We start from the raw sequence: 57,671 nt of genomic DNA on the forward strand, positions 1-57,671 counted from the left end.
GCTAGTACAACATCCCGTAAATTGCTTGATTAATTATCCGACTGTAAATAGGGCTGCAGGAGCGTGACGACGACATCGGCCATCTCCTCGAGCGAGCCGGTTCCGGGCAGCGGTTCCCAACGACCACTATGGCTGCGGAAGGCAGCGCCATAACGATTGCGGCCGAGCTCTGTGAGGCGCGCCACAACAGTGGGCTCCTCATCGTCCAGACGTTTGATCAGCAGGTGACGTCCGTAGGCTTGCGTAACAATTTGGTCATGGCCGAGCAAGGTGCGTAGTTGACGCTGAAGTTCGGCCGCGTAATGTTTGGTGGGTATGGCTGGCACGTCGGTCCCCTCGATTACGTTGCGCCGGTTTGTAGTGGGTAGCCCCGGAAACTCCATTTGAAGGGGCGCGCTGCCTGATTATGCTGGCGGATAAACTGCGCGGTTCGCTCGCGCAGGTGCGCGGTGCTGGTATGGCTGGCATGGCGCAATACCCGGCGCGTGTAGCGCGCAAACCATAGTTCAATCTGATTGACCCAACTCGCGTGCAACGGCGTGAAGTGGAAGTGAAACCGCTTGCCATGTCGCGCATTGAACGGCTGCCAGACGGCCTGGGCGCGGTGCGTGTTCAGGTTGTCCCAAACCACGTGCACCTGCTTGCCCGGGTATGCAGCAGCCACGCGCTCCATGAAGGCTACCAGATCGTCCTGGGTACGCCGCTCGCGGCACTCTGCCAACACCTTTCCCGTGTGCACATCCAGCGCAGCAATCAACGCCTGGGTACCGTGGCGGATATATTCAAACTCCCGACGACGCAGCCGTCCCGCCGCCGGTGCACGCCCCGGATGCTTGCGCTCGATGGCCTGGATACCTGTCTTCTCGTCGATGCTGAGCACCACCGCGTTTTTGGGCGCCTTGCGATACAGCTTGCAAATTACATTGACCTTCTCGCGAAAGGCGGGGTCGGGACTGTGTAGCCATTGCTGCACCCGGTGCGGGCGCACGTCGCCGGCCTGCAAGATCCGCTGAACATGGCTACGGCTGATCTGTTCGACGATGCCGCGCTCGATTGCGCGCGTCACGATCTCGTCGAGCGTCGGCGTGAGCCGCCCCTGCGGTTCCTGCGCTTCGCAAGCCAACGCAATCAATTGCAGTCGCGTTTCCTGCGCAATGCGCGGCGGACGGCCACTGCGCTCACCTTCCCGAATGCCCTGTGCGCCTTGCCGCGCAATGCGCTTGCGCCACGTGCTGACCGTCTGCACCGATACGCCGAGCTCTCGCGCAATCACAGTATTCGAGTGTCCCTCATGTGCCCACAACGCAATCCGAGCCCGCATCACATCCCGCTGCGGGGCCGTCTTCTGTGCGATCAGCGACAGGAGTTTCTCTTTTTCTTTCTTCGTCAGCTTCACTGACGTTGCGTGACGGCCTCGGCTCATCCCGACATGATAACCAAGGTTTAATTATTCAACGTATTTACGGGATGTCGTACTAGCTGCGGCGGCTGTAGCAGCAACGCTTGCTCGCCGCGATGGACACGAGCGTAGAGGCGCTCCAGACGTGCGTACTCAATGCCTTGGCCGACGTGAAGGACGAGCGGAGCATTGCTCGTAGTACGCGTGGGGAGCATGTGCTCCACTTCCGTGATGGACATCAAGCGCTCATCTTGGCATTTCGCCTTGATACGATCGCCTACTACGATCTTCGCTATTGGATGCAGTAGGCTCGCAAACGGATTAAGCGCTCGCGTATGCGACGAATGGGTGAACACGTCTTCGCCCACGGGCTGTTCTTCGAGTCCGACCGGCAATTGCATGTGAATGTCCTCACTATTTGTTGAATAGTAGTGCGAAGTAATATAGCCGATAAAAGGCTATGTAATGCGTACAAGGGGCTGCCCATACTCGACGGCTTCTCCTTCTTCGACCAATACTGATTCGATCGTTCCGGCAAAGTCGGAGCGAATTGCATACATGAGTCGCATCACTTCCACGCTACCAACCGCCTGACCGGCTTCGATTTTCTCCCCGACTGTTGAGAGCGGCACGCCGTCGTGCCGGGCGCCTCGGTAGAACCGACCGACCATCGGCGAAGCGACGATGCGCGTCGGTGCCGCGCACGGCAACCCAGATCGCGGTGCCCCGGCGGGCGCAGCTGCCGCTACGTCGGGCTCGACGCCCATCGCTGCGTGTGCGGCAGCGGCCATTCCCGGCTGAGGGTGATTCCGCACGATGAGCGTCATGCCCATCGCGTCCTCGAAGTGGAGTTCGGACAACGACGATTTGACGACGAGGCCGACAGCGCGTCGGATGCGGCGGATGTTCATGATCGAGTCTCTGAGCAGCGTCACGCGGCAACCGAGCGAGATACGGGCTGCGCCGCTTGCGTGATGATCGCCGCGACCTCCGCGGCATGGTCGTGAACGAAAAAGTGTCCTCCTGCGAACGTGTGCTCGGTGCAAGCGACAGTGGTGTACCGGTGCCATTCGACCATTTGTGCGGGAGGAGCGAGTTCGTCATCGGCGCCGCTCATGACGGTCAACGGGATGGGAAGCGGCGTCGCGTCGTCACACCGGTACTCGTCACAGGCGAGGAAGTCGGCACGCAGCGCTTGCATCGCGTGCGAAAGCCATTGCCGGCTATCAAGCGTGCCGCTGCGCACACTACCCAACCGCGTCACCGCTTCGAGAAATTCTTCTTCCTGAGCACACGCCGAGATATGCCGTGTGGAGAACAAATGCGGCGGCCGGCACGACGTAATGATGACGTGATTTACACGCGGCCGACCGCGTTGCATGAGCCGGCGAGCCGCTTCGACGACCACGATCGCGCCGAGGCTGTGCCCCCAGAGGGTCACACCGAGCGGGGCGCTCGCGGCTCGAGCGTCGATCGCGACGACGGCATGTAACGCCATTTCGTCGACCGAACGCGGCGCGCGGGCGATGCTGCCGTGCCTACGGCGCGGATAGTTGACGCCGATGAAATTCGCATGCTCGAGCAATCGCACGCGCACAGGAGCCAACGCGCTCGCACTGCCGCCGGCATGCGGAGCAAAGACAATCGTTGGCTTATCGAATTGCGGTCGCGACCCGGGTGAACTTAAGCACGATAAAAGCGAATTGGAACTCATCAGTAGTCTTATATCGGGAAAGTTGTATTCGATGGCGAAAGATGCCAATCGTCACGTTGATGCGGTTCGGCGGCTTTTATCGCAGCCTGAGGACTGGGAAGTCTCTTTCATCTCGAGATATTTGCGTTGTCGCGCGAGGCCGTTTGATTTTCCTGCAAAATGCCTTACTGGGTTGTACAGAGTCGGATTCTCTTTCGATTGATTTTTAGGTTGAACCTATCGAAAAAGTAGGTTGCAAAAAGGTTTAAATGTGAATAGACGCTGGTTTCTTCGTTCTTTGCGCTCGGTAAACAATATCGTCAGCGACGGCATATGCCAGCGCAAGGTCGAAGCCAATCTAGTCCACCCAGCGCCGAAGTAGCAGTACATCGGCATTCGACGGCTTCGTCGCTTCGAGCCAGCTCTCATGTGAAGAGAATATCGAAAGAAGAGTTTCGGGGTATCCACCCAAGCCATTCTCGTCAAGCGCCCAGCGCAAAGCGAACGCAATTGCAGGTTCGGCGGGGTCTTTTCGCCTGATACCTACAGTCAGGTGCTGGCTTCGACCGTGTAAGTCAACCGAAGAGAGCCAGCACATATTGATTGTAGAACGAAGTTCACTAAAAAAATTCAGACAGTTGATTTAGAATTTGCGTAACGAGTGGAGGTAAAATTCCTAAAGAGATATTAAAAAGCCCGCTCGAAAGCATACGAGCGGGCATGAGCGCAATAATGGCGTTACGGGTATGCAACGACGTCTATTCAACCGGACTCGAACGAACGTGGGTGCGGTTACTGAACCGCCGCCCCCGTTCGAGATTGCCGCGATGCGGGCTCAACGTCCGGTTCTTGCTCCTGAAGGTGGGGCAGCTTCGAATGACTGAGGAAGCCGAACACCATCACGGCCGACAGCACGGTGATGCCCGCCAGGACGTATAGCAGCAAACGGAACGCTGCGCCGTAAAGCTTGACGAGATCGGCCGTCGTAGCATGCGCAAGCATTGTCACCGCTGTCGACAGATCGCCCATTACCAGTCGGCTAGCCGCCTCGGCCAAGATCCTCGCGTCCACACTCGCAAAGGCGGTCCCGCGGAGCTTCGTCTCGACGAAGCTTGCGAGCAGCGCCGACACGATGGCGAGCGCGATACCTTCGCCAGCCACACGCGTCGTATTGAAGATGCCTGTCGCCATGCCGGCGCGCTCTTTGGGGACGACGCTGACAGCCAGGCCGTCCATTAGGCCCCATGGGAAGCTCACGCCTACACCGATCAAAAACATTGCCATTAACATGTGTGCGATCGGCTGTCCTTGCTCGCATTGCGCGAGCCAGAACTGGCCGCATGCGCACAGCAGCAGACCTGCGCCAGAAATTACGCCCGCCGTAAACCAACGTGTTAGGTAGCCGGCGAGCATCGGAATTACGAGCATCGGCGCTGAAAGCGCGAACATCATTTGCCCCGCAGCAACGGAACTGTACCCTTCGATGCCGATGAAGCGAACCGGCAGGAGCACGAGCAGCACGACGTATGAATACGCGGGCGCGGCCGCGAGAAACTGCACCCCGATAAAGCGCGGGTAGCGGAACAATGATAAATCGAGCATGGGGCGGCGCACCCGGGTTTCGACAAGGACGAATATGGCCGTCACGACGGCCGACGCAGCAAGCAGGCCCAGGACGAGCGGGCTGGTCCAGCGGCTGTCGGGCACACGAAGCACTGCGTAGGTAAACAGCGTCAAGCCGCACGTGAAGGTTGCGGCACCTGGCAAATCGAGGCCAGTCGCACCGGGGTCGCGCGTCTCGCGAATGCACTTCGCACCAACACAGAGCGCGGTCAGTGTGATGACGGTGACGCTCCAAAACACCGAGCGCCAGCCGAAGTTCGCGATCAACGCGCCAGCGACGATCGGGCCAAACGCCAGACCGACACCGAAGGTCGTGCCGAGCACGCTGAAGGCACGCGTGCGGGCCTCACCTTCGAATTCTTGTGCGAGCGCCGCGGCGCCCGCCGATAGCGCCGTTGCACTCGCCACGCCTTGCAGCGCACGTAGCAGGTCCAGGGCGAGCATGCTGGAAGCGCGCGTCGCAACGATTGACGAGAGCGCGAAGCCAAGGGTGCCGCAGAGAAAGACGCGTTTGCGCCCGAAGAGATCAGCACACGTCCCGGCAACGAGCAAGCAACTGCCGAAGCCCAGCATGAAAGCGTTGGTCACCCAGTTCAGCGCGAGCGGTGACCCGTCTAGCGCGCGAGCGATCGCCGGGAGCGCGATTGCGGGGCCGGTGAAGCTGACTGGCATCGACAGCCCGGCAAGGCAGACGGCAACCAGGATCAATATCCTCTCGGTTGGACTATTTGTTTCGACAGCTGGGTTGCGCATTCTCGAATCCTTGAACGAAGTTTCCGTTTCGCCGTAATTTGCAGCGAGTGTGCGTGAGGGCCTACCGGCAGCGCGACGGCGCCGAAGGGCATATTAAAAGACGCGCGACTGTGTTTAAATGAGCCCGCATTCCGCTCTCTCAGGACAAGTATTCCTTAATCGGCTGTCGTTATGGATTCGCTCAGTGGACTCGTCGCCTTCATCCGTGCCGCGGAAGCCCGCAGTTTCGTTACCGCTGCCCGCACGCTCGGGGTTTCCGCGTCAGCCGTCGGAAAAAGCGTTGCGAGACTTGAGGAAAATCTCGGTGTTCGACTTTTTTATCGAAGCACGCGCCAGATCAACCTGACCGAAGAAGGTTCGGTTTTTTTCGAGCGATGCCGCTATGCCCTTCAGGAAATTCAAGACGCCGAGGCGCAGTTATCGAAAGCGACTATTGCGCCGCGAGGCCGCTTGCGGGTCAGCATGCCGGCGATCGGCTACCGCGTAGTGATGCCGATCATTCCGCAGTTTCGCTCGCTCTATCCTGAAGTCGAACTCGATCTGGATTTCAATGATCGGCTTGTCGATGTCATCGACGAAGGCTTCGACGTCGTCATTCGCGGTGGAGAGCTGGCCGATTCGCGCCTGAAATCCAGGCACCTCGGGCCGTACCGGTTCGTTGTATGTGCATCACCCGAGTACTTTGCGCGCCATGGCGTGCCGCTGCACGCCGAAGATCTCGCCAATCATGTCTGCCTGCGCTTCAAGTACCAATCGAGTGGCAAGCTGCAGGATTGGCTGATCGACGGTGTCTTGCCCGTTCAGGGCGCGGGCGCTGCGATTCCACTCGTCCTGAACAATGCTGAAGCTGTGCTGTCGGCGGCGATCCAGGGACTAGGTATCGCTTATGTGCCGGACTTCGTGGCGCGCGACGCCTTGATGGAGGGACGGTTGCGCATGGCGTTGGAATCATCGACGACCGTGGAAGGTGTATTTCACGCACTTTGGCCGACAAATCGTCATATGCTGCCCAAGCTGCGGGTATTCGTCGATTACCTCGCCGAACATCTGGATGCTATGTCGGGATCAGTCCACGTGCCCTACATTCCGCGCCGATGATCCCCCTGGTCGTCCGAACGAAGCGACTCATCTGTGCGCATTTTCCTTGCCAACTGTAGCCAGCGGCACCAGCAAGCCGCTTACCAGACATCAAGTTGACAGACGTTTTTGAAAGCTCGTTTTTTCTCTTTCAATGGCGTGTTCTCGCGTCTCAATGGGGCATGATCCTCTTCCGCGATCGACGCGCGTTTCGGTGCACCGTCCTGCCTTTCTGCATCGAGTTTTGAATTCACGCATATATCGCAGATGTACATTGAACCGGGATGACGGACAACTGGCTCAATCAGTGGAAAGCGCGTGGCCCGATGGGTTTCGGCGGGTTTTCCAATTGCGTGGCGACACAATTAGTTTCGCGCCGGTGCCCAAATTAATACGGTCTATCGTCGCGGACAAATGTATTTCCGGCGACATCTTTCATAGACATTCGCAAGCGAAGCTCAAGCGTCCATCGAATCATCAATGATGTGACGCTTGATCGAGATCAGCGGGGGAATTGCAGTACTTTGCTATCTTCATTTCTCTTTGAGAAAGCCATACCCGCTGCTTCGAGTTCCCGCTATGTCGACATCTGCAATGCAATGCGCGCCAGTACTTCCTCCCGATCTGCAGCTGGGAGAACCGATAACCGATGCAACGCATAGCGAGTTTATTCGCCTGCTCGACGTGGCGGATAACGCCATTGACGAATCGCTCATCGCTTCGCTCGACGCCTGGATCGCACACACTAAAGAACACTTCGCACAGGAAGAATCGTGGATGGAAGCATTGGACTTCGGCCCGCGTCATTGCCATGCGGGTCAGCATCGCCATGTGCTGCATGTGGCCGACATGGTGCGCGCGGAAATAGCCGACAACGGCCGCGTTGACCTGGGCCGGCGACTGTTGAGCGAATTGCGCGTGTGGTTCGCGCATCACGTGAAAACGATGGACGCGATGATGGTTGGCTACATGCAGGAACACGGCTTTCCTCAGGCCGCGTGAACGGTACACGAACCACTCTCGTCGATTCACACAACTTCAGACCATCATTCGCTTACATGGCAAACGACATCGTAATCGTGGGTGCCGGCCCTGTGGGGCTATGCGTCGCGCGCTCGCTCAGTGGCCTCGGCCTGCGAGTCACATTGATCGAGCAGCAGCCTTTGAATGAAATCAGCGACCCGAAATTCGATGGCCGTGAAATCGCGCTGACTCAAAAGTCGGTTCGATTCATGCAGCAGTTGGGTCTCTGGAATCTCATCGATGCAGACGCACGTTCTCCGCTGCGTCGCGCGAAGGTATTCAACGGCTCGTCGCTGTCCGCACTGGAGATCGGGCACGAACTGGCCGGCCATTCGGAGCTGGGCTGGCTGGTTTCAAACCAGCTGATTCGCAAGGCCGCGTATGACGCGGTACATCGCAGCATCGCTGAGAACCATGACCTCACGCTGCTCACGTCGGGGAAGGTGAGCAGCGTCAAGAGCGACAATGTCTCTGCCAGCGTGACGTTGGAAAGCGGAAAGACCCTCTCGGCCAGTCTGATCATTGCAGCCGATAGCCGCTTTTCGGCGACGCGCAAGATGATGGGAATTTCAGCCGATATGCGCGATTTCGGCAAATCGATGCTTGTGTGTCGAATGACACACGAGCAGCCCCATCAATACACCGCATGGGAATGGTTCGGATATGAGCAGACGCTCGCGCTGCTTCCGATGAATCCGGATCAATCGACGAATGCGCACCGGTCTTCAGTGGTGCTCACGCTGCCCGCATGCGAGGCGAACGAACTTGCCTCTCTTGATCCAAACGAATTCGGCGCGAATCTCGAACAACGATTCGCGCGGCGGCTGGGCGCGATGAAATTGGTGAGCACCCGCCATCTCTATCCATTGGTCTCCGTTTACCCCGCGCGATTCGTCGGAAAGCGCTTCGCGGCAGTGGGCGACGCTGCCGTCGGCATGCATCCCGTGACCGCGCACGGGTTCAACTTCGGACTGGCGAGTGTCGAGACGTTATGCAAAGAAATCGTCGCTGCGCACAGGAACGGCTTCGATGTGGGCGCCGAATCCGTCTTGAGCCGCTACGAAAATTGCCATCGCCGTGCGACCAGGCCGCTCTATCTCGCCACTCGCCTTGTCACCGACATCTATACGAACAGTAGCGTTCCAGCGAAGCTGGCGCGAAACATCATGCTCCGTGCCGCGTCGTTCGCGACGCCTTTCAGAAGGGCTATCGCAGCTTCGTTGACCGGCTAGGCATGTCATATGCGGCTGCCTTTCCCGCTCGGCGCCGCTTATCAATCTCTCACGGTACGTCCGACCGGACAGCCGCTGTCCATTGCTGGCCGGTAGATAAATTCCGGCATAGCGCCCGCCGATCAGGCAACTGAATTCCCGCCCCTCGCGGCCGCGAGCCTGCGTCGCTCGCCCGTCCGTCCCAATTTCCCGTTCGTCGCGTCTTTCCGCGTAAACCCGCTTGCACCATATTTTTGATGATTCTATATTGGAATACACCATCAACTATTACGATGCGATAAATCATGAGCGAAGACGTGTTGTTGTCGAATCATGGCCGCGTCGCGGTCATCACGCTGAACCGTCCCGAGCGCCTGAACGCATGGACGACGCCGATGCGTGAAACGATCATCGAGGCGCTGGACCGCTTCAACGCCGACGACGAGGTCGCTGCGATCATCATGACGGGCGCGGGCAACCGCGCGTTCTCGGCGGGACAGGACCTGTCGGAGGCGCATGATTTCGACGGCGAACGTGCGGTGGCGTGGGTCAAGGAATGGCAGCGGTACTACACGGCGCTGCGCGGCCTGAAAAAGCCGCTCGTGATCGCGCTGAACGGCACGGCCGCGGGTTCGGCGTTCCAGGTCGCGTTGCTCGGCGATATCCGCGTGGGGCATCCCGGCGTGCGAATGGGCCAGCCGGAAATCAACGCGGGCATCGCGAGCACGACGGGCCCGTGGATCATGAACGCGATGCTCGGCATGTCGCGCACCATCGAGCTCACGCTCACCGGGCGTCTGATGGACGCCGACGAGTGCCATCGCATCGGCCTCATTCATCACCTCGTGCCCGAAGACCAGGTATTCGGGAAGGCGCTGGAAATCGCTACCGAACTCGCCGCCAAGCCACCCGTCGCGATGCGTCTGGACAAGCAGCGCTTTCGCGAGATGACCGAGCCGGGTTTCGTCGACTGCATCGAAGCGGGCGTGCGCATTCAGCGCGAAGCGTATGACTCCGGGGAGCCCGCGCGCATGATGGAGGAGTTCTTCAGCAAGCGCGCGAAGTAGGTCGAGCCTGAATCGAGCACGAGTCGAGCTGTTCCCATCGCAATCACACTGCGGGAGACCTGAACAATGACGCAAGACTTCAACCCGATGCGCCGCCGAATTCTGCAAGGCGCGGGCGCGCTCGCCGTGGCCGGCGCGATGCCGCTCGCCGTACGCGCGCAGACGAAGCAGATCGTAGTGTCCGATCCGGGCGGCCCTTACACCACCGCCTATCGCGAAGCCTTTTACGATCCGTTCGAGAAAGCCACGGGCATCAAGGTCGTGAGTGTCGCGCGCGAATCGCAACCCGTCGCGCAATTCGCCGCGATGGTCCAGACGAAGAACTACGTGTGGGACGTCACGACGCTCACGCTCTCCGCCGACATTCCATATCTCGAAGCGAAAGGCCTGCTCGAACCCATCGGCCTGAAGACGAGCGACTATCCGGATGTGATGTCGGAGGCGATCACGCCGAACTGGCTCGGCGTCGACGTGTATTCGACGGTGCTCGCCTATCGCACCGACAAGTTCGGCCAGAACGGTCCGAAGTCATGGGCGGACTTCTGGGACGTCAAGCGCTTTCCGGGCCGCCGCTGCCTGCGCCGCAGTCCGCTCGACACGCTGGAGCAGGCGTTGCTCGCCGACGGCGTGCCGCTCGACAAGCTCTATCCGCTCGACGTGGACCGCGCGTTCAAGAGCCTCGACAAGATCAAGCCGCACATCAGCATCTGGTGGACTTCCGGTGCGCAGGCGATGCAGGCGATTCAAAGCGGCGACGTCGACATGATCTCGACGTGGAACGGCCGCGCGCAAGCGGCGAAGGACGGCGGCGCGCCCGTTTCGATCGTCTGGAATCAGGGCTTGTATTCGATCGAGGGCTGGGGCATTCCGAAGGGCACGCCACGCGCGGACGCCGCCAAGCAGTTCGTGCGCTTCTGCGCCGACGCGAAGCGCCAGGCGCTGCTCACGCGCACGCTCGCCTATGGCCCGACCAACCGCAAGGCTTTCGACACGATCAGCAAGGAACGCGCGACGCTGCTGCCCACGGCGCCCGACAATATCCGCGACATGCGCCTGCCGAGCCCGCAGTGGTGGGAAGAGAACCGTCAGAAGGTCACCGAGCGGTTCAATTCGTGGGTCATTTCGTGAGGACGGCAACATGAGCTCGAAACTCGAGGCGATCGGCATCGCGAAACGCTACGGCGATTCGGTTGCGCTGGAACCGACGGATCTCGTCGTGCAGGCCGGCGAATTCCTGACGCTGCTCGGTCCCTCGGGTTCGGGCAAGACCACGATGCTGCAGATGATCTCGGGCCTCGTCGCGCCCAGCGAGGGGCGCATCGAGATCGACGGGCGCGACGTCACGCACGTCGAGCCGGGCAAACGCGGCATCGGCATGGTGTTTCAGAGCTACGCGCTGTTTCCGCACATGAGCGTGTGGGACAACGTCGCATACGGTTTGCGCATGCGCCGCAAGTCGCGCGACGAAGTGCGTGCCGCCGTCGATGATGCACTCGCGATGGTGCGCATGACGGAATACGCGAAGCGCTTTCCGAAGGAACTGTCGGGCGGGCAGCAGCAGCGCATCGCGCTCGCGCGCTGCTTCGCGTACCGGCCTTCCGTCATCCTGCTCGACGAACCGCTCGGCGCGCTCGACAAGAAGTTGCGCGAGCACATGCAGTCCGAAATTCGCCGGCTGCACAAGGAGCTCGGCGCGACCTTCGTCTACGTGACGCACGATCAGGACGAAGCGCTCACGCTCTCCGATCGCATCTGCCTGATGAACCAGGCGCGCATCGAACAGGTGGGCACGCCCGCCGATCTCTACGACCGTCCCGCGACGCGCTTCGCGGCAGGCTTCATCGGTCATTCGAATCTGCTGGAAGGCGCGCTCGACGATACGCGCGGCGCAAGCGGCGAGCCGATCCTGCTCGCAGCGGGTGGCCGCATTCCACTGCCGATGAGCGCGCCCATCATGCCCGCCGCGCGCCACACGCTGCTCGTGCGCCCCGAAGCGCCGCGCCTCGTCGAGCCTTCGAGCGGCTTTGTCGACGGCACCATTGCGGATGTCGTTTTCTTCGGCAGCGACACGCGCATACAGCTTTCGATGAACGACGGCAGTCAGCTCACCGTGCGTTGCGAGCGCAGCCTGTCGCCGCGCATCGGCGACAAGGTGGGCCTCGTGTGGGACCCGTATCGCACGACGCTGCTACACGCCTGAGGAAACGTCATGACCATCGCTCTGCACGCGCATCGCGAGAATGAAGCGTCGCGTCGCGGCCGGTCCGCCTGGCTCGCGCGCTCGTTGCGCTTCCTGCCGATCGTGCCGACGCTGCTGTTCCTGCTCGTGTTCTTCATCGTGCCCGTCGGCGAAATTCTGCAAGGCGGGCTCGTCAGCGCGGATGGGCAGGTCGGCTTTGCGCAGTTCGCGCGAATCGCGCGCACGCCCGTCTATGCGAAAGTGCTGTGGATCACGTTCGCCATTTCGTTCATGACGGCGGCGCTGTCGATCCTGCTCGGCTATCCCGTCGCGTACATGCTGAGCCGGCTGTCGGAGCGGGTGCGCGAACGGTGGCTGCTGTGGATCATGCTGCCGTTCTGGACCAGCTATCTGGTGAAGACCTACGCGTGGATGCTGCTGCTGTCGAAAACAGGCGTGCTCTCGACGATCGCGCTTTCGCTCGGCCTCGTGCATGAGACGACGGGCACCATTCCATCGCTGACGGGCGTGCTGATCGGCATGGTGCATTCGATGCTGCCGCTCGCCGTGATGACGATGCTCCCCGTGATGCGCGGCATCGACGATCGTCTCGCGCAAGCGGCCGAAACGCTCGGCGCTGAACGCAGCACCAGCTTCTTCACGGTGTTCCTGCCGTTGTCCTCGCCGGGCGTGGCGGCGGCGGGGCTGCTCGTGTTCATCTCGAGCCTCGGCTTCTTTATCGTGCCCGCGCTGCTTGGCTCGCCGAAGGAAACGATGATCGCGCAACTCGTGATTTCATCGGTGCTCGAACTGTTCGACATGCGCTTTGCAGGTGCGCTCTCGACGGTACTGCTCGTCTGCTCGATCGTGATCTTCTTCGTGTACGACCGCATTGTGGGCCTCACATCGCTGACGGGCGAAGTGACGGAGCGCTCGCGCGGCTCGCGCGCGCAAGGTTTGCGGCTTGCGCTGCTGATGGCGCTGGGGCGTATCTTCGCGCCTCTCATGATGCGCCGTAACGCGCACGTCGAACCGGCCGCGCGCGCAACGAGCCCGCTCGGTCTCTATACGTGCATCGTCATGGTGGTGCTCGTAGCGCCTGTGCTCTCGGTGATTCCGTACGCGTTCACGAAGAGCGATTACATCGCCTTTCCGCCGAAGCTGTTCAGCACCCGTTGGTTCGGCACGTTCATCGATTCGCCCGTCTGGCAGAGCGCGATCGTCCGCTCGTTCGAAGTCGGTCTCGGCACGGCGCTGCTTTCGCTGCTGCTCGGATTCGGCGCGACGCTCGCGATGACCCGCATGCCGCGCCGCGCGAGCAAGCCAATGTTTGCGCTGTTCGTCGCGCCGCTGATCGTGCCGCGCATCGTGGTGGCCGTGGGCCTGCTGTATCTCTTCGGGCGCTTCGGGCTGACGGGCACGAACCTCGGGCTCGTGATCGGCCATACGGTGCTTGCGATTCCGTACGTGGTCGTGACGCTCGCCGCGGGCTTTCAGCGCTTCGACTGGCGTCTCGACGATGCCGCCCGCGTGATGGGCGCGTCGCCGTTGCGGCGCATCACGTCGGTCGTGATGCCGCTGCTGATGGCGAGCGTGACGGCGGCGTTCCTGTTCGCGTTCCTCGTTTCCTTCGACGATCTGACGATCGCGATCTTCGTGAGCGGCGGCATCAACTCGACGCTGCCCAAGCAGATGTGGGACGACATTCAGCTCGCGATCACGCCGACGCTCGCGGCCGTATCGACGACGCTCGTCATCCTGATTGCGCTCGTCGTCGCGGCTTCTTCCTGGCTCAAGCGCCTCGCGCGTTAAATCTCAGGCTCTCATACCCATCCAGACATGCATCGTTACCCAGAATACTTCGCTCACCGGCACCCCAACGACGAGCTCGACTGCGCGCCGCTGCTGGTGGCGGGATTGCGTCGCGAGCCCGCGCGCACCGTGGTTCATTTCGACGATCGTGCGATCACCTGCGAGGATGCCGCGCGGCACATCGTGCAGTTGCAGCGCTGGTTCGCAGATGAAGGGCTCGCGTCGGGTGATCGCGTCGCCGTGATGCTCGGCAATAGCGTCGAACACATCCATCTGATTTACGCGCTGGTGCTGAGCGGGCTCGTCTGGGTGCCGGTGAACACGAAGCTGCGCGCGGCGGGTCTGGAATATATGCTGCAGCACGCGGAGCCGAAGCTCTTCATCATCGAGGACGCATTCGACGATGTGACTTCGCAGATCGAGTGCGGGGCGTCGCGGCGCGTGCATCTGCCCGCGTTCGACGCGAACGATACCGACGCCGCTTTCGTGACGCCGCCAATCGGCGTGCACGATCCGTTGTGCGTTATCTACACGTCGGGCACGACGGGCGCGCCGAAGGGCGTCGTCTTCACGCACCGGATGATGCGCATCGCGAGCGAGGCGGCGCTGCGCATCGCGGACGTGCGCGACGGCGACCGGCTCTTTCTGTGGGAGCCGCTGTGCCATATCGGCGGCGCGCAGATGCTGCTGCTGCCGTTTCTCGAACGCGTGACACTGCACGCGGTGCCGCGCTTTTCGGCCTCGCAGTTCTGGTCGCAAGTCGAGCGCGCGGGCGCGACGCAGCTGCATTACCTGGGCGGCGTGCTCGATATCCTGATGCAGTTGCCGCAGAGCGCGCAGCCTCACGCGCATACGCTGCGCGTCGCGTGGGGCGCGGGCGTGAGCGCCGCTGCGTGGGAGCCGATCCAGGCGCGGCTCGGCGTGCGCCTGCGCGAATGCTACGGCATGACGGAATGCTCGAGCTTCGCGACCGCGAACGTCACGGGCAAGCCGGGATCGATCGGCCGCGCGCTGCCGTGGATCGGCGTCGAGCTGCTTGATGAAAACGGCCAGCCCGTGAAAGAAGGGGGGGCGGGCGAGATCGTGCTGTCGAGCAAAGTGGAAGGCACGTTCCTGCCGACGTATCTGAAGCACCCCGAAGCGACGAAAGCCGCTTTGCGCAACGGCCGGTTGCATACGGGCGACCGCGCGCGGCGCGATGCCGACGGCGATTTTTTCTTCGTCGGCCGGCAGACGGACAGCATGCGCGTGCGCGGCGAGAACGTATCGGCGTGGGAAATCGAGCGCGTGTTCGCTGCGCATCCTGCGATTCGCGCGAGCGCCGCGATCGGCGTCGCTTCGTCCGTCGGCGAGCAGGACATTCTGCTCAACGTGCAGTTCAAGGGCGCGCCCGTGGACTGGCAAACGATCGACGCGTGGGCGCGCGAGCGGCTCGCGAGCTTCCAGTTGCCGCGCTATTACCGGGCGGTCGATGGCTTCGAGCTGACGGCGAGCGAGCGCATCAGAAAGCATCTGCTGCCGCGCACCGTCGATGACGCATGGGACCGGCTCAGCCATGTTGGTGCTTAGTTATCGGGTGGTGGCCTTATTTATCGGATACTGATAGCCCTCCAGGGCCATGCGATAATTTGACGATCGATCATAAAGACGAAAAAGCAATGAGCGACGAGCCCAAAGTTCCGAGCAAGCGCAAGAGCCCCGTGGCGAAGCCGCGCGGCGACGTGGCCGAGCCAGGCGCGTCTTCGCTTTATGTGCAGTCCGTCGAAAAGGCGATGAAGGTGCTCACCGCTTTCGACGGCAGCAAGCGTCAGTTGTCGCTCTCGGAAATCTCGGCGCTCACGGGCTTCGACATGAGCGCGACGCAGCGCTTCGCGTATACGCTGTCCGCGCTCGGCTATCTGTTGAAGGACCCGGACAGTCGCAAGTATGAGCTATCGCCGCGGCTTCTCGACTTCACCTATCACTACCTCACGTCGAACGAACTCGTGAGCCGCGCGACGCCTTATTTGCAGCAGTTGGGCTCGGAGACGGAAGAGGCGACCAATCTCACGGTGCTCGACGATACCGATATCGTGTTCGTTCTGCGCATCGTGAGCCGCAACGTGTTCAATGCACACGTGATTACGGGCTCGCGTCTGCCGGCGTACTGCACGGCGCCGGGACTCGCGATTCTCGCGACGCTCAGCGACGGCGAGATCGACGATATTCTTTCGCGCACGAATCTCGTGCCTTATACGGCATCTACCGTGTACCAGCCGCGCAAGATCAAGGAGCGCATCGTGCAGATCCGCAAGCAGGGCTACGCGCATACGGAGGATGAGTATTTCGTCAGCGACATTTCGACGGCGGCGGCGATCACGAATGCGCATGGGCGCGGCATCGGCGCGGTGAACATTGCGGTGGCGAGATCGCGATGGCAAGCGGACCGTGACGAGAAGCGCTTCGCGGATCTGGTCATTTCCACGGCTTCGGCGATTTCGACGCGGCGTCGTATCGAATAGCTTGTGCAACCGATGGCGATCCCCTGGAATGGTCATGACCATTCAGCGAGGACCGCCATCGGCCCGGTCGATTCACGGCTGCCCGTTCTTCTGCTGGTTCCTGAACGCCGCCTCTCCCGCATCCGACACCTCGACCCACTTCTTGTCGGGCGGCGCGTCGGCGACATAGCTGTCGTGCCAGTTCCACCACTTGTACGTCGGCGTCTGCGGATAGCCCTCGGGCGAATCCTCCCAGACTTCCTGCCGCCCGAGCGGCGTGATGTCGAGATAGTTCCACGTGCCGCCCATCTGCTCGTCGCCGCGATTGTTGATGAAGTACGTGCGGAACACGCGGTCGCCGTCACGATAGAACACGTTCGTGCCGTGCCATTCGTCGACGCCGAAGTCGGCGTCGAAGCTGTCCGTGATGGTGAACCACGGAATCTGCCAGCCCATTCGCGCCTTCAGTCGCTCGATGTCGGCCTGAGGCGCGCGCGAGACGAAGACGAGGGTCGTGTCGCGGGCGTTCAGGTGGGCGAGATGGGCGACCTGATCGGCCACCATCGAGCAGCCCCGGCACGCGTGGTCGGGCCAGCCGAACACGCCCGGCTCGTAGAAAGCGCGATAGACGATCAGTTGGCGCCGACCGTCGAACAGGTCCAGTAGGCTCGCCTTGCCCGCAGGCCCTTCGAATGCATATGACTTGTCGACGGCCATCCACGGCATGCGGCGGCGCTCGGCGGCCAGCGCGTCACGCGCGCGAGTGTGAGCCTTCTCCTTCACGAGCAACTGCTGGCGTGCCTCTTCCCACGCCTGCTGCGAAACCACGGGCGGTGTATGCATGGCAGGCTGTCCGCTTTTCGTTGCGTCTTTCGCTGTATTTCCGGCTGATGTAGTCATGGCTTTTGCAACCTCCTGATCTAAGGAAAATTCCTGCGTCGCGAGGCTGATGCGCGATTCCATTCAGCACGCGTTGCTGGATGTTTGCTGAGAGACAGCTTGGACCGTTGAATCGAACCTTGGGAGTAACAACTGTGGCGTCATTTCGGCGGACGATCTGGCGTTCGCCCGGCGCATCTATTGCGACATCGTTCGCTATGCGAGTACGCCTCGTGGGACTTAAACTCTGCTCAGATGCCATCAGATCCGGAAGGTCATGCCCCCACGCGAAACTCACAACGCCCGGCAAATTGCCTCGTCATCCGCACCGGCCGATGACGGCGCGTTGCAAGACCCGGTCCTGCTGCGTCGCCTGCTGCGCGCCAAGGATCGCATGGACGCTGCATCGCACGAGGCTTGGCCCGTCAAGCGCCTGGCTGAAGTCAGCGGCGTATCCGAAGCTCATTTCGCGCATTCGTTCAAGCGAGCCTTCGGTGTTCCTCCGCACCGATATCTGCTGACACGGCGCATCGAGCGGGCCACGACGCTGCTGCGCGACACTGGGCTCAGCATCACGGAAATCGCCTTTGCTACCGGCTGGGAGAGCCTGGGTACGTTCGGCCGCACGTTCCGCGACATTACGGGCCGAAGCCCCGGCGCGATGCGCGTCGAAGCGCGGGCCGCTACGGATCAACCCGGCCACGTGCCCGCCTGCGTGCTGAAGGCGGCGCAGCGGCCCGACCTCACGATCGCAGTTTTGGAGAAGCGCCGCCGCGTGGCCAAGGGTACATTCCGGCCATCAATCGAGGAGGTGTCGTGATGAACCAGGGTATCAATGTGGTGGGCTTGTACGTCGACAATCAGGACGAGGCGCTTGCGTTCTATGTCGATAAACTCGGATTTCGCGTTCATACGGACGTGCGCAACGGCGACTATCGCTGGCTGACGGTCCAGCATCCGGAGCAGCCGTCGTTCCAGCTTGGCCTGTTCAGACCCGGTCCGCCCATCCACGACGAAGCCACCGCGCAAACCCTGCGTGCGATGGTCGCCAAAGGGGCCATGCCGCCCCTCGTTCTCTCCGTGACCGACTGCCGCGCGAGCTACGCACAGTTGAAAGCCCGTGGCGTCGAATTCACTCAGGAGCCCATAGAGCGCTTTGGCAGCGTCGACGCCGGCTTCCGTGATCCCGCGGGCAATGGCTGGAAGATGATCCAGTCTCCGTCGGCGAAATAAAGACGGGCATTGGAGTCCGACGGTTTCGCCATCGGGTGGCTGTCATATCGTCAGTGACAGGGGAGTATCAGGCCGGTGAGTGCCAGTGCTCCCGATACCTTTGGCGCGGCTTGATCCAGTCAAGCCGCTGCCCATTCCGCTCTGCGTCGTTTGCCATGCGCGCGGACACTTTTGCCGCAGCGAGCCGCGATGCGCGCGAAGCGAATGGCGATGCACGTAGCCAGAAATACGATCGGGCGCCAGCTCGATTGAGTTCGCCGCGATCTCGAACGCCACGCGCTTCGCTATGGCCAGGTGCCACCGGCGGCATGAGGCGCGAATCCCGAAGCACGACTTTGCGCTAGCACGCGCCTATGGCCCGAACGCACGATGCCCGCGTGCGATCGATTCAGTCCAATCCCGTCTCCGGTTTTTTCCCACGCCGCTCTTGCAAGTTTCCTTGTTCAAGCGTCCCGGAAGGTCGTGCATTTCCAACGACCCTCCAACGCCAACTTTACAAAACAAAATCCTCTCGCCATAATACGAACGCAAATAACAACCATTCGCATTTAAATAGGGGTAAGCAAGAGGACAATGAAGGCAGGCAAGCAAAATTCCACCGTGCTCCGGCCGCTCACGATGGCCGTGCTGCTGTCATTCGCGACAACCCACGCCGGCGCGCAGTCGGCGGATGCGCAACCATCCGCTACGACTACGGATACCACGGATACCCAGCACGAATCCACGCTCCCAGCCGTCAGCGTGAGCGCGCAGGGCGAGCAGGACGCGCCGTATGGGCCGACCAACGGATACGTCGCGCAATGGAACTCCAGCGCGACGAAATCCGGCACGCCGATTCTGGAGACACCGCAGTCCGTTTCCGTCATCACGCGCGATCAGATCGAACAGCAGAACGCGCAGAACCTGAACGCTGTCGTGCGTTATACGTCCGGCGTGACGCCCGAGACGCGCGGCAGTATCGCGACGCGCTACGACCAGCTGAAAGTCCGCGGCTTCGATGCCGATACCTACTGGAACGGCCTGAAGCTGATCAACAATGGCTGGTACGCGGTGCCGCAGCTCGATCCGTACATGATGGATCGCGTCGAAGTGGTGAAGGGGCCGGTATCGGTGCTGTACGGCCAGGCGGCGGCGGGCGGGCTTCTGGATCTGGAAAGCAAGCTGCCGACCGTGCAGCCGCTCCATGAGGTCGGCGTCGAAGTTGGCAACTACGGCCATGTGCAGGGCAAGTTCGACCTGTCCGGACCGATTGCCCGCGACGATCGCTATCTGTTTCGCCTGACGGGCATCGCGCGCAAGGAAGACGGTCAGGTGAACATGACGAAGAATGAGCGCATTGCGATTGCGCCGTCATTCACCTGGCGCCCGGACAACAGAACGTCGTTGACGGTGTTCGGTCTCTATCAGCACGATCCGCGCAGCACGTCATACGGCAGTGTTCCGCCGCAAGGCACGGTGCTGTTCAATCCGAATGGCAAGCTGCCCAGCAATTTCTACGACGGCGATCCGAACTTCGAGAGCTTCAATCGCGTGCAGGAATCGATCGGCTACAAGTTCGAGCGGCGTCTGACGAACGCGTGGTCGTTCCGCTCGAATGGCCGCCTCCTGCACCTCGCGCAGGACTACAAGAGCGTCTATGCATCGGTGCTCCAAGCCGATTTGCGCACGCTCGACCGCGGAACGGCAGCATCGACGGATAACCTGAATACCATCGCGCTCGACAACCAGCTCGAAGGGAATTTTTCAACGGGCCCGATCGACCATACGTTGCTCGTCGGTTTCGATTACCAGCACTACGCGAGCAACTTCGACGCGGGATTCGGCATGGGGCCGTCGATCGACATGTTCGCGCCCATCTACAACCAGCCGGTGACGCCGCCTGATCGCTACCATCAGGTGCTGAGCGGCACGCAGTACGGCGTCTATGCGCAGGATCAGGCGCGGCTCGGTAACGCGATCCTGACGCTCGGCGGACGCGAAGACTGGGCCAGCAGCAAGACGCGCAACGATACGTTCGATACCTCGTCGAGCCAGTTCGATCGCGCGTTCACGGGACGTGCTGGCTTCACGTACGTGTTCCGCAACGGCATCGCGCCTTATGTCAGCTATACGCAGTCGTTCACGCCGCAAGCGGGCACCGACATCAACGGCAAGGCATTCGATCCGGAGCGCGGCCACCAGTATGAAGTCGGCGTCAAGTTCCAGCCGAGGGGCTACGATGCGCTCTTCACGGCGGCGCTCTTCAGTTTGACCCGCGAGAATCTGCTGACCACGGACGCCGCGAATCCCAACTTCCAGTCGCAAGCAGGCGAGGCGAGGTCGCGTGGCGTCGAACTCGAAGCGAAGGTCAGCCTGACGAACTCATTGAACGTCGCGGCGAGCTATACGTATCTGAACACCGTCTATACGAAGGACAACAGCGGGCTCGAAGGCAAGCATCTCGCCGCGATTCCGCAGAATCAGGCTTCGCTGTGGGCGTATTACACGATCGATCGCGGCCCGCTCGCGGGTCTGTCGATGGGCGCGGGTGGACGCTATACGGGCACCACGTATAGCACCGACAACAGTTTCAAGGTGCAGAGCTTCTTCCTCGTCGATGCCACGCTGCGCTACGATCTCGGCCGCGCTGCATCGCAGTTAAGGGGCGCAGAACTGTACGTGAACGCGCAGAACCTGTTCAACAAGGAATACGTCGCTTCGTGCTATTACGGAAGCTGGTGCGCGTTCGGCTATGGACGCCAGGTCTTTGCGGGGATGAACTATCGCTGGTAGTTCGTTTTAGCAGCCGGCCCGCTTGCACCGTCAGACGCGCATCGATGTAGCCGGCGTGCAAAAAGGATCTACGCGCGTCGAACCGCTTCAGGCGGCGACCACGCTCTTCTTCTTGTGGCGTTTGGCCTCATACATCGCGACGTCCGCCGACCCCAGCACCTTGTCGATCCCGTTCCCCACGCCAGTCACGGGTGCAATACCGATGCTGGCGCCGATTTCGATTACGACGTCATCTGCCAGATGGAACGGCCTCTCGATCTCGGCGATGACGCTGTCCGCAAAGGTGTTCGGCTCCGCTGCACCCGGTACCTGGCCGACGATCACAAACTCGTCGCCGCCCATGCGCGCGACGAGGGCGTCCGGTCCGGCGAGCTGGCGCAGTCTCGTTGCGACCTGCACGAGCAGCTTGTCGCCGAACTCGTGTCCGTGTGCATCGTTCACCGCCTTGAATCCGTCCAGGTCGATGTAGAAAAGCGGCACGCCGGTTCCGATACGAGCGGATCTGGCGAGCTCATAGGTCGTCGCATGGAAAAGGCCCGCGCGGTTGAGCAGTCCCGTCAGGCCGTCGTGGCGCGCGCGGCGATCGTTCTCGCGCTCCGCCTCCATGGTGGTAATGAGCATCGCGTTGAGCTTTCTGGCGGCAACGCTCATCGCGAACAGATAAAACGGAATCTGGACCAGCGTCAGCAACAGCACAGGTTCGCCCGACAGTACTGCGCCAATACAGCATGGGCCGAGCGACAGAAAGATCATGATGGCGACGAGCCGCGGTGCTGCGAAGTTCCGGAAGCAGATTCCGCCGACCATCGCCGCCGCCGAGAGAAAGGAGAGCGTCGCTGCGACCCAGTCGCCACTTATCGAGCTGATGAACGCGCCGTAGCCGACCGTCGCACCCCATAGGGGCGCAAGAAGAATATAAAGGTCAGTCGGCGTGGACTTGCCCTGTTGCGCCCGCCGGTGCGCCAGCACGAGCACGACCAGGCGAGCCACGCAGACGATGATCTCCGAGATCAGCCAGAACCGGAACAGTGCACTTGGATGGCGGTATTCGAGTACCCAGGCAACGGCTATCGTGTTGAATACGCCACCCAGGAAAATCGGCAGCGTGCCGAACAGCGTATAGACGAGCGCTGTCCGGATCTCTTGCGGGGTGTCTCTGCCTGGGTGCAGCAGCCAGCAAGCAAGCTTGCCCTGCGGCAAGCTGAACGATTTGAGTGATTTCGTCACTTGAGCACCTGCGAATTGCCTCGCGACGATTATGTGTCGCCCCATGCGGTGACCGGGAACGCGAAATGGGCACGGATCGACGTCTCCGCGGCACGTACCGGATGTCCGTCAGCTTCAAGTCGACAGCGGGATGGCCATCCCGTGAATGAAGCGATCGACACCACATGACCGGTTATCGGCGCTTGCGCGCGCAACTTTAGGGCCGCAACTCAGGGGCGGCAACTTAGGGCGGCAACTCAGGGCGGCAACTCAGGGCGGCAACTCAGGGGCGGCAACTCAGGGGCGGCAACTCAGGGGCGGCAACTTAGGGCGGCAAGCTCGATTCAACGTCCGCGAACGAGCGACGGGCACCAGCCAATACATGGAGTCGCGGCCACGAATCTCATCGCGTTTGTCGTGTGGCCTGGCGTTCGACGGTAGCGGGCACCTGAGCTTCATGACGGAGTGCAGACCAACCGTCTCTCGTCAGTTCTACCCGCAATTTACCTGCAAACCCGGCGGATGCAGGCGTGTTCAACGGGATGAAATCGCAACGACCGGCGTGCGCCGGATGAGTAACGGGAATGAACGAGTAGCGCCTCGCCCAATCGCCATAGCCCTTTACCAGAAAGCCTCCTGAGCGTTCTATGTATTGCTGGCGGGATCGTTCATAGACGTCCCGAAGCGCAAACCAGGGGACATGCGGCAGGTCGTGATGAACCAGATGGTAGTTGTTGTTCAGAAACAGCAGCCGCCAGAACGATCCGGCTTCATTGATGACCGAGCGCTCCTCGTGCGAATCCGCGGAGCGATGTTCATGGAACGAGCGCACCGAGCTTAGCGCGAGCGCCGGATAGCCGACGCCTGCAATGAAGAGCCACGGCGCAATTCCGCACGCGCGATCGAGCCAGATGATCAGCACGGCAAGCGCGACAAAATGCGCGAGCCACGCGGGCGCATCGGACCAGTCGCTGCGCAAAGGTTTGCGCAGTGCCTGCGTAGCCGTCGCCGCAATCGAGAATGCAGGGCCGAGCAGAAGACGTCCCGCAAACGTATTGCGCGCGACGAGCAGAGCGCGCGTCAGCGTTCCCGCCTGGTCCCACGTTTCGAGGCTGACGAAAAACGTCTCGGGATCGATCTCGGGATGCGTCAGATGCGCATCGTCGTGATGCTGCAAATGCAGGTCGCGATAGACGGCATACGGAAACCACACGGCGAGCGGCGCAAAGCCGATCAGCCCGTTAACGAATGCTGAGCGCGTCGGATGACCGTGCAGCAGTTCGTGCTGCAACGACATGTACCACGCGCTGAACAGCGCGAGCAGCGGAAGCGAAACGCTCAGCCCGAGCGTCTGCGCATGGCTCGCGATGAAAAACCATCCGCCGTACATTGCGCCGATCAGGAGCCACGTCGGCCATTCGGTGCGCCATGCGAGGCGCGTGCGTTGATGCGAAAGCGCCAGACGTTGCGCGTCGTCGAGATAAATGGCCATCGGCGGATCGGTGGTTTTGCAGTCGGTACGATCCTAATGGCGGGCACGCAGCCGCCGAACCAATTTGTTTGGCTAAGCTTTTGAGGAAAGCGGGTTAAGCGAACCGGGTCTGCGCGAAAGGGGATCGCCTTTACTGATGCATGCCGATCTCGCAGGAATGATCGAGCAATCCTTCCGCCGTGCCGCTGCCGTCGTCGAGTTCGAGCCCGCTGTTCACGACGAGCCAGCCGTCGCTCTCCGACGGCCCCGCGCCCGTCACGAGGATGGTCTGCTGCGCCATTGCATCGCTGCCCTGACGGTCGCGCGCGACGATGCGAAACGGGTCGCTGTCGCCCGTCAGCGAGAGGATGCGCATCACGCGATACCGGTTGCCGTCGAGCGTCGTCCAGTGCCATTTGCCCGGCTCCGCCGTACGGTAGTGCGCGAGATTCTTGATGATGCCGTCCTGCATGCAGTCCATATGAATATGCAACTGCTGCTGCGTGCGGCGGTACTTCGAATTGATTTCGAGTCCCAGCTGATTGGGCGGAAACGTCAGGCCGATGCGCGAGCCCACATACTGCCGCGCGTTCCACGCATCGGCCCAATACTCGGGCGCATGGATGTCGAGCACGCTCGGGCTTTCGATACCCATCACGCGGTCCGTCGGAATCAGCAGATATTGCGTGTTGCCGTTGATGTCCTTCAGGATCGCATAGCGTTTCGAGAGATCGACGCTCGTGCAGAAGCCGGGGCCGCCCGTCGCGCGCGCAACAGGCACGCATTGACGGTTGACGATCGACCAGAGCGCATTGGGATCGGCGGCCGCGATGATCGCGCAGCCCGATGTGCAAAGCGCGACGGCAAGCGCGGCCAGGTGTCGAAGACGTGGTCGGATCATTGCTGCGAGTGGATGTCAGATGGTGGGCGCTGGAACTGCGCCCAGTACAGCCTCGAATGCGATGCCGATCGCGAGCAGCCGCCGGTCGTGGCCGAGCGGCCCATCGAGTTCGATGCCCACGGGCAAGCCATCCCGCGTCAGGCCCGCAGGCAGCGACAGGCCCGGAATGCCCGCGTTGCTTGCGGGATCGGTGTTGCGCAGGTAGGCGGTCATTTCGTCGATGGCGGGCGCGCCGTCGATCGACACGACGGACGAGCCGTTCACTTCGTCGAGCGGCACGGCGACGAGCCGCGTGGTCGGGAAGATCAGTGCGTCGAGGCGCCCGGAGGCGAACGTGTCCGCGTAATGCTGCTGCAATCGCGGACGCCAGATGGTCATCGCATCGTGATACTGCTGCGCGAGCGCATGCGCCATCACCACGTCGTACACATTGCGCACATCGGGGCTCGCGATGCGCGCCGCGACTTCGGCGACGGTCTTGACGGGCGCATCGTTCGCGACGAGATAGTCGCGCACGTCGTCGAACGCTTCGTGAATCGCGACAGGGCCGCCCGTCTGGTCATTGAGGTGCAGCAACTCCGGCATGTGGACGGGCACGAATGTGACGCCCGCCGCTTCGAGCTTCTTGAGCGCGGCGCGCGCGGCGTCTTCCGTCGCGTGTTCGAGATCGGCCCACAGCGGCGACGGCAAGCCGATGCGGAGCGCCGACAGTTGCACGTCGGGCAAGGTCGTGTCGCCTGCAATCACGCCGTCGAGCAGCGCGACGTCCGCGACGGTGCGCGCCATCGGCCCGACGGTATCGCGCGTATGGCTGATGGGAACCACGGCTTGCGGATCGTGATAGCGGCGCTCGCCGCCGCCGTTGCCCACGGACGGACGCAAGCCTGCAATGCCCGTGAGCGCGGCGGGAATGCGCGTCGAGCCGCCCGTATCGCTGCCGAGCCCCGCCGTCGACATGCGCGCGGCGACGGCAACGGCCGTGCCGCCCGACGAGCCGCCCGCGATCAGCGACGGGTCGTACGGGTTGCGCACCGGGCCTGCGTGCGAGGCCAGATTCGTGCTGGTGATGCCGAACGCGAGTTCGTGCATGTTGGTCTTGCCGAGCACGATCGCGCCCGCATCGATGAGCTTGCGCACGGAAGGCGCGTCGGTCTTCGGCTTGAAGCCGTCGAGTGCGGGCGTGCCCGCCGAAGTCAGCAGTCCCGCCGTGTTGATGTTGTCCTTGATGACGACGGGCAGCCCGGCGAGCGGAAGGCGGGCTTTTTCGTCGGGCGTCAATGCGTCGATGCGTTTCGCGGCGGCAAGCGCGCCTTCCATGTCGAGCACCGTGAACGCGTTGAGCGTCGCGAGCGCGGCGGCGCGCGCGAGCAGCGTCGCGACGTAATCGGTTGCATTGAGCCGGCCCGACTGGATGGCGGCGACGGCTTGCGTCGCCGTCAGCGCGAGTTGTTCATCGACGGTCCATTGCATGTAGTGTGTCCCTCCCGGTTCGACGGCGCGTTGCGCCGCGCGACGTGTCGTGATTGTGCCCGTGCGCGAGCGCGCGGCACGCTCACTTGCGCATGAACAGCCGCGCGAGGCGCGCGAACTTCGGAACGAGCGTCGGATGAACGAGCCGTTTGTCGTAGCCGCTCATTCGTTGGTCGTTTTCCTGAAGGCAGAGTTCGATCAGCTGACGCGCCGAGAGCGCCTGGCCGATCGTCGAGCTGTTGGCGGGCAGGAAGTTCGAGTCGTGCGCGACGCCATTGGCGTCGATGCCCTTCGCGATCGCGACGCGGTCCCAGATCAGCTTGATCCAGATTGCGCCGACACGCAACGCATGCCACGGACGCCGCCACCACGGCATCGTGCGCCGATACCACGCGACCCAGTTGACGAAAAAGAGAATGTGGCGCGCTTCTTCCTGGATCACGGGCTCGAAGGTTTCGACCAGTTCTTCCGGGAAATAGCCCGACAGCTGCGCGGAGCGAAACAGGCCGAACGCGAAGAAGCTGTCGATGCACTCGCTGTAGCCGGTGAACATCCACGCCCATTCGGCGTCGCGCGGTGCGGGGTAATGGGGCTCGGGCGCGAGCTCGATGCCGTACGCGGCGACGAGCCGCGACAGAACGTGCTTGTGGCGCGCCTCTTCGGCCGCGTCCATTTCGATTGCTTCGCGCACCAAAGGGTCTTGCACCTGCGCGGCATACGTGGCGACCCGGATCGACGCGCGGCCTTCCGTCTGCACGGCGATGTCCCAGATGGGCAGCGACGTGATGCGCTTGAGCGCGTCGGTGGGCAATGGCGGCCAGTCGATGACGGCTGGCTTGTACGGATTGTGAGTTTCCAGCAGCATCCGGCAGAACATCTGCTTGTGTTCTTCGGAGCCGATGGGCATGCGCGCGTGTCCGTGGAACGTCCAGTGACGCAGCGCGCGATCGTGATCGGCTTCTGTTATCAGGGTGTCGGACATGACAGGCGAATACTTTGGCGAGTTATTCCGCCTATTCTGTCATACCCCGTCAATCTGTGGCGTGGAGCGGGCGCTTACCGTAGTGCCGCACGCGTTTTCGCGCTGCACGGCGTGAAAAATTGCAATGCAGTATTGCGCTCATTGCTGACTATCGATCCACAGACGCCCCCAGCGAAACGCATACGCGAGCGCATGTTCTTCGTCGAAGAAGTAATCAAGCGCATCGAACGAATACGCGTGTCCGTCGTTGGCGGCCGTGGCCTTTTCGATCGTGAGATTCGCTGCGAAGAGCCCATTGGGCAGGCGCTGCGCAGCGGGGGCTACTTCATAGCCCTTGTAGCGGATGTGTCGGTTCATCGGTTTCATGTTCGATCGCCTCCCCGCGGCGGATTGCGCGTTGCGCGGCGATCAGTCGAATGAAGCGGGCAGGGACTAGCGTAGGCTGTGCCGTGTAGCGCGTGAACCAATCTTTCGTCGCAAGCAAATCACGGGTGGCCGGGAACGGTCTTCGAAGATCTGGATGTGGCGTTATCGCGTGCGTTGGCGCGATCATCCGGCGGCGAGGTGGGCGTGTCTGTTATTTGGGCCACGATGGCGGGCCCAGGTGTGTTGGCGAGCGCACGCAGCGCGCGCGTCGACAGTGACATACGCCAGGGACGCACGCTGTCGGCCTGGAGATGGGGCAGGCCGAAGTGCATGGCGCGCGTCGGTGAACGCGATGCGCCGCTGCATCGCGTTACTTTGCGACGGCGTCGATGCGCAAGCGTGTCAGTTCGCGAGTGCGAAAACTTTGCTGGCGCGGGTTTCGTCGGCGGGGTCCGGCGTTGCGGCGGCTGCATGAGACGCGGCGCACGCCTGCTGCGAATGTTGCGAGTGCGAGCGGAACGCCAGCGCGAACTGCGCGGCCTGCTGGCCGACCATCGACAGCTGTTCGACGACCTTCGGATCGGAGCACGTATCGGCCGTATCGAAGCGTGTTTCGAGCGTGTTGATGCCCGCGCCGAACGGCGTCGGCCAGCCACGCAGCGCGTGCACGATCGAGCGCAGCGACGTCAGCACCGAGCCCGCCGCCTGCCATCCATACGCAGTGACGATGCAGCCGACCGCGCGACCGTCGAGATAAGGCCGCGCTTCGCCGCGCAATTCTTCGAGCGTGTCGAGCGCGTTTTTTACGAGACCCGACACGCCGCCATGATAGCCGGGCGTCGCGATGACGAGGGCATCGGCGTGACGGACGGCCTCGATGAGTTCGAGCTGTTCGTCGGTGCGATGCGTGCTTTCGGGCGCATAGTGCGGCAGGCTATGCAGGAACGTGCCGCCGAAGAGGCGCGTGCGCGCGCCGGCCTGCTCCGCGCCGCGCAATGCGAATCCGAGCGCGCGTTCGGTGGACGACGCAGCGCGCGTGGTGCCGCCGATGCCGATCACGAGCGGGCGGCGGTTCTGATCGAAACGGGTCAACTGGATGCTCCTTGCTGCTGTGACGGCTGGCCGGATGCACGGTCGACAACATGACGTGTTTTCCATGCGAACGGCGCGTGAACCTGAACTGTCATCTTAGTGACCGATGGTAGCAGCGCGAAACGACTTTTTGTTCTAACGATATAACGGGGAAAGGGTCTTTGGCCGCGTTACGCCGGGTGGAATCCTTGTGCGAAAGGCTTCGTTGGCGGGCACGGGGACGGGCGTTATGATGGACCCGTCTCCTCCATGAAAACTCCTTGACATGGGATTGGCCCCGGCTCGAAACGGACCGGGGCATTTTTTTGCGCGCTTTCGGATGCGCGCGATGTGCGCAATGCTTGCAGCAGCGCAAAGGGGAGGCAACGGACGGGCCCTATTGCGGCATCGGCACGATCCGCTGCACGGCGAGCGAGTTGTCCTGCGCCGTTTGCTGGCGCGCGTCGGGCGTGACGCACACGTCGTCTCCCTGAAAGGCCTCGCGCCACACGAAGCCATTCTTGCAGGTGTTCGGCCCGTAGGCGCCGCCTGTCGGCGAGCGGTTGTCGGCGGCGGCCCTGTTTTCAGCGTAGATGCGCGCCTGTGTATCGGGCGTCACGCATACGCGGTCGCCGGGCCGCGCCTGTCGCCACACGTAGCCCTTGATGCACGCGCCGCGCAGATGCGCGCGCCGTTGCAGCTCGATCTTCGATATGGCACCGCTCGCGGCGGGACGATCGACGGCAACGGAAGCCGGCGATGCGACCGCGTCCTCGACGGCGGGCGCGTGCTGATTCGAACCCGACATCTTGAGCAGCACCGCGCCCGTCAGTCCCACGGCGGCCAGCGCGCCGACGATCGGCAGCAGCCGCGTGCGCCGCTTCGTCTCGACGGGCTTGTCGGGAGCGGGCGGCGCTGCAGGCGTCGTGTCCTTGTCCGCGCCCCCATGCCCGCGCAACGCGTTGATCAGCAATTGCACGTCGCTGTCCCATCGCGCGTGCGTCAGCTCGATCGAGTTGCGATACGCGAGATCCTTGATGTCGTCGGGCAGGTCGGCTTCCTGCGGCATCGTCGCGCCCTGCACGAGCACGGGAATCAGCGTCACGCCGCGCTTGAGCGCCGACGACGTTTCGAGCCGCACGAAGTCGTTCGGATTGTCGAGCCGCCGCTTGCCGTCCTTGCCGGTGACGGTGAGCCACGTTCGTCCGATCAGCGAGAGCACGACGCCGCACTGGTCGATATTCGTCTCGATCGCGCGGCGGAAGTCGGCGCCCGGTTGGATCGTCGCGACGTCCATGAACACCAGTTGCTCGCCGAACACCTCGCGCAACGATTCGAACAGGCGTCCCGCCTGACCTTCCGTGTCTTCGCGCCTATAACTGATGAAAATGGGCCGCATCGAACGATCCTCCCTCAACGGGTTGAACGGCGAGCCGAACCTGCAATTCAAAACCTTTCCATTAAAGCAGAGCGATGCGTGTCGCGTCAGGAATGCAAACGGACATCCGCCGCCCGCGCCGCGGACGATCTGTGCGGCAGCCAACCGACCGCGCCGCGCAAAGCGGATAACGCTTTCCGGTCCGATGCGCGTATGGCGTTAGATACATGCAATGCGTCCGATACCGCGTCGCGCGTGAACCAACGCTTCCGCGATACGTTCGCGCAAGGCCGTATCGATTGCGCGCGGTTCCTGGAGATCGAATCGAATGACGGCCGATGTTGCAGACCAGGTCGTGCTTTTCTCCGGCCACATGATCGATGCGCCCGGGCGGCCCATCGAGCGTTTTCCGGCGAGACTCGCGCCGCGCGTCGCGCAGGCGATCGGCGACGAACTGGACGCGATACGCGTTGGCCGCACGGACATCGGGCTGTGCGGTGCCGCTTGCGGAAGCGATCTGCTGTTCGCCGTCGCGGCGCTCGAACGGCATATGACGTTGCGCATTCATCTGCCTTTCGACGAGAGAGCGTTCATCGAGCTCTCCGTCGCGATCGGCGGCGAGCGATGGGTCGAGCTTTATCGACACGTCACGCAAAGCGCGGCCTGCATCGTTGCAGACGACGTGCTGGGCCCGTTGCCGCCGGGCGCCGATCCGTTCACACGCAACAATCTGCTGATGCTGTCGGAAGCGAGGCGGATCGGCGCGCGCGCGTTCACGTTCGTGTGCGTGTGGGACGGCCAGCCCGGCGACGGGCCGGGCGGCACCGCGCACCTGGCAGGTGCCGTGCGAGCGGCTCACGGCCAAGTGCGAATCATCGACATACGTGCGCTGGCGAATGAGCCCGGAGCATGACGCGCGAGGTGCGTTCCCGCGCGCAATGATCGCGGTGAAGGACAACTCAAAAGTAAATATAAAAGCCAACTTCGGACGCGCTATCAGCACCCGCACGCCGCGCTCTGTTCGGCATCGCGCAAAATCCGCAAACTCACCTTGGCAAGTCAGCCCTCTTTGCTATGCTCATTGAAGCCTGGGCAAGCCTGCCGATCTCCCAGGCGCAGACGCGCTGGCGCGCACGCGCCGAATTCTCGCGCTCTTCTCGCGCTCATCGGGAGCCTCGCCATGAATGCGTTCGACACGCTGCTCGCGCAAACCCTCAGCTCGCCCGATCTGCTTTCTGAAACCGTGGGCAACGAAGAGCGCCAGGCCTACGACACGGAGCATCCCGTCACGCTGCCCGTGCGCCGCGCCGCATTGCCCGCGATTTCCGACCGGGCTGTCGAGCTGATCGTCACCTTCGAGGTCACGAGCGAGGCCGTGTACAACCGGCTCTACGTGCATCCCGTCTGGCCGCAAGGGCAATCGGGATGCACGATCGGCGTCGGCTATGACCTCGGCTACGTGGACGCCCAACGCATGACGTCCGACTGGAACGCCGCGCAACTGGCCGCCGCCGACGTCGCGTTGCTCGCGCGCGTCTGCGGGCTCAAGGGCACGGCCGCGCAACAGGCGCTCGCGAACGTGAAGTCGGTGAACGTGCCGTTCGCGGCGGCAAACACGGTGTTCAGGCAGGTGACGCTGCAACGCACGATTGCGCAGACGATTGCCGCGTTGCCCAAAGCCGATCAGCTGAAACCCGATTGCCTCGGCGCGCTGGTCTCGCTCGTCTACAACCGCGGCGCATCGTTCGCGGCCGCGGGCGACCGCTACACCGAAATGCGCGCGATCGCGGCCGACGTCGCGAACGGCAATCTCGCCGATATCCCGGCGCAGTTCCGCGCGATGAAGCGGCTGTGGCAGAACCAGCCGAACATGCAAGGCCTCGTGCGCCGCCGCGAGCTGGAGGCGCTGCTGTTCGAACAGGGATTGAGCAGCTGACACGCCCGCTGTCGACGAACCGCGGCGGGTTCGCGCAACGACGGGCCCGATGGAGCGAAGCGTGCAAAACATCGAAGGGGCCGTGGCGCCCGGCGTGCTCGCGGGACTGTCGCAAGAGTGCGCACCCGCTGCCTCCGACGACAGGCGGCTGAAGATCAGCGTCATCAACGGCAATTTGCAGTTCATTCAGGAGCCGCTTCTGATCGGCCACTACCGCGATGCGTCGCTGACGGGCGTCGAGCGCGTCGTCGACGATCTGATCGGCGGCGCGTTGAGCACGTCGATCCGTCTCGGGCGTTATCCGCAGCATCTCGGCAGCCAGCAGGTGTTCGTCAACGCGGGCTTCCGTTCGCCGCATCCGTTTCGCCTGCCGCGGCCGGCGGGGCTGATCGTCGTCGGGCTCGGCAGCGAGGGACAGCTTCGCGCAAGCGACCTCGCGACGACCGTGCGCCTCGGCGTGATCGCATGGGCGCAGCGGCTGGCCGAGAACGAGGAGCAGGGCGCGGAGCCGTTCTCGCTCGCGGCGACGCTGATCGGCAGCGGCGGCACGGGCATCGCGCCCGGCCAGGCGGCGCGGCTCGTCGCCGAAGGGGTGCAGGATGCGAACCTGCGGCTTGCGAGCACCGACTGGCCGTGCGTTCGGCACCTGCGGCTGATCGAGCTTTACCTCGATCGCTCGACGGAAGCGTGGCGCGCGCTGAAGCTGCTCGAACAGGCGAGCCCCGAGTGCTACGAGATCGACGACGCCATCCTGACTTCGACGGGCGCGCTGCTGCGGCCTCTCGACAGCAGCTATCGCGGCGCCGACTACGATCTGATCAGTGCCGTCACGCAGATCGACGCGTCAGGCGACACCAACATCGTCTACACGCTCGACACGCGCCGCGCGCGCACGGAAGTCCGCGCGACGGCGACGCAAGGGCGTCTGCTCGCTCAGCTCGTGAAGGCGGCGTCGAGCGCCGACAACGACGACGCGAATATCGGCCAGGTGCTCTATCAGCTGATCGTTCCGCGCGAGATGCGGCCGTTTCTCGCGGGCGGATCGGAGATGCAGATCGAAGTCGACAGCGGCACGGCCGGCATTCCGTGGGAAATGCTCGACACGTCCGCGAACGCGTCGCAGCGCAACGCCGATTCGCCACGCCCGTGGGCGATACGCGCGAAGCTGCTGCGCAAGCTGCGCATCGGCGACTTTCGACATCGCGTCGACGATGCGCCGCGTGACGCGCAGATTCTCGTGATCGGCGAGCCGTACTGCAACGATCCGCGCTATCCGGCGCTGCCGGGCGCGCGGCAGGAAGCGCGGGCGATCGCGAACCTGTTGCGCGAGAAGATCGGCGCGGCGCGCGTGACGGGGCTCGTCGCCGCATCGGACGATGAACGCGGACCGGACGCGCGCAACATCATCAGCACGCTGCTCGAACGCGACTGGCGCGTGCTGCACATCTCGGGACACGGCGAGCCGCCCGCCGACGACGCACACCCGGTCGATGCCGGCGACGACCGTCTGCGCGGCGTCGTGCTGTCGGACGGCATCTTTCTCGGGCCGCGCGAGATCGGCATGTTGCAGCGCACGCCCGAACTCGTGTTCGTGAACTGCTGCTATCTCGCCGCGCGCAGCGGCGACCAGTTGCTGAAGGCCGCGGACGTGCCCGTGTACGACCGGCCGCGCTATGCCGCGAACATCGCCGAGGCGCTGATCCGGATCGGCGTGAAGTGCGTGATCGCGTCGGGCTGGGCCGTCGACGACGAACCCGCGCAACAGTTCGCGACCGTTTTCTACCGGCGGATTCTCGAAGGCGAGCGCTTTCTCGATGCCGTCGCCGTCGCGCGCGACGCGGCGTGGCTATGCGGCGGCAACACATGGGCCGCGTACCAGTGCTACGGCGACGCGAACTGGACGCTCGAACCGGCATCGGGCAGCATGGGCGCGCGCGAGCGCACGGCCGAGGACTGCTATGCGGGCATCGCGTCGTCGGTGTCGTTGATACTCGCGCTCGAAGAACTGGAGACGAGCGCGCGCTTCGACGCATCGGGCTCGCCGGACCGGCTGTGCTATCTCGACGAGCGTTTCGGCTCGCGCTGGGGCGCGCAGGGCGACGTCGCGGAGGCGTTCGGCAGGGCATGGTCCGCGTGGCGGATCGAAGAGAAAGCTGTCGAGTGGTACGAGCGCGCCGTGCGCGCGGGCGACGGCCGCACGACGTTCGCCGCGACCGATCAGCTCGCGAACCTGCAGGCGCGGCTCGCGTGGACCACGCTGAAGGCGAAGGCGGCGCAGGGCGGCGAGAGCGTCGTATCCGCGTCCGATATCGACGCCGCGCGCAGCCAGGTCCAGAACAGCATCGCGCTGCTTCAGTCGCTGCTCGACGTGCGGCGCACGGTCGACCGCCTGAGCATTTGCGCGGCGGCATACAAGCGCGTCGCGCTCGTCGAGCGGATCGCAGGCGACGAAGCGGCGGAGTCGGCGGCGATCGGCAAGATGCTTGCGCTGTATCGTGAAGCCGAGCAGCTCGGCGATGCGCAAGGCGATGCCGCGACGTTCTATCCGCTGATCAACCGGCTCGCGGCCGAACTGATGCTGGGCATGGGCGCGCCGTCAGCGGACGGATTCGACGCTGCTTCAGTGGAGAGGCTCAGGCACATGCTCGAGCAGTGCGTGCATGGGGAACCGGACTTCTGGAACATCTCGGCGATGACGGAGCTTCGGATCTACGAAAGCCTCGCGGCGAAGCAGCTCGAAGCGAGCTTCGCCGCGATCCGCGCGGATTTCGTCGATCTGCACACGCGCGTGCCGTCGAGAAGCAACTGGAGCTCCGTGCTCGATCAATACGATTTCGTGCTCTATCCGTATGCGAACCAGCCGGCTATTGCAGACGGCGAGAAAGCGGCTGTCGCGCAGTTGCTCGACATGCTCAGGCAATGGGTGCATGAGGACCAGCCGCCGTCACCGCAGCAGCCGTCGGCGTGAGCGCTCGTAGTGCTTGTGGCGCTCGTAGTGTTCGTCGCGTTCGTCACGTTCGTCACGACAGATCGGGCAGCGCGCTCAGATAACTGCTCGTGAAGCTCGCCACCTTCTGTTGCAGCGTCGCCTGAACGGCGTCGAGCACCGACAGGTTGATCTGCGCCGTCGTCGAGAAGCGCTTGAGGTTCGCCTCGTTGTTCTGCACCTTGACGAACAGCACTTGCGTGATCGTCATGCTCGCCGCCAGCGAAAACGCCATCAGCGATACGCTGAGATCGCCCGCTTCCGTCGGCTCGGCGAGCGCGATCTGGAAGCTCGCCGTGTTCGCGCGCCGGCTTTCGCGATTGAAGAGCGTGATCCATGGCGTCGACGTATCCATCGAACGCAGCGCCTTCAGCGTCGCGTCGATCAGCGGCGCGGCGGCGATGGCGCCCGGCCCGAGCAGCAGCGCCGCGACGGCCGTGATCGCTTCGTGCACGTCGAGTCCTGCCTCGCCCGATACATAGTCAGTCATCTCACAGCTTTCGACGCGCCATCCGAGATTCGACAGCACGCCGCCATAGCCGCGATACCAGTTCTGCGTGTCGTCGGGCGAAATCCCCTGGTGCTTGAGGATCAGTTGCGCGAGCAACAGCGAGTCCGCGACGGCCTGGCGCCGGTTTGCCGGAACGCCCGACTTGAACGACACCACGCCCGAGCCCGCGACGATCGCCTGGTCCTTGCTCGCGTCGAACGCCGGCGGCTGCAGGTTCGACGTGTTGGGATCGGCGCCGCGCCGGCGCTGGTCGGGCAGAACGGCGCCCGTCACGAAGGCAGTCGCCTGCTCGGCGGTGGCAGTGGTCATGACGATGCTCCTCGGCGGATAGGGAGGGGGCGATGGATCGTGGGATATGGCGTATGTGGCGCATGCGGCGCATGTGGCCAGCGCGGCACGTTCCATCAGGTTAGGTCATCGATGCGGATTGGGCGGTGTTTTTTTCGCTTCGATCCCTGTCCAATACGCGGTCCAACACGCGGCTCACCACGCGATCCGCTTTTGTTATCGGCCCATCCAAACCTCGGATTGTTCCCGTATCGGGCAGCGATTTATATTGCGTACACCGAGGGCCGTCACCGACCACGGACACACAATGAAGAATGCGCGGCACGTTAAGACTGCGCATCGGGACAGCCTTGCATGGGACGGGAGTAAGCGCTAAAGCGCTAACTCCGATCGACAAAGGGAGCACGCATGAATCGTATCGATCTGGAGGGCCGCGTCGTCGTCATCACGGGCGGCGCGCGGGGTATCGGCTATGCGGTTGCGCAGCGCGCGCTGCGCTCGGGCGCGAGCGTCTCGCTGTGGGACAGGGACAACGAACGGCTTGCACGCAGCAAGCACGAGCTCGGCGAACTCGTCGGCGAACACGGCAAGGTCTCCGCCGTCACCGTCGATCAAACGAAAGAAGCCGAGATCGATGCCGCCGTCAGCAAGACGCTCGCCGCGCACGGCGCGATCGACGTGTTGATCAACTGTGCGGGCATCACGGGCGGCAACGGCACGACATGGGAACTCGACCCGAATGTATGGCGACAGGTGATCGACGTCAATCTGATCGGCCCATATCTCGTGTGCCGCGCGGTCGTTCCGCAGATGCTGAAGCAGGGCTACGGGCGCATCGTGAATATTGCATCGGTGGCGGCCAAGGAGGGCAATCCGAACGCGTCGCACTACAGCGCGTCGAAGGCGGGCCTGATCGGCCTCACCAAATCGCTCGGCAAGGAACTCGCGACGAAGAACATCCTCGTCAATGCCGTCACGCCCGCTGCCGCCAAAACAGAAATCTTCGATTCGATGTCGCAACAGCACATCGACTACATGCTCTCGAAGATACCGATGAACCGCTTCCTGCTGCCTGAAGAAGCGGCATCGCTGATTCTGTGGCTGTCGTCGGAAGACTGCGCGTTCAGCACGGGTGCGGTGTTCGATCTGTCGGGCGGCCGCGCGACTTATTGAGCGTGTCGCGTCCCAACCCGCGGCAACCCGCGGCAACTTCGAGAAGAACAACAAGGGCACATGCATGCCGTCCACGCGCTTGCGCGATATAGAAGACACCAGGAGACACGATGAGCCGGACCCCACCCGAATCCATCGACGGCATCGTCGGCCAGGTCATGCGGCGGCTGTTGCCGTTCCTGCTGCTGATGTACGTGCTCGCGTTTCTCTACCGCGCGAACATCGGCTTTGCGCAGAAAGCGTTGCAGCACGACACGGGCATTTCGAACGCGGCGTTTGCGTTCGGCGCGGGTGTGTTCTTCGTCGGCTATGCGCTCTTCGAGGTGCCGAGCAATCTGCTGCTGCATCGCGTCGGCGCGCGGCTGTGGATGTGCCGGATCATGGTCACGTGGGGCATCGTGTCGGCGGCGATGAGTCTCGCGCATACGGCGACGGCCTTCTACACGCTGCGCTTCCTGCTGGGCGTCGCGGAAGCCGGCTTCTTTCCGGGCGTCATCTATTACCTCACGCGCTGGTTTCCTCAAGCGGCGCGCGGACGTGCCGTCGGCGTGTTCTATTTCGGCGCGCCGCTCGCGTTCATGTTCGGCAGTCCGCTGTCGGGCCTTCTGCTCGATCTGCACGGCATGTTGGGCCTCGCGGGCTGGCAGTGGCTGTTCCTGATCGAGGGCGGGCTCGCATCGATCGTCGGCGTGTGCGCGTTCTTCTATCTCGACGACCGGCCCGACGACGCCACGTGGCTCACGCCCGCCGCGCGCAAAACGTTGATCGCGGCACTCGACGACGATGCCCGCGCCGCCGCCGCGCACGGCCCGCATAACATCGTCGCGGCGCTGGTGGACAGGCGCGTGCTGCTGCTGTCCGCGATCTATCTGCTGATCCAGATGAGCGTGTATGGCGTGATCTTTTATCTGCCGCAGCAAGTGGCCGCGCTGATGGGCGAATCGGTGGGCCTGCGCGTCGGTCTCGTCGCGGCCGTGCCGTGGATCTGCGCGCTCGCGCTAACCTGGATCGTGCCGCGCCGCGCCGATCGAACGGGCGCGCACCGAAGCTGGGCTGTCGCGCTGCTGGTGCTCGCGGGTTGCGGCATCGGCGTGTCGGGTCTCGCGCACAGTCCGCTCGTCGCGTTGCTCGCGCTGTGCTGCGCGGCAAGCGGCTTCATCGCCGCGCAGCCGCTCTTCTGGACGTTCCCGACGCGATATCTGACGGGCGCGGCGGCCGCGGGCGGCATCGCGCTGATCAATTCGCTCGGCAGCCTTGGCGGCTTCATCGCGCCGACGCTGCGCACGAGCGCCGAGCATGCGTTCCAGTCGGCGTCGGCGGGGCTGCTGTTGCTGGGCGCGGCGAGCCTCTTCGCCGCGCTGCTGATCGGCACGGCGGTTCGCCTGCGCACCGCGCGCGAAACGCCCGCTTTCCCGCAACCCATTCGCCGCGTCCGCTAATACGAGGCGCGCGCAAACCACGAACGGAGCTCTAGAACATGGCGATGCCCACTATCCGGCACGTGCGTGCCTTCGTCGTCCGCGGCGGCGGCGCGGACTATCACGACCAGGCCGACGGACACTGGATCGACGATCACATCTCGACGCCGATGGCGCGTTATCCCGAGTACCGGCAAAGCCGCCAGTCGTTCGGCATCAACGTGCTGGGCACGCTGGTCGTCGAAATCGAAGCAAGCGACGGCACGGTCGGCTTCGCGGTGACGACGGGCGGCGAGATTGGCGCGTTCATCGTCGAGAAGCATCTCGCGCGCTTTCTCGAAGGGCAGCTCGTGACGGACATCGAGAAGATGTGGGATCAGATGTACTTCTCGACGCTCTACTACGGACGCAAAGGCATCGTGCTCAATACAATTTCGGGCGTCGATCTTGCACTGTGGGATCTGCTCGCGAAAGTGCGCAAGGAGCCTGTCTATCAGCTATTGGGCGGACCCGTGCGCGACGAGCTTCAGTTCTATGCGACGGGCGCACGGCCCGATCTCGCGAAGCAGATGGGCTTCATCGGCGGCAAGCTGCCGTTGCAGCACGGTCCTGCCGAAGGCGAAGCGGGCCTGAAGCAGAACATCGACAAGCTCGCGGATATGCGCAGCCGTGTCGGCAGCGACTTCTGGCTGATGTACGACTGCTGGATGAGCCTCGACGTCACCTACGCGACAAAGCTCGCGAAGGCCGCGCATGAGCACGGACTCAAGTGGATCGAAGAAGCGCTGCCGCCCGACGACTACTGGGGTTACGCCGAACTGCGCCGCAATGTGCCGCGCGGCATGATGGTGTCGACGGGCGAGCACGAAGCGACGCGCTGGGGCTTCCGGATGCTGCTCGAGATGAACTGCTGCGATCTGATTCAACCGGACGTGGGCTGGTGCGGCGGCATCACCGAGCTGATCAAGATTTCCGCGCTCGCCGATGCGCACAACGTGATGGTCGTGCCGCACGGCTCGTCGGTGTACAGCTATCACTTCGTTGTGACGCGCCACAACTCGCCGTTCGCCGAGTTTCTGATGATGGCGCCGAAGGCCGATCAGGTCGTGCCGATGTTCACGCCGCTCTTGCTCGACGAGCCCGTGCCCGTCAACGGCCGCATGAAGGTGCCCGATACGCCGGGCTTCGGCGTGCGGCTGAACCCCGAGTGCAAGCTCGAACGGCCTTATCAGCATTGATCCATACGTCGATTGTAGGAGAGGCACGTGCTGCTGAAAGACAAGGCGGTGATCGTCACGGGCGGTTCGCGCGGCATTGGTCGCGCGATCGCGGTGGCGTGCGCGAAAGAGGGCGCCGATGTGGCGATCAACTACTGGGGCGACAACGACGCGTCGTATAACCGGCGTTCCGCCGTCGAAGAAGTGGTCGGCGAGATCGCGGCATTGGGGCGGCGCGTGATCGCCGTCGAAGGCAACGTCGCGGCGAAAGAGACGGGCCCCGAGCTGGTGCGCCGCACGGTCGACGCGTTCGGCAAGGTCGACGTGCTTGCGAGCAACGCGGGCATCTGCCCGTTCCATGCGTTTCTCGACATGCCCGCTGACGTGCTCGAAACCACGGTCGCCGTGAATCTGAACGGCGCGTTCTTCGTCACGCAGGCGGCTGCGCAGCAGATGAAGGCGCAGGGCACGGGCGGCGCGATCGTCGCGACCAGTTCGATTAGCGCGCTCGTCGGCGGCGGCATGCAGACGCATTACACGCCGACCAAGGCGGGCGTCCATTCGTTGATGCAGTCGTGTGCGATTGCGCTCGGGCCGTACGGCATCCGCTGCAACTCGGTGATGCCCGGCACGATTGCGACCGATCTGAACGCCGAAGATCTCGCCGACGAAGCAAAGAAAGCGTACTTCGAGAAGCGCATTCCGCTGGGCCGTTTAGGCCGTCCGGAAGACGTCGCCGATTGCGTCGTGTTTCTCGCGTCGGACCGCGCGAGGTATGTGACGGGCGCCGCGCTGCTCGTCGATGGGGGGCTTTTTGTTAATCTGCAATAGCGGTTTTGTGTCTGCGACGGCTTTTGTTTTCTGGTCTTTTTGCCTTTGCGCTGGCATCCGCGTTAGCGCCTCGCGGCGCGGGCGTTGCCCCTGTGCGGGGCGGCACTCACTTTCTTTGCCGCCGCAAAGAAAGTAAGCAAAGAAAGCGGGCTCATACCGCCAATGCTTGACCTCTACCCACGGGCTCTCAACGTCCCCATGTTTCGAGCGACTGCATTCTGGCCCATGTTCGTTGCCAACGCACTGGTTAAATGCCTCACCCGCTTCATACACCCGTGGCACGGCTAAGGGCATCGAACACGTCAGCGCCGCATGTCGGTAGTGAATGAGGTTGCTATACCGTACAGGACGCCGCCCGCACTTGAGCCGCATCGCGTGGCGAGGGTGTCCTGCGCGGCGCGAATGCCTACACACAGTTTGCCGCAAAGGGGCCGCAAATATTCGGTGTCGCGGGCTGCAACACGGGTGCATGAAGCGGGTGAGGCGTTTAGCTAGAGCGTTGGCGACGAACATCAGCGAGCACACTGCCGTATGAAACTCGGGGACGTTGAGAGCCCGTGGGTAAAGGTCAAGCACTGGCGGTGTGAGCCCGCTTTCTTTGCTTACTTTCTTTGCGGCGGCAAAGAAAGTGAGTGCCGCCCCGCACAGGGGCAACGCCCGCGCCGGTAGGCGCATCGCGGATGCCAGCGAAGGGCAAAGCAAACCAACGCAATCGCGGATGCCGGCAGCAAGCCATAGAGACCAAAACAAAGCGGTCGCAGACACAAACCACATCGCGGAGGCTCGCGACAAGGGCAAAAACCCAACAGCATCGCAGACAACAAAAAAACTCAAACCGCCAGGGTCTCCTCACCCGCCAGCCGTTGCGAATGCGTGCGCAGCAGGTCTACGAAGCGCTGTGCCGGTTCGGCCAACGCTTCATCCTTGCGCGTGAGGATGCCAAACCCCGCGAGGCTCTTGCCTATCTCGACGGGCAGCGCGACAAGCAGCTTGCCGCGCACATGATCGCGCACGACGGACTCCGGCAGCATCGCGACGGCGTCGTAGTTTTCGAGCAGTTGCAGCGTCGCGAAGATCGACGCGCATTCCGTCAGGTTCGCGGGCGTGCCGAGACCCGCGCGCGCCAGCTCTTCTTCGAACAGCATGCGCGCCGGACTCGTGATCGGCTGCGCGACCCACGGCCAGGCCATCAGATCGGGCAACGTGATCGACGCGTGATTCGCGAGCGGATGCACGGCACGCACGACCAGCACGAGCGTCTCGCGTGCGAGCGGTTCGAAGCTGAAGTCGTTGTGCTGCAGCGGATCGGTCAGACGTCCGAGAGCGAGATCGATTTCGCGGCGATGCAGCAACTGCACGACCTGATCGCTCGTTTCGCCGAGGATGCAGACGTGCAGCAGCGGCCTTTCGGTTTTCAGCGCGGCGACGGCCATCGCGAGCAGATCGGGCGCGGCGCCCATGATCGCGCCGACGGTCAGCTGCCCGTGGCCGCCTTTGCGCTTCATATCGAGGTCTTCGGCAAAGCGCGTGAGGTCCGCGAGCGCGCGCCGCGCATAGGCGAGCGTGACGACGCCGAGCGGCGTCGGCTGCATGCCCCGCGCGTTGCGCTCGAACAGCAGAAAGCCGAGCGCTTCCTCGATGTCGCCGAGCATGCGGCTCGCGCTCGGCTGCGCGACGTTGATGGCGTCGGCGGCCTGATGGACGTTGCGTGCGTCGTCGAGCGCGACGAGCAGCGCAAGATGCTTGAACTTGAGCCGGTTGACGAGGGCGACGGTGGCGGCGTTCTGGCTCATGAATGGTCCGGCAGTATGGGACAGTCAGCGATTCGGTTTGCGTATCGCCCAATCCCAACAACGGATTGAGATGCTATCGACGCCCGAATTATAGTCGCATCGAGACGCTTCCTCAGAGCGCGCAACGTATAAATGAACAAGAGTGGAGACACGGCCGGCATGGAGACAATCGCTTTCCGGATGGTGCTGAACCCAGGCATGCGCGACGAGTACGAGCGCCGGCATCGGGAGATCTGGCCTGAGCTCGTCGATGCGCTGCGTCAGGCGGGCGTGCGCGACTACCGTATCTTTCTCGACGAAGGCACGCAGCATCTGTTCGCGATCCTGACGCGCACGGCCGATCATTCGATGGAGCGTCTTCCCGATCTCCCCGTGATGCGCAAATGGTGGGATTACATGGCCGACATCATGCAGACGGCGCCCGACCACACACCGCTGCAAGAGCCGCTCGTCCCTGTATTCGAATTGCAGCATCCCTTCAACTGATTCGCGACGCTCGCCGCGCACATGCGCAGGCGACGAAGGACGCGCCATGAAAGTTGTCGACCCGCACATTCATCTGTGGGATCTGAAGACGCATCACTACCCGTGGCTCGCCAATCCGGGCGTGTCGTTCGCCGGCGATGCGCGCGATTTGAAACACGATTATCTGATCGCCGACCTGCAGAACGACGCGGGCGAGATCGAGCTGCTCAAGTGCGTGCACGTCGAGGCGAATCACGATCCCGCCGATCCCGTCGAGGAGACGCGCTGGCTGCAATCGGTGGCGCAGGCGCCAGGCTCGCGCTCGATGCCGAACGGCATCGTCGCGGGCGTCGATCTGTCGGCGAAGAACGCCGCGCAGATACTCGAAGGACACGCGGCATTCGCCAACACGCGCGGCGTGCGGCAGATCCTCAACGTGCATCACGACAAGCTCTATGACTACGTCGGCCGTCATTTCATGCGCGAAGCGGCGTGGCGCGAACACTTCGGGCTGCTGCGCCGATACGGAATGTCGTTCGACATGCAGCTCTATCCGTCACAGATGGACGAAGCGGCCGCGCTCGCGAACCAGCATCACGACACGCAGTTCATCGTCAATCATGCGGGCATGTTCGTCGACCGCAATAGCGTCGCCGGCTATCGCGCATGGCGTGAAGGGATGAAGACGCTTTCGCAATGCCCGAACGTCGCGGTGAAGATCAGCGGCCTTGCGATGTTCGATCATCAGTGGACGGTGGAAAGCCTGCGCCCGTATGTGCTCGAAACCATCGATACGTTCGGCGTCGAGCGCGCGATGTTCGCCTCGAACTTTCCGGTGGATCGGCAGTTCGGCGCGTACGGCGACTTGTGGCGCGCGTATGCGTCGATCGTCGGCGCGGCGAGCGACGCGGAAAAGGATGCGCTCTTCGTGCGCAACGCCGAACGGCTCTATCGCATCTGAAGCATTGAAGCATCGAAGCATCGAAGCATCCGGGCATCTGAAGCATCCGACAACACGCGGTCGCAGCACGAAGGAGGAGAGGGTGCAGCAACACATTCAGGAAGTGCCGAGGCTGGAACTGCGGCACGCGAGCAAATCGTTCGGGCGCGTGCGCGCGCTGTCGGACGGCGAGCTCGTGTTATGGCCCGGCGAAGTGCATGCGCTGCTCGGCGAAAACGGCGCGGGCAAGTCGACGCTCGTGAAGATTCTCGCGGGCGTGCATCAGCCCGATACGGGCGAGCTGCGCATCGACGGCATCGAGCGCCGCTTCGCGACGCCCGCCGAAGCGCGCGATGCGGGACTCGCCGTCATCTATCAGGAACCGACGCTGTTCTTCGATCTGTCGATAGCCGAGAACATCTTCATGGGACGGCAGCCTGTCGATCGCTTCGGGCGCATCCAGCACGAAGCGATGCGCCGCGAAGTCGACAGCCTGCTTGCGTCGCTCGGCGTCGATCTGCGCGCGGATCGCCTCGTGCGCGGTCTGTCGATCGCCGACCAGCAGGTGATCGAGATTGCGAAGGCGCTGTCGCTGAACGCGAACGTGCTGATCATGGACGAGCCGACAGCCGCGCTGTCGCTGCCCGAAGTCGAGCGGCTCTTTGCGATCGTGCGCAAGCTGCGCGAGCGCGACGTCGCGATTCTGTTCATCACGCACCGGCTCGATGAAGTGTTCGCGCTGACGCAGCACGTGACGATCATGCGCGACGGCGCGAAAGTGTTCGACGCGCCCACTTCTGAAATGACGACGGAATCGGTAGTCGCGAAGATGGTCGGGCGCGATCTGGAGACGTTCTATCCGAAGGCGGACGTGAAGCCCGGCGACGTGCGGCTGTCGGTGCGCAACCTGACGCGCATCGGCGTGTTCAAGGATGTGTCGTTCGACGTGCGCGCGGGCGAAATCGTTGCGCTTGCGGGTCTTGTCGGCGCGGGTCGCAGCGAAGTGGCGCGCGCGATCTTCGGCATTGATCCCATCGATTCGGGCGACGTGCATATCGCGGGCAAGCGTCTGAAAACGGGCAATCCCGCCGCGGCCGTGCGCGCGGGGCTCGCGCTCGTGCCCGAAGACCGTCGTCAGCAAGGGCTCGCGCTCGAGCTGAGCATCGCGCGCAATGCATCGATGACGGTGCTCGGACGGCTCGTGCGCCACGGCCTGATCTCGACGCGCAGCGAAACGCAGCTCGCGACGCGCTGGGGCACGCGGCTGCGGCTGAAGGCGAGTGATCCGTCCGCGCCCGTCGGCACGCTGTCTGGCGGCAATCAGCAGAAAGTGGTGCTCGGCAAGTGGCTCGCGACGGGCCCGAAAGTGCTGATCATCGACGAGCCGACGCGCGGCATCGACGTCGGCGCAAAGGCCGAAGTGTATGGCGCGCTATCAGAACTCGTGCAGGAAGGCATGGCCGTGCTGATGATTTCGAGCGAGCTGCCCGAAGTGCTCGGCATGGCCGACCGCGTGCTGGTGATGCACGAAGGCCGCATCAGCGCAGAGATCGCGCGCGCCGACGCGAGCGAAGAGCGCATCATGAGCGCCGCACTCGGGCAATCGGCGGCATTACTGGGGCGCGCAGCATGATCCGGCATTCGACTGCTTCACATACTTCTTCTCACGCGCCTTCGCACGCGGCGCCCATCGCGCACGCGCCGTTGCAACACGCGCGCACGGGCCTTGGCGGCTTCGTCTCGACAATCGCGAAGAGCCGCGAGACGACGCTCTTCATCGTGCTGATCCTGCTGATACTGGGCACGTCGCTCGCGCGGCCGCAGTTCCTGAATCTGCAGAACCTGCGCGACGTGCTGCTCAATGTGTCGATCATCAGTTTGCTCACGGCAGGCATGACGGTCGTGATCCTGATGCGGCATATCGATCTGTCCGTCGGCTCGACGGTAGGGATCAGCGCGTACGCCGTCGGCAGCTTGTACGTCGCATTTCCGCATATGCCCGTGCTCGTGGCGCTCGTTGCGGGCGTTGTGATCGGGCTCGTCGCGGGCGGCATCAATGCACTGCTGATCGCGGTCGGGCGCGTGCCGTCGCTCGTCGCGACGCTGTCGACGCTCTATATCTTTCGCGGCGCCGACTACGCGTGGGTGCACGGCGGCCAGATCAACGCGACGAGCCTGCCCGACGCGTACTCGCGTCTCGCGACGGGCACGCTGCTCGGCATTCCGACGCTCGCGCTGATCGCGGCGTTGGTGCTGCTCGCGCTGTCGTTCTATTTGAAGCATTTCCGCGCGGGACGCGAGCATTACGCGATCGGCTCGAACCCTGAGGCGGCGCGGCTCGCGGGCGTCAACGTCGAACGGCGCGTGATGTCGGGCTTCCTGTTGTCGGGCGCGATCGCCGGTTTTGCGGGCGCGTTGTGGCTCGCGCGCTTCGGCACCGTCGACGCAAGCACCGCGAAAGGCATCGAGCTACAGGTGGTGGCGGCCGCCGTCGTCGGCAGCGTGGCGATCACGGGCGGCGTCGGCACGATACTCGGCGCGACGCTGGGCGCGCTCGTGCTCGGCGTGATCAGCATTGCGCTCGTCGTGCTGCACGTGTCGCCGTTTTGGGAGCAGGCGATCGAAGGCGCGCTGATCGTCGCAGCCATCGCCGCCGATACGCTGCTCGCCCGCTCCGTCGCCAAACGCATGATGAGGAAACGCGATCATGGCTAAACCCGATTCCCCGCTGCTCACGCGCAAGCGCGAAACGCCGCTGCGCTGGGAAACGCTGCTCGTCATCGTGCTGATCGCGTCGCTCGCGCTCGGGCGCATGCTGTCGCCCGTGTTTCTGACGGGCGCCAATCTCAGCAACGTGCTCGCCGATCTGACCGAGATCGCGCTGATGGCGCTGCCGATGACGCTGATCATCGTCGCGGCGGAAATCGATCTGTCCGTGGCGTCGGTGCTGGGCGCGTCGAGCGCACTGATGGGCGTGCTGTGGCACATGGGGCTGCCGATGCCCGTCGTGATCGCGCTCGTGCTGCTTTTCGGCATGCTTGCGGGGCTGCTCAACGGGCTCGTGATCGTGAAGCTGAATCTGCCTTCGCTCGCGGTGACGATCGGCACGCTCGCGCTGTTTCGCGGCCTCGCTTACGTGCTGCTCGGCGATCAGGCCGTCGCGGACTTTCCGGCGGGCTATACCGCGTTCGGGATGGATACGCTCGGCGGCACGTTCATTCCGCTGCCGTTCGTGATCGTCATCGTGTGCGCTGTGCTCTTCACCGTGTTGTTGCAGGCGACGGCTTTCGGCCGCAGTCTCTATGCGATCGGCGCGAACTCGACGGCGGCCGCGTTCTCGGGCATCGAGGTCGCGAAAGTGCGGCTGCGTCTGTTCGTATTGTCCGGTCTGGTGAGCGCGCTCGCGGGCATCGTCTACACGCTGCGCTTCACGAGCGCGCGCGGCGACAACGGCGAAGGCTTCGAGCTGTCGGTGATCGCGGCCGTGCTGTTCGGCGGCGTGAGCATTTTCGGCGGACGCGGATCGATGGTCGGCGTGCTGCTGTCGCTGCTGATCATCGGCGTGCTGAAGAATGCGTTGACGCTCGACGATGTCTCCAGCGAAACGCTGACCATCGTGACGGGCGCGCTGCTGCTCGCATCGGTGCTGATCCCGAACGTGGTCGCGCGCTGGCGCGCGATGCGCGACCGCAAGCTGATTGCCGCGCAAACGAAGGCCCTGCCGTAGACGAAGGTAGAAGCCGGTAGCAGCAGGCAGAAGAAGCGCCAGACAGGCAACGTGTTCAATCGACAAACCCGGACAGCACAAGTCCGATCCACCACCAGGAGACAACACATGAACAGACCACTGCATCACGCGGGAGCGCTGATGCTCTGCGCGGCCTTGCTCGGCATCAGCGCCGCGGCGGGCGCGGCCGGCATCAAGTCCGGCCTGAAGATCGCGTTCGTGCCGAAGCAGATCAACAACCCGTACGAAGTGATCGCCGACGACGGCGGGATGGCCGCGATCAAGGAATTCAACGGCGCGGGCAAGGTGGTGGGACCGTCGGACGCGGGCGCTTCGTCGCAGGTGTCGTACATCAACACGCTGACGACGCAGCGTCAGGACGCGATCGTAATCGCGGCGAACGATGCGAACGCGCTCGTGCCGTATCTGAAGAAGGCGATGTCGCAAGGCATCAAGGTCGTGACGTTCGATTCCGATACGGCGCCCGAAGGCCGCCAGCTGTTCGTGAATCAGGCGAACGCGGAGAGCATCGGGCGCGGCCAGATCCAGCTGGTGTCGAAGCTGATGGGCGGCGAGGGCGAGTTTGCGATCCTCTCTGCGACGCCGAACGCGACGAACCAGAACACGTGGATCAAGTGGATGCAGGAGGAACTGAAGAAGCCCGAGTATTCGAAGATGAAGCTCGTGAAGATCGCGTACGGCAACGACGACGACCAGAAGTCGTTCGTCGAGACACAAGGCTTGTTGCAGGCGTATCCGAACCTGAAGGCGATCGTCGCGCCGACGTCGGTGGGCATTGCAGCGGCGGCGCGGTATATCTCGTCGTCGTCGAGCAAGGGCAAGGTCGCCGTCACGGGACTCGGCACGCCGAACCAGATGCGCGCGTTCGTGAAGAACGGCACCGTGAAGGCGTTCCAGCTGTGGGACCCGGGCCAGTTGGGCTATCTCGCGGCGTATGCGGCGGCCAGTCTCGCGTCGGGCGCGATCACGGGCAAAGAGGGTGAATCGTTCGATGCGGGCAAGCTCGGCAAGCGCACGATCGGCCCGCAAGGCGAGATCATTCTCGGGCCGCCGACCACGTTCGACGCGAACAACATCGACAACTTCAATTTCTGACGCGTTTCAGTTTGCTCGACGGAAGAAAGGCCGCTTGCGTGATGCAAGCGGCCTTTTTCTTTGCTGCGCATCTTGCGAACGCAGCGAGCCGCGCAGCGGCATCAGGCGAGCCCGTGTTCCTGCGCGTATTTGACGAGATCGGCGTTCGTCTCCAGGCGGAGCTTCTTCATCGCGGTGCTCTTTTGCGTCGCGACCGTCGAGATCGACCGGTTCACCTGCCGCGCGATGTCGGTCAGCGATGTACCTGCCGCGAAGTGACGTATCACTTCGAGCTCCTTCTTCGTCAGCATCGGCTTGCCGCTCTCCAGTGCGTCGCCGCCCACGCGACGCAGCAGGCGTGCGCGGATCTTCTGCGAAAAGTAGGGCCCGCGATGGCTCGCCACTTCGCGTACGGCAGCCTGAAATTCCGCGATGCCCTCGGTCTTGTCGACGATGCCGGCCACGCCGGAGCGTGAGAGCCGGATCAGCGTGTCGTCGTTGTTGAGCATCGTGAACACGATGATGGGAATGCGCGGGCATTGCCTGCGCAGGCGAGCGATCAGCGCGAGTCCGTCGGTATCGCGCTGCGCGCTGTCCATCGAAAAGTCCGTGACGATCATGTCCCACTGTCCGCCGGACAGCGTCTCCAGCAGCTCCACTCCCGACTTCACGGCCGCGTTGACGGTAAAGCCGGAAAGGCTGCTTAGCGCGTTGATGACAGCATGTCGGATCACCGGATGGTCGTCGGCAATGGCAATCCTGAACTCGCGTGTGGCGTTCATGTTAGTAAGGCGGCGCGGCGCGGGCCCCGTGTCCGCTGCATGCGGAAGATTTGAGATGAAGACCTGCTGAGCGGTGGTGACTTGTCCGCAGTTCTGAAGTGACGCGGATTCTATATCGCAGTGTGCCGACGAATCAAACGTATGTCGTAAGGATCACGAAAATATCCATGAATGAGCCGGTTCTATCGCAATCGTTAGATATTTCGAAGAAATCCGATACCGAAGACCATGCGCAATCAGCATAATCTCGTCGGACGGTTCGAGACACTTTCTGGTTGTGCAGATGCCGTCAAACAGTTTGATGCTCCCCGATTCTATTTGTGAGAAAAAACATGAAAGTCAAAAAGTCAGGATTGCTGATCGCGATGGCCATCGCTGCGGGTGCCGCGCTGCCGACGGCTTCGTTTGCGTCGGACGGAACGATTACATTCACGGGCACGATCACGCCTAACACCTGCACGATCAGCGGCAACGGCGGCGGCCCGTCGTTCACCGTCCAGCTGCCGCCCGTGTCGGTGAAGTCGTTCTCCTCCAGCAGCCCGGTTTCGGGCATCACGCCGTTCAACGTCGCTCTGACCAACTGCACGCCGAGTACGGGCTCTGCCAGCGTGTACTTCGAACCGGGCGCGAGCGTCGATTTGACGACTGGTCAATTGAAGAACATGACGGGAACGGCGACGAACGTCGAGGTTCAGCTGCAAGACAGCAGCGACCAGAAGGTGGTCATCGGCGCGGGCTACAACTCCAGCAGCCAGAAATGGATTTCCATCGTCAACGGCAGCGCGACGCTGATCTATAAGGCCGCGTATGCAATGACGGGCACGGTCGGCGCAGGTTCCGTGAACACCACGACGATGTACTCGATCGTTTATCAGTAAGCAATTGCAGTCGCAGGTTCATACCTGCGTTCCTTGCGGCTGTCATCTGGTTGATCGACGGCCGCGAGAAATCCATGGCGAACCCGGGTTCGCCGGTCCATGCGAGTGAAGTGAGATGGCGGTGCGGAAAAAGCTGGCAGCGGTTTTGACGGTGGTCGCGTTGGCGGTCGGTGTATCGAGTGCTCAGGCGAGCGTGGTCATTAACGGGACGCGTGTGGTTTATCCGTCCGACGAGCGGGAGGTGACGGTCAAGCTCGTCAACGAAGGTGCGGGCCCGGCACTGGTTCAGGCATGGCTCGATACGGGCGACCCCACGACGCTACCCGAAGATGCAAAGGTCCCGTTCAGCCTGTCGCCGCCGCTGTTCCGTCTCGACGCCAGGAAGGGGCAGAGCTTGCGTCTGGTCTACTCGCAAGAACCGTTGGCGCAAAACAGAGAGACCCTGTACTGGCTCAACGTGCTCGAAGTGCCGCCGCTCGTCAACGGCCCGGCCGCGGAAAAGAACACGCTGCAGGTGGCATTTCGCACGCGCATCAAGGTATTTTTCCGGCCTGCGGGTCTGCCGGGCAACGCGCGCGAAGCGCCCGCGCAGATCACCTGGAAATTCGTGAAGAGCGCCAAGGGTGGGTACGCGCTGCAGGCAACCAATCCGACGCCCTATTACGTGACCTTTGCGCATGTTGGCGCGACGGCTGGCGGCAAGAAGTGGTTCAACGAAAAGGGCGGCATGGTCGATCCCGGCTCGACGACGGAGTTCGAGATCGAAAGTCCCGCGCCGTCGGTAGCCGTACCCGAAGAAGTCGACTATCGCTTCGTCGATGACTACGGCGCGGGTGTGGATGGCATTTACCACGCGCCTGGCGCCCGATAAGCCCGGCAACACGATTACACAGACCTTGGCGCACTGCACTTGTGCTGCGCCGGGATGAGTGTGCGCAGCGCATTTGTGCAAAACGAACAACGAACCAACCATGCGTACCAGAGAGCAGTCCACTTTTGCATGTGAAAGCAGCAGGCCGGCCGTCAGGCGCAGCCACGCGCTGATGCTCGGGGCGCTTGCCGCGTCGGTGTCGGCCGTGGGTCACGCGCAAACGTCGACCGTCCCTGACGTGCGGTTCAACGATGACTTCCTGATGAAGCCACGCGGGCGGAACATCGACATTTCCCGCTTCGAGCGTGGCAATCCGATTCCTGCCGGCGACTATCCCGTCGACATTTACGTCAACGGCAACTGGAACGGCAAGGGGCTGATGCGTTTCATCGCACAGGAAGGGAAGGACAGCGCGGTTCCTTGCTTCGACAAGGCATTGCTGCAGCGCCTTGGGCTCAATTTCGACGTGTTGTCGGACGCCGCGCGCGCTGAGATTCAACGAGCAGGGGCGGGAGAGTGCGTCGATCTTGCGGTGATCTCCGAGAGCGCTTCGTATCAGTTCGACCTGTCGGATCTGCGCTTCGATGTCAGCTTGCCCCAGGCTATCGTGCTGCGTGCTCCGCGGGGTTATGTGAGCCCGGAACTGTGGGACGAAGGCGTGCCGTCCGCGACGCTCGGCTACAACGCGAGCACGTTCCATTATTCGGGGCATGGCAATTCGGGCACGCAGTCGTTCATTGCGCTGAACGCGGGCGTCAATATCGGCAGCTGGCATTTTCGCCAGCAGTCGTCATTGCAGCAGGCGACAGGCCGGGGCACGTCGTATCAGGACATCGCGACATACCTGCAGCACGATATTCCATCGCTGAAGAGTCAGCTGATTCTTGGCGATTCGTATACCGACGGCGCGGTGTTTGACAGCATCGGCGTGCGCGGCGTGCAGCTCGTAACCGACGACCGCATGCTGCCCGATTCGCTTCGAGGTTACGCGCCCGTGATTCGCGGCATCGCCACGTCGAATGCGCGCGTCACGGTAACGCAAAACGGCAACCGTCTGTATGAAACAGTCGTTGCGCCAGGGGCGTTCGAAATCAACGATCTCTATGCGACCGGTTATGGCGGGAATCTGCTTGTCACCGTGACGGAGGCAGACGGTAGCCAGCACAGCTATACGGTTCCGTATGCGTCGGTGACGCAGTTGCTGCGTCCGGGGGCGACGCGCTACAACCTCATCGGTGGCGTGATCCGCGACGCGCAGATCGATCATCATAACGCGCTCGTGCAAGGCACGATTCAGCGGGGCATCAGCAATGCAGTCACCGGGTATGCAGGCACGATCCTCGCGGACGGATATATCGCCGGACTCGTTGGCGCGGCCTTCAATACGCCGTTCGGCGCGCTGTCCGCCGACGTCACCGAAGCTCAGGCGAGTGTTCCCCACAGTCATCAGGGCACGACGGGGCAGAGCTTCCGTATCGGCTACAGCAAGTTCATGCCGCAGACGGATACGAACCTCGCGGTGGCGGCGTATCGCTACTCGTCGAGCGGCTTTTGGACATTGCGCGATGCGATGCTTGGCCGCGACTCGTCGCTTTCCGGGCAGGACCCGGCGCGTGTCGATCGCCAGCGCAATCAGATTCAGGTGACGCTCAACCAGAGTCTCGGCGAAAGAGGGGGCAATCTTTACGTCGTCGGTTCGACCGCGGACTACTGGAATCGGCATGGCACCATGACGCAATTCCAGCTCGGCTATAACAACACGGTGCGGCTGTTCGAAATGCCCGTGAGCTACAACCTGTCGATGGGGCGGCAGTCGAACGGCGTCTACGGTCAGACCAGCAATCAGGTGTACGCGAGCGTGTCGGTGCCGCTCGGCAAGTCGCCTCGCGCGCCGCAACTCACGACGAGCGTCGTGCACGACAGCAGTTCGGGCTGGTCCGAGCAAGCCATGCTGACGGGTTCCGCTGGCGTGGACAGCCAGTTCAGCTACGGCGTCTTCGGCTCGCATATGCCGGGTTCGACGATGGGCGGCGGCAATGCGCAGTATCGCAGTCCATACGCGACGTTCTCGGGCAGCGCGAGCGGCGGCTCCGGCTACGCACAGGCTTCCGCAGGCATTCAGGGGGCGATTGTTGCGCATCCGGGCGGTGTAACGCTTGCCAACTATCTTGGCGACACGATTGCCGTCGTCGAGGCGAAGGGCGCCGAGGGCGCGCGCATCACGAACGGATCGGGCGTGCGCATCGATAGCCGCGGCTATGCCGTCGTGCCGTATTTGGCGCCTTACTCGCTCAATACCGTCGATATCGATCCGAAGGGCATTCCCCTTGACGTCGAATTCAAGGCGACGAGCCAGCAGGTCGCACCGCGTGCCAACTCCGTGGTCATGGTGCGTTTCCCCACGGTGATCGGGCGGTCCGCCGTCATCTCCACAAAGCTGCCCAATGGCGCATCGTTGCCGTTCGGCGCGACGGTCACGGACGAGAAGGGCAATGCAGTCGGTGCGATCGGTCAGAACAGTCAGCTATTCGTGAGCGGCATCGCGGACGAAGGCACCCTGGTCGCGAAGTGGGGCAGCGAAGCGGACCAGACATGCGAGATCGCATACCGCTTGCCGCCGAAGTCCGAGGACAGGGGCGCATATGCACACGCAACAGGTGTGTGCGGTGACGTCGGTATCGCATCGAATGGCGCATCGAAGCAGGCGGCCGCGTCGAAGCCGGTTGCCGTCGAAAGCAAACGCGTCGCAGCGATGGACGGTGCGCAGTCCGCCGGACACGCGCCCTCCGCGAGTGTCGTGCCCAGCGCGCAGGAAGCCGCGCGCCACACGATGCCGGCGGCACCCGTTGAGCCGGTGGCCGCAGCAACGGCGATCAGGCCCGTCGCGCTCCTGCCGACTTTCCCGACGCTTGCGCCGGCGGCTAACGCGCCGCTGCGCGTGTCGACGGAGATCGTCAAGCGCACGTCGGTATGGGACGACTGGCAGCCGAAGCCCGCCATTTCCACGGGCGAGAGCCAGCCGCCAGTCGACGCGACGCCCGTGGTCAGTACGAGCTACGTGGCGCCCGCCATCGAAGAAGCGGTGGCGGCGAATGTCGCGACGACCGATCAGACGGACGGCGCCGGGCGGCTGCTGCAGTTGATGAGCGCTGCGCCTGTGACGACGAAGGCTCGCGTTTCGACTTTGTCGATGGTGTCGATGGAAAGCGGGGCTGGGCAATGATGCGGCGTTGCGCGGGATTGTACGGATGTCCGAATGTTTGCGATGCGAATATCGCGCAGGCGGATGAAATCACAGAGGTGAATGAAATGCAGGGATATCTGTATCGGGTGGCGCGAGTTGCGTCGACGGCTGCTGCTTTCGCAGGGACGATAACTTTCGCGAGCGGCGCGCTGGCTAGCGGGCCCATGGTTGGACCGTACGCGCAGCAGTTCATGATGCGCGGCGCAAGCCCGCGCGGTCCCATCGTCACTCAGCCGACGATCACGGCTGCACCTGTTGGCGCTTCTGCGGCGATTGCGAATCAGGCGGTCAATGCGGCCGCTCAGTCTGCACAACAGCAAATCGGTAAGCGAGGCGGCGGGAGGGGGTTGTAATGCGTGCGCTTTTCTCATACCTGGTCGCGCGGCTTACGCAGCGAGAGCGGAAGACGAGACGCCTCGGGCTTGTCGCGGGTGTTCTCATCTGGGCGTTGCTGCCCGTTGGCGCACACGCGGCCACCTGCACGTCAAATCCTTCGGCGACCTTTTCGATGGGATTCCCCGCCACGATCGTCGTTCCGCGAGACTTGCCCGTCGGTTCCGACATCCCCGGCGCGGTAGTCCAACAGCAGGTCCCTGCCGATGGGAGCGTTGGAATCGCATGCACCTTCACTGGTTCCGAGACTGTGCCGGCCGTCTTCACGAACTATCAGGTAGGCAGTTCATCGGGCATCGTGACGCCGATCGGAAATACGGGTGTCGGCTACAAGTTGCACTCGGATAGCACCGGCAGCGACTACGTGACAGGTACGAAGAATCTGGGGGCGGCGCAGTTTGCAGCCGGTCCGACGACATGTTCCGTTGCGCCGTGTCACCTTGTTATGGGGCCAGTCATGACGATGACGCTAGTCAAGGTGCAACAGACGCTCAGCAACCCCACCTTGTCGAGTGGCAAGTATATGGATGTCACCATCGGCGGATATTTGTCGTCGACGGTGTCGATCGCGAATCCCATTCAGATCATCAGCCAGACCTGTTCCGTCACCACGCCGTCGATCGACGTCGATCTTGGAAGCGTACCGCTCAGGAAATTCACGACAATCGGATCGGGGTCCGATCCGGTGAATTTCAACATCGGAGTCGATTGCACCGGGCTGACGACGAATTTGGGCATTACGTTCACGGATGCAGTCAACCCGTCGAATCAGACAAACACGTTGCCGTTGAGTTCGACATCGATAGCGGCGGGCATTGGCATCCAGATCTTGCGAAACGGGACGGCCGTAGCATACGGTCCCGATTCGAACATCGCCGGCACGACCAATCAGATCATGATCGGTCAGGTGAACGGCACGGCAACGACGATCCCGCTGGCCGCGCGTTATGTGCAGACAGCGTCAACCATCCGTGGCGGTTCGGCGAATGGAAAGGCCACGTTCACGATGTCGTATCAATAGCGATGGCCCACGCAACGATATTCAAGAATTGACAGGGATAGCAAATATCGCTGTTGGTGCTAGCAGTAGAAGTAGTTGTGTTTTTTTCATAATTTTTAGTGGGTAACAGAAATGCAAAAAGTCGAACGTAACGCATTGGAACAATCGAAGGTCGCAGGCGGTTGCTGCAAGTGCTGCTGCAAGCCGAAGACGCCGGTGACACCGCCGGCAGGCGGCGGCGGCACGCAGGGCGGTGGCCTGTAATCACCCGTCCAGTGCACTCCGGTCATCATTGACCGCATGGCGCTGACATAGCCCCACGCTCCGAGCGTGGGGCTTTTTCGCTTGTTTGCCTGTTTCCGTCTCCAATTCCCGAATCCCTCACTTTATGACGTCGTGGAAGTCTCCGCGCGAGTGGCTTGGCGCCGTTCGGCGCCGCCTGGATCGTGCTTTCAAAAGCATCGGTCGTTTCTCCGTTCGCACGCTGATGTCGCGCATGCCGCTCGGTGCGATCGAGCCGCTCGCAAGTGCGATCGTGCTGTTTCAACGGTTGTACAGTCCCAACATCCGCTGGAGCGGGATCGAGCGCCGCGAGTTCGCGCTCGATGTGATGAAGAAGGGCGGCCTGAGCAGCCGTCGCCTGCTCGCAGCACGCACCCTGGAAAAGCTGGTCGATCAGCGCCTTCATTTCGGCCGTCAACGCGATTTCGCCGAAGCATGGCCGGACCTTCAACGCATCGCCAGCATGCTTGCGCAGACCATCGCGCGACTGAAGAGCGAAGCGCCCGGACGCCCGATCATCGTTTCGCCGTTTCACTACGTATCGCAGTACGCGAACATCTACGTGATCGACGATCTGCGCGCAAAGCTTGGCCTTTCGCGGATCGGCGTCGTGTCCGGTGTGCCGCGCGATCTCTATGGCAGCGACGATGCGATGATTCCCAACGTCGACGTGCTGTACACGTATAGCCAGGACAATCGCAACGGCCTCGGACTACAGGTCGCGCGCTCGCTCAGGCGCAATGGTGTCGTCGTGATCTTTGCCGACGTGCCGCCGTACACGTTGCATCGCTACCCGATGGAGACCGTCGGCGTGTCGATTTTCGGCCGCGCGGCGCGCATCCACAACGGCGTGTTCCGCATGGGAGCGCCACTCGACGCGATCCTGTTGCCGTTCTATCTGCGCTTCGAGCACGGAAGGTTCGACGGTACCGTTCTCGAGCCCATACGGCTTGCCGATCCCGACGCGCCGCAACGCGTCGCGCGCGAGATCGAGCAGGCGCTCATGAGCAACTTCGAGTGCTCGCTCGTCGCGGGTCATCCTTCCCTGTACGCGTTTGCGCCCGCGAAATAGCACGTAAATAGCCTTTAGAGAATCGATGCGGGCTGTACCAGTCGCGCAGAACAACACTATGGAACCCACCACTTTTCCTCAATTCAAGGACGTGCCGTGGCGATGGATCGCGTACTGCGCATCAGGCATCGTCGTCGCGGCCATCGCATTCGGATTTCTGCATCAGGTCGAACTCAAGCAGGACGTCCAGTGCGAAATCGTCTCGCCATCCGACGTGAAAGTGCAGGGCTTGAACGGGCTCGTGTCGGCTGTCTATGTGCGTCCCAGCGAGCGCGTGATCGCGGGCATGCCGCTTTTCAGCGTGCAACGCGACCTGTCGCTTGCGAGCGATGGGCGCCAACGGCCCATGTTCGACGAACAGATGCGCGATGAACAGATTCTCACCGCCGATCAGCAGTATGAGCAGCGCAAGGCGCAGTTGGGCGCACAACTCGACGCGTCGAATGCGACGGCCGAAAGCCGTCGCGCAGAGGTGGCCGCACTCGACGAACAGGTCGCGCAAAACCGGCAGCTCGTCGCCGAGGCACAGCGCAAGCTGAGCCGGCTGCAATCGGTGTCCGACTACGTAAGCGCCGATCGCATCGAGCAGGCGAGCGCCGAGATGCACCAGGCGAAGGTCTCGGTCGCGCAAGGCGTCGCGCGGCGCGAGCAGCTGAACGGCGAAATTGCGACGCTGCGCAGCACGCAAAGCGATCTGGCGGCGCAGCTGAAGGAGAACGATGC

The 57,671-nt window shown here is 62.9% G+C and carries 49 protein-coding genes (1 of these 49 running past the window's edge); 31 read left to right on the forward strand and 18 right to left on the reverse strand.

Annotated features, from left to right (window positions below; all coding sequences use genetic code 11):
* Positions 1-29: 29 nt before the first annotated feature.
* From BMW76_RS09950 to BMW76_RS09975, 6 genes are all read right to left on the reverse strand, one after another.
* On the reverse strand, positions 30-326 hold the full coding sequence (locus BMW76_RS09950; RefSeq protein ID WP_090864976.1) for a hypothetical protein: 297 nt from the start codon (positions 324-326) through the stop codon (positions 30-32).
* Between the two features lie 14 nt (positions 327-340).
* A complete protein-coding gene (locus BMW76_RS09955) occupies positions 341-1,423 on the reverse strand; it encodes an IS630 family transposase (protein ID WP_090864977.1) in 1,083 nt (360 codons plus the stop codon).
* 20 nt (positions 1,424-1,443) lie between these two features.
* Positions 1,444-1,800, reverse strand: a complete 357-nt coding sequence (locus tag BMW76_RS40245; RefSeq protein WP_143062237.1) for a hypothetical protein — start codon at positions 1,798-1,800, stop codon at positions 1,444-1,446.
* 57 nt (positions 1,801-1,857) lie between these two features.
* Positions 1,858-2,310 carry an acetyl-CoA carboxylase biotin carboxyl carrier protein gene (locus tag BMW76_RS09965; RefSeq protein ID WP_177200347.1) on the reverse strand — a complete coding sequence of 151 codons (453 nt, stop codon included), beginning with the start codon at positions 2,308-2,310 and terminating at the stop codon, positions 1,858-1,860.
* Between the two features lie 20 nt (positions 2,311-2,330).
* Positions 2,331-3,113: a thioesterase II family protein gene (locus BMW76_RS09970; RefSeq protein ID WP_090864980.1), complete on the reverse strand. Its 783-nt coding sequence runs from the start codon at positions 3,111-3,113 to the stop codon at positions 2,331-2,333.
* A 771-nt stretch (positions 3,114-3,884) separates the two neighbouring features.
* On the reverse strand, positions 3,885-5,468 hold the full coding sequence (locus BMW76_RS09975; protein WP_090864981.1) for an MFS transporter: 1,584 nt from the start codon (positions 5,466-5,468) through the stop codon (positions 3,885-3,887).
* A gap of 171 nt (positions 5,469-5,639) precedes the next feature.
* Here BMW76_RS09975 and BMW76_RS09980 point away from each other — a divergent pair, with 171 nt between their 5' ends.
* From BMW76_RS09980 to BMW76_RS10020, 9 genes are all read left to right on the forward strand, one after another.
* Entirely contained in the window at positions 5,640-6,566 is a 927-nt protein-coding gene (locus BMW76_RS09980) for a LysR substrate-binding domain-containing protein (RefSeq protein ID WP_090864982.1), read from the forward strand.
* Between the two features lie 471 nt (positions 6,567-7,037).
* Positions 7,038-7,547: a hemerythrin domain-containing protein gene (locus tag BMW76_RS09985; RefSeq protein ID WP_322789262.1), complete on the forward strand. Its 510-nt coding sequence runs from the start codon at positions 7,038-7,040 to the stop codon at positions 7,545-7,547.
* On the forward strand, positions 7,466-8,800 hold the full coding sequence (gene ubiM, locus BMW76_RS09990) for a 5-demethoxyubiquinol-8 5-hydroxylase UbiM (RefSeq protein WP_245763163.1): 1,335 nt from the start codon (positions 7,466-7,468) through the stop codon (positions 8,798-8,800). Before BMW76_RS09985 ends, ubiM begins: the two co-directional genes overlap by 82 nt.
* Positions 8,801-9,084: 284 nt before the next feature.
* Complete coding sequence (locus BMW76_RS09995) at positions 9,085-9,846, forward strand: enoyl-CoA hydratase/isomerase family protein (RefSeq protein ID WP_090864985.1); 762 nt, start codon at positions 9,085-9,087, stop codon at positions 9,844-9,846.
* A gap of 66 nt (positions 9,847-9,912) precedes the next feature.
* Positions 9,913-10,974, forward strand: coding sequence for an ABC transporter substrate-binding protein (locus BMW76_RS10000; protein ID WP_090864986.1), 1,062 nt, complete (start codon positions 9,913-9,915; stop codon positions 10,972-10,974).
* Positions 10,975-10,984: 10 nt separating this feature from the next.
* Positions 10,985-12,046, forward strand: coding sequence for an ABC transporter ATP-binding protein (locus BMW76_RS10005; RefSeq protein ID WP_090864987.1), 1,062 nt, complete (start codon positions 10,985-10,987; stop codon positions 12,044-12,046).
* Between the two features lie 9 nt (positions 12,047-12,055).
* Positions 12,056-13,837, forward strand: coding sequence for an ABC transporter permease subunit (locus tag BMW76_RS10010; protein WP_090864988.1), 1,782 nt, complete (start codon positions 12,056-12,058; stop codon positions 13,835-13,837).
* A 27-nt stretch (positions 13,838-13,864) separates the two neighbouring features.
* The gene (locus BMW76_RS10015) at positions 13,865-15,406 is read left to right on the forward strand and encodes an AMP-binding protein (RefSeq protein WP_090864989.1); all 1,542 of its coding nucleotides are present in this window, start codon (positions 13,865-13,867) and stop codon (positions 15,404-15,406) included.
* 89 nt (positions 15,407-15,495) lie between these two features.
* Positions 15,496-16,338, forward strand: a complete 843-nt coding sequence (locus tag BMW76_RS10020) for an IclR family transcriptional regulator (RefSeq protein WP_090864990.1) — start codon at positions 15,496-15,498, stop codon at positions 16,336-16,338.
* A gap of 72 nt (positions 16,339-16,410) precedes the next feature.
* Here the strand turns inward: BMW76_RS10020 and BMW76_RS10025 are convergent, their stop codons facing one another.
* Positions 16,411-17,160: a DUF899 domain-containing protein gene (locus BMW76_RS10025; RefSeq protein WP_090864991.1), complete on the reverse strand. Its 750-nt coding sequence runs from the start codon at positions 17,158-17,160 to the stop codon at positions 16,411-16,413.
* 313 nt (positions 17,161-17,473) lie between these two features.
* Between BMW76_RS10025 and BMW76_RS10030 the strand changes: the two genes are divergently transcribed.
* The 3 genes from BMW76_RS10030 (at position 17,474) to BMW76_RS10040 (ending at position 21,201) form a co-directional block, all read left to right on the forward strand.
* Complete coding sequence (locus tag BMW76_RS10030; protein WP_090864992.1) at positions 17,474-18,016, forward strand: helix-turn-helix transcriptional regulator; 543 nt, start codon at positions 17,474-17,476, stop codon at positions 18,014-18,016.
* The gene (locus tag BMW76_RS10035) at positions 18,016-18,429 is read left to right on the forward strand and encodes a VOC family protein (protein ID WP_090864993.1); all 414 of its coding nucleotides are present in this window, start codon (positions 18,016-18,018) and stop codon (positions 18,427-18,429) included. The genes BMW76_RS10030 and BMW76_RS10035 overlap by 1 nt, the downstream gene beginning before the upstream one ends.
* Positions 18,430-19,002: 573 nt before the next feature.
* Complete coding sequence (locus BMW76_RS10040) at positions 19,003-21,201, forward strand: TonB-dependent siderophore receptor (RefSeq protein ID WP_090864994.1); 2,199 nt, start codon at positions 19,003-19,005, stop codon at positions 21,199-21,201.
* Positions 21,202-21,288: 87 nt separating this feature from the next.
* Here the strand turns inward: BMW76_RS10040 and BMW76_RS10045 are convergent, their stop codons facing one another.
* From BMW76_RS10045 to BMW76_RS10080, 8 genes are all read right to left on the reverse strand, one after another.
* Positions 21,289-22,428, reverse strand: a complete 1,140-nt coding sequence (locus BMW76_RS10045; protein ID WP_245763164.1) for a GGDEF domain-containing protein — start codon at positions 22,426-22,428, stop codon at positions 21,289-21,291.
* A 382-nt stretch (positions 22,429-22,810) separates the two neighbouring features.
* A complete protein-coding gene (locus BMW76_RS10050; protein WP_090864996.1) occupies positions 22,811-23,899 on the reverse strand; it encodes a fatty acid desaturase in 1,089 nt (362 codons plus the stop codon).
* Positions 23,900-24,029: 130 nt separating this feature from the next.
* Positions 24,030-24,779 carry a CDP-diacylglycerol diphosphatase gene (locus tag BMW76_RS10055; protein ID WP_090864997.1) on the reverse strand — a complete coding sequence of 250 codons (750 nt, stop codon included), beginning with the start codon at positions 24,777-24,779 and terminating at the stop codon, positions 24,030-24,032.
* Between the two features lie 15 nt (positions 24,780-24,794).
* Complete coding sequence (gene iaaH / locus BMW76_RS10060) at positions 24,795-26,249, reverse strand: indoleacetamide hydrolase (RefSeq protein WP_090864998.1); 1,455 nt, start codon at positions 26,247-26,249, stop codon at positions 24,795-24,797.
* An 82-nt stretch (positions 26,250-26,331) separates the two neighbouring features.
* Positions 26,332-27,231 carry a ferritin-like domain-containing protein gene (locus BMW76_RS10065; RefSeq protein ID WP_090864999.1) on the reverse strand — a complete coding sequence of 300 codons (900 nt, stop codon included), beginning with the start codon at positions 27,229-27,231 and terminating at the stop codon, positions 26,332-26,334.
* A gap of 138 nt (positions 27,232-27,369) precedes the next feature.
* On the reverse strand, positions 27,370-27,588 hold the full coding sequence (locus BMW76_RS10070) for a transcriptional regulator (protein WP_090865214.1): 219 nt from the start codon (positions 27,586-27,588) through the stop codon (positions 27,370-27,372).
* A 411-nt stretch (positions 27,589-27,999) separates the two neighbouring features.
* Entirely contained in the window at positions 28,000-28,689 is a 690-nt protein-coding gene (locus tag BMW76_RS10075) for an NADPH-dependent FMN reductase (RefSeq protein ID WP_090865000.1), read from the reverse strand.
* Between the two features lie 376 nt (positions 28,690-29,065).
* A complete protein-coding gene (locus BMW76_RS10080; protein ID WP_090865215.1) occupies positions 29,066-30,067 on the reverse strand; it encodes a toll/interleukin-1 receptor domain-containing protein in 1,002 nt (333 codons plus the stop codon).
* Positions 30,068-30,374: 307 nt separating this feature from the next.
* On the opposite strand from BMW76_RS10080, the gene BMW76_RS10090 reads away from it, so the two are divergent.
* The 3 genes from BMW76_RS10090 to BMW76_RS10100 all read left to right on the forward strand — a co-directional run bounded on the left by BMW76_RS10090 (position 30,375) and on the right by BMW76_RS10100 (position 34,950).
* On the forward strand, positions 30,375-30,959 hold the full coding sequence (locus BMW76_RS10090; RefSeq protein WP_143062238.1) for a hypothetical protein: 585 nt from the start codon (positions 30,375-30,377) through the stop codon (positions 30,957-30,959).
* 267 nt (positions 30,960-31,226) lie between these two features.
* Positions 31,227-31,982: a glycoside hydrolase family protein gene (locus BMW76_RS10095; protein ID WP_090865003.1), complete on the forward strand. Its 756-nt coding sequence runs from the start codon at positions 31,227-31,229 to the stop codon at positions 31,980-31,982.
* A gap of 61 nt (positions 31,983-32,043) precedes the next feature.
* Complete coding sequence (locus tag BMW76_RS10100) at positions 32,044-34,950, forward strand: CHAT domain-containing protein (protein WP_177200349.1); 2,907 nt, start codon at positions 32,044-32,046, stop codon at positions 34,948-34,950.
* 52 nt (positions 34,951-35,002) lie between these two features.
* On the opposite strand, the gene BMW76_RS10105 is transcribed toward BMW76_RS10100, so the two are convergent.
* Positions 35,003-35,788, reverse strand: coding sequence for a hypothetical protein (locus BMW76_RS10105; protein ID WP_090865005.1), 786 nt, complete (start codon positions 35,786-35,788; stop codon positions 35,003-35,005).
* Between the two features lie 387 nt (positions 35,789-36,175).
* Between BMW76_RS10105 and BMW76_RS10110 the strand changes: the two genes are divergently transcribed.
* The 4 genes from BMW76_RS10110 to BMW76_RS10125 all read left to right on the forward strand — a co-directional run bounded on the left by BMW76_RS10110 (position 36,176) and on the right by BMW76_RS10125 (position 40,406).
* The gene (locus BMW76_RS10110; protein ID WP_090865006.1) at positions 36,176-36,940 is read left to right on the forward strand and encodes an SDR family NAD(P)-dependent oxidoreductase; all 765 of its coding nucleotides are present in this window, start codon (positions 36,176-36,178) and stop codon (positions 36,938-36,940) included.
* A 110-nt stretch (positions 36,941-37,050) separates the two neighbouring features.
* A complete protein-coding gene (locus tag BMW76_RS10115; RefSeq protein WP_090865007.1) occupies positions 37,051-38,379 on the forward strand; it encodes an MFS transporter in 1,329 nt (442 codons plus the stop codon).
* A gap of 38 nt (positions 38,380-38,417) precedes the next feature.
* On the forward strand, positions 38,418-39,596 hold the full coding sequence (gene rhmD, locus BMW76_RS10120; protein WP_090865008.1) for an L-rhamnonate dehydratase: 1,179 nt from the start codon (positions 38,418-38,420) through the stop codon (positions 39,594-39,596).
* A 27-nt stretch (positions 39,597-39,623) separates the two neighbouring features.
* The gene (locus tag BMW76_RS10125) at positions 39,624-40,406 is read left to right on the forward strand and encodes an SDR family NAD(P)-dependent oxidoreductase (protein ID WP_090865009.1); all 783 of its coding nucleotides are present in this window, start codon (positions 39,624-39,626) and stop codon (positions 40,404-40,406) included.
* 830 nt (positions 40,407-41,236) lie between these two features.
* Here the strand turns inward: BMW76_RS10125 and BMW76_RS10135 are convergent.
* Positions 41,237-42,199, reverse strand: a complete 963-nt coding sequence (locus BMW76_RS10135; RefSeq protein ID WP_090865011.1) for a LysR family transcriptional regulator — start codon at positions 42,197-42,199, stop codon at positions 41,237-41,239.
* 159 nt (positions 42,200-42,358) lie between these two features.
* On the opposite strand from BMW76_RS10135, the gene BMW76_RS10140 reads away from it, so the two are divergent.
* From BMW76_RS10140 to rhaS, 6 genes are all read left to right on the forward strand, one after another.
* Positions 42,359-42,685 carry an L-rhamnose mutarotase gene (locus BMW76_RS10140; protein WP_090865012.1) on the forward strand — a complete coding sequence of 109 codons (327 nt, stop codon included), beginning with the start codon at positions 42,359-42,361 and terminating at the stop codon, positions 42,683-42,685.
* Between the two features lie 46 nt (positions 42,686-42,731).
* Positions 42,732-43,625, forward strand: coding sequence for an amidohydrolase family protein (locus BMW76_RS10145; RefSeq protein ID WP_090865013.1), 894 nt, complete (start codon positions 42,732-42,734; stop codon positions 43,623-43,625).
* Positions 43,626-43,707: 82 nt separating this feature from the next.
* On the forward strand, positions 43,708-45,237 hold the full coding sequence (locus BMW76_RS10150) for a sugar ABC transporter ATP-binding protein (protein WP_090865216.1): 1,530 nt from the start codon (positions 43,708-43,710) through the stop codon (positions 45,235-45,237).
* The gene (locus BMW76_RS10155; protein ID WP_090865014.1) at positions 45,234-46,319 is read left to right on the forward strand and encodes an ABC transporter permease; all 1,086 of its coding nucleotides are present in this window, start codon (positions 45,234-45,236) and stop codon (positions 46,317-46,319) included. The genes BMW76_RS10150 and BMW76_RS10155 overlap by 4 nt, the downstream gene beginning before the upstream one ends.
* Positions 46,312-47,331 (forward strand): ABC transporter permease, encoded by a 1,020-nt coding sequence (locus BMW76_RS10160; RefSeq protein ID WP_090865015.1) that lies wholly within the window; start codon positions 46,312-46,314, stop codon positions 47,329-47,331. The genes BMW76_RS10155 and BMW76_RS10160 overlap by 8 nt, the downstream gene beginning before the upstream one ends.
* Before the next feature lie 108 nt (positions 47,332-47,439).
* Positions 47,440-48,447, forward strand: a complete 1,008-nt coding sequence (gene rhaS, locus BMW76_RS10165) for a rhamnose ABC transporter substrate-binding protein (protein WP_090865016.1) — start codon at positions 47,440-47,442, stop codon at positions 48,445-48,447.
* Positions 48,448-48,548: 101 nt separating this feature from the next.
* Here rhaS and BMW76_RS10170 read toward each other — a convergent pair whose 3' ends face one another.
* On the reverse strand, positions 48,549-49,208 hold the full coding sequence (locus BMW76_RS10170) for a response regulator transcription factor (protein WP_090865017.1): 660 nt from the start codon (positions 49,206-49,208) through the stop codon (positions 48,549-48,551).
* Between the two features lie 332 nt (positions 49,209-49,540).
* Between BMW76_RS10170 and BMW76_RS10175 the strand changes: the two genes are divergently transcribed.
* The 6 genes from BMW76_RS10175 to BMW76_RS10205 all read left to right on the forward strand — a co-directional run.
* Positions 49,541-50,086 (forward strand): fimbrial protein, encoded by a 546-nt coding sequence (locus BMW76_RS10175; protein ID WP_090865018.1) that lies wholly within the window; start codon positions 49,541-49,543, stop codon positions 50,084-50,086.
* A 115-nt stretch (positions 50,087-50,201) separates the two neighbouring features.
* Positions 50,202-50,957 carry a fimbrial biogenesis chaperone gene (locus tag BMW76_RS10180; RefSeq protein ID WP_090865019.1) on the forward strand — a complete coding sequence of 252 codons (756 nt, stop codon included), beginning with the start codon at positions 50,202-50,204 and terminating at the stop codon, positions 50,955-50,957.
* 100 nt (positions 50,958-51,057) lie between these two features.
* Positions 51,058-54,180 carry a fimbria/pilus outer membrane usher protein gene (locus BMW76_RS10185; RefSeq protein WP_090865020.1) on the forward strand — a complete coding sequence of 1,041 codons (3,123 nt, stop codon included), beginning with the start codon at positions 51,058-51,060 and terminating at the stop codon, positions 54,178-54,180.
* A 373-nt stretch (positions 54,181-54,553) separates the two neighbouring features.
* Positions 54,554-55,615 carry a fimbrial protein gene (locus BMW76_RS41635; RefSeq protein ID WP_090865022.1) on the forward strand — a complete coding sequence of 354 codons (1,062 nt, stop codon included), beginning with the start codon at positions 54,554-54,556 and terminating at the stop codon, positions 55,613-55,615.
* A 475-nt stretch (positions 55,616-56,090) separates the two neighbouring features.
* Positions 56,091-56,948 carry a lysophospholipid acyltransferase family protein gene (locus BMW76_RS10200; protein WP_245763165.1) on the forward strand — a complete coding sequence of 286 codons (858 nt, stop codon included), beginning with the start codon at positions 56,091-56,093 and terminating at the stop codon, positions 56,946-56,948.
* Positions 56,949-57,006: 58 nt separating this feature from the next.
* A protein-coding gene (locus BMW76_RS10205; RefSeq protein WP_090865023.1) for an HlyD family efflux transporter periplasmic adaptor subunit crosses the window boundary here: on the forward strand, positions 57,007-57,671 show its 5' portion. Its footprint extends 538 nt past the window's final position; the window shows 665 of its 1,203 coding nt (coding positions 1-665); the start codon lies at positions 57,007-57,009; its stop codon lies beyond the right edge, outside the window.

This window comes from Paraburkholderia diazotrophica, assembly GCF_900108945.1.
Taxonomy (GTDB): Bacteria; Pseudomonadota; Gammaproteobacteria; order Burkholderiales; family Burkholderiaceae; genus Paraburkholderia; species Paraburkholderia diazotrophica.

What these genes read in the sequence shown, in the direction of transcription:
- BMW76_RS09955 (WP_090864977.1), bottom strand. Translation starts at nt 1,423, where the DNA reads ATGAGCCGAGGCCGTCACGCAACGTCAGTGAAGCTGACGAAGAAAGAA.
- BMW76_RS40245 (WP_143062237.1), bottom strand. Translation starts at nt 1,800, where the DNA reads ATGCAATTGCCGGTCGGACTCGAAGAACAGCCCGTGGGCGAAGACGTG.
- BMW76_RS09965 (WP_177200347.1), bottom strand. Translation starts at nt 2,310, where the DNA reads ATGAACATCCGCCGCATCCGACGCGCTGTCGGCCTCGTCGTCAAATCG.
- BMW76_RS09970 (WP_090864980.1), bottom strand. Translation starts at nt 3,113, where the DNA reads ATGAGTTCCAATTCGCTTTTATCGTGCTTAAGTTCACCCGGGTCGCGA.
- BMW76_RS09975 (WP_090864981.1), bottom strand. Translation starts at nt 5,468, where the DNA reads ATGCGCAACCCAGCTGTCGAAACAAATAGTCCAACCGAGAGGATATTG.
- BMW76_RS09980 (WP_090864982.1), top strand. Translation starts at nt 5,640, where the DNA reads ATGGATTCGCTCAGTGGACTCGTCGCCTTCATCCGTGCCGCGGAAGCC.
- BMW76_RS09995 (WP_090864985.1), top strand. Translation starts at nt 9,085, where the DNA reads ATGAGCGAAGACGTGTTGTTGTCGAATCATGGCCGCGTCGCGGTCATC.
- BMW76_RS10000 (WP_090864986.1), top strand. Translation starts at nt 9,913, where the DNA reads ATGACGCAAGACTTCAACCCGATGCGCCGCCGAATTCTGCAAGGCGCG.
- BMW76_RS10005 (WP_090864987.1), top strand. Translation starts at nt 10,985, where the DNA reads ATGAGCTCGAAACTCGAGGCGATCGGCATCGCGAAACGCTACGGCGAT.
- BMW76_RS10010 (WP_090864988.1), top strand. Translation starts at nt 12,056, where the DNA reads ATGACCATCGCTCTGCACGCGCATCGCGAGAATGAAGCGTCGCGTCGC.
- BMW76_RS10015 (WP_090864989.1), top strand. Translation starts at nt 13,865, where the DNA reads ATGCATCGTTACCCAGAATACTTCGCTCACCGGCACCCCAACGACGAG.
- BMW76_RS10020 (WP_090864990.1), top strand. Translation starts at nt 15,496, where the DNA reads ATGAGCGACGAGCCCAAAGTTCCGAGCAAGCGCAAGAGCCCCGTGGCG.
- BMW76_RS10025 (WP_090864991.1), bottom strand. Translation starts at nt 17,160, where the DNA reads ATGCATACACCGCCCGTGGTTTCGCAGCAGGCGTGGGAAGAGGCACGC.
- BMW76_RS10030 (WP_090864992.1), top strand. Translation starts at nt 17,474, where the DNA reads ATGCCCCCACGCGAAACTCACAACGCCCGGCAAATTGCCTCGTCATCC.
- BMW76_RS10035 (WP_090864993.1), top strand. Translation starts at nt 18,016, where the DNA reads ATGAACCAGGGTATCAATGTGGTGGGCTTGTACGTCGACAATCAGGAC.
- BMW76_RS10040 (WP_090864994.1), top strand. Translation starts at nt 19,003, where the DNA reads ATGAAGGCAGGCAAGCAAAATTCCACCGTGCTCCGGCCGCTCACGATG.
- BMW76_RS10050 (WP_090864996.1), bottom strand. Translation starts at nt 23,899, where the DNA reads ATGGCCATTTATCTCGACGACGCGCAACGTCTGGCGCTTTCGCATCAA.
- BMW76_RS10055 (WP_090864997.1), bottom strand. Translation starts at nt 24,779, where the DNA reads ATGATCCGACCACGTCTTCGACACCTGGCCGCGCTTGCCGTCGCGCTT.
- iaaH (WP_090864998.1), bottom strand. Translation starts at nt 26,249, where the DNA reads ATGCAATGGACCGTCGATGAACAACTCGCGCTGACGGCGACGCAAGCC.
- BMW76_RS10065 (WP_090864999.1), bottom strand. Translation starts at nt 27,231, where the DNA reads ATGTCCGACACCCTGATAACAGAAGCCGATCACGATCGCGCGCTGCGT.
- BMW76_RS10070 (WP_090865214.1), bottom strand. Translation starts at nt 27,588, where the DNA reads ATGAACCGACACATCCGCTACAAGGGCTATGAAGTAGCCCCCGCTGCG.
- BMW76_RS10080 (WP_090865215.1), bottom strand. Translation starts at nt 30,067, where the DNA reads ATGCGGCCCATTTTCATCAGTTATAGGCGCGAAGACACGGAAGGTCAG.
- BMW76_RS10090 (WP_143062238.1), top strand. Translation starts at nt 30,375, where the DNA reads ATGACGGCCGATGTTGCAGACCAGGTCGTGCTTTTCTCCGGCCACATG.
- BMW76_RS10095 (WP_090865003.1), top strand. Translation starts at nt 31,227, where the DNA reads ATGAATGCGTTCGACACGCTGCTCGCGCAAACCCTCAGCTCGCCCGAT.
- BMW76_RS10105 (WP_090865005.1), bottom strand. Translation starts at nt 35,788, where the DNA reads ATGACCACTGCCACCGCCGAGCAGGCGACTGCCTTCGTGACGGGCGCC.
- BMW76_RS10110 (WP_090865006.1), top strand. Translation starts at nt 36,176, where the DNA reads ATGAATCGTATCGATCTGGAGGGCCGCGTCGTCGTCATCACGGGCGGC.
- BMW76_RS10115 (WP_090865007.1), top strand. Translation starts at nt 37,051, where the DNA reads ATGAGCCGGACCCCACCCGAATCCATCGACGGCATCGTCGGCCAGGTC.
- rhmD (WP_090865008.1), top strand. Translation starts at nt 38,418, where the DNA reads ATGGCGATGCCCACTATCCGGCACGTGCGTGCCTTCGTCGTCCGCGGC.
- BMW76_RS10135 (WP_090865011.1), bottom strand. Translation starts at nt 42,199, where the DNA reads ATGAGCCAGAACGCCGCCACCGTCGCCCTCGTCAACCGGCTCAAGTTC.
- BMW76_RS10140 (WP_090865012.1), top strand. Translation starts at nt 42,359, where the DNA reads ATGGAGACAATCGCTTTCCGGATGGTGCTGAACCCAGGCATGCGCGAC.
- BMW76_RS10145 (WP_090865013.1), top strand. Translation starts at nt 42,732, where the DNA reads ATGAAAGTTGTCGACCCGCACATTCATCTGTGGGATCTGAAGACGCAT.
- BMW76_RS10155 (WP_090865014.1), top strand. Translation starts at nt 45,234, where the DNA reads ATGATCCGGCATTCGACTGCTTCACATACTTCTTCTCACGCGCCTTCG.
- BMW76_RS10160 (WP_090865015.1), top strand. Translation starts at nt 46,312, where the DNA reads ATGGCTAAACCCGATTCCCCGCTGCTCACGCGCAAGCGCGAAACGCCG.
- rhaS (WP_090865016.1), top strand. Translation starts at nt 47,440, where the DNA reads ATGAACAGACCACTGCATCACGCGGGAGCGCTGATGCTCTGCGCGGCC.
- BMW76_RS10170 (WP_090865017.1), bottom strand. Translation starts at nt 49,208, where the DNA reads ATGAACGCCACACGCGAGTTCAGGATTGCCATTGCCGACGACCATCCG.
- BMW76_RS10175 (WP_090865018.1), top strand. Translation starts at nt 49,541, where the DNA reads ATGAAAGTCAAAAAGTCAGGATTGCTGATCGCGATGGCCATCGCTGCG.
- BMW76_RS10180 (WP_090865019.1), top strand. Translation starts at nt 50,202, where the DNA reads ATGGCGGTGCGGAAAAAGCTGGCAGCGGTTTTGACGGTGGTCGCGTTG.
- BMW76_RS10185 (WP_090865020.1), top strand. Translation starts at nt 51,058, where the DNA reads ATGCGTACCAGAGAGCAGTCCACTTTTGCATGTGAAAGCAGCAGGCCG.
- BMW76_RS41635 (WP_090865022.1), top strand. Translation starts at nt 54,554, where the DNA reads ATGCGTGCGCTTTTCTCATACCTGGTCGCGCGGCTTACGCAGCGAGAG.
- BMW76_RS10200 (WP_245763165.1), top strand. Translation starts at nt 56,091, where the DNA reads ATGCCGCTCGGTGCGATCGAGCCGCTCGCAAGTGCGATCGTGCTGTTT.